This window comes from Actinoplanes sichuanensis (assembly GCF_033097365.1).
Lineage (GTDB): Bacteria > Actinomycetota > Actinomycetes > Mycobacteriales > Micromonosporaceae > Actinoplanes > Actinoplanes sichuanensis.
The window spans coordinates 11,723,652-11,781,322 of record NZ_AP028461.1 but is presented as its reverse complement, the minus strand read 5'-3'; the positions used below and the strand labels follow the sequence as shown (position 1 = coordinate 11,781,322).

At 71.0% G+C, this 57,671-nt stretch carries 41 protein-coding genes (2 of these 41 cut by a window edge); 10 read left to right on the top strand and 31 right to left on the bottom strand.

Annotated features, from left to right (window positions below):
- Both Q0Z83_RS53915 and Q0Z83_RS53910 read left to right on the top strand, forming a co-directional pair.
- On the top strand, window positions 1–318 hold the 3' portion of the coding sequence (locus tag Q0Z83_RS53915; RefSeq protein WP_317791328.1) for a hypothetical protein. The gene continues 738 nt to the left of window position 1, outside the view; the window shows 318 of its 1,056 coding nt (coding positions 739–1,056); its start codon lies beyond the left edge, outside the window; the stop codon is at window positions 316–318.
- Window positions 319–387: 69 nt separating this feature from the next.
- On the top strand, window positions 388–1,746 hold the full coding sequence (locus Q0Z83_RS53910; RefSeq protein WP_317791327.1) for a GGDEF domain-containing protein: 1,359 nt from the start codon (window positions 388–390) through the stop codon (window positions 1,744–1,746).
- A 9-nt stretch (window positions 1,747–1,755) separates the two neighbouring features.
- On the opposite strand, the gene Q0Z83_RS53905 is transcribed toward Q0Z83_RS53910, so the two are convergent.
- From Q0Z83_RS53905 to Q0Z83_RS53895, 3 genes are read right to left on the bottom strand one after another with little or no spacing between them, the layout of a single operon-like run.
- Entirely contained in the window at window positions 1,756–2,601 is an 846-nt protein-coding gene (locus Q0Z83_RS53905) for an NAD(P)H-hydrate dehydratase (protein WP_317791326.1), read from the bottom strand.
- Entirely contained in the window at window positions 2,585–3,301 is a 717-nt protein-coding gene (locus Q0Z83_RS53900) for a histidine phosphatase family protein (RefSeq protein ID WP_317791325.1), read from the bottom strand. The genes Q0Z83_RS53905 and Q0Z83_RS53900 overlap by 17 nt, the downstream gene beginning before the upstream one ends.
- A 39-nt stretch (window positions 3,302–3,340) precedes the next feature.
- Entirely contained in the window at window positions 3,341–3,565 is a 225-nt protein-coding gene (locus Q0Z83_RS53895) for a hypothetical protein (RefSeq protein WP_317791324.1), read from the bottom strand.
- 130 nt (window positions 3,566–3,695) lie between these two features.
- Between Q0Z83_RS53895 and Q0Z83_RS53890 the strand changes: the two genes are divergently transcribed.
- The gene (locus Q0Z83_RS53890) at window positions 3,696–5,993 is read left to right on the top strand and encodes a putative bifunctional diguanylate cyclase/phosphodiesterase (protein WP_317791323.1); all 2,298 of its coding nucleotides are present in this window, start codon (window positions 3,696–3,698) and stop codon (window positions 5,991–5,993) included.
- 37 nt (window positions 5,994–6,030) lie between these two features.
- Entirely contained in the window at window positions 6,031–8,439 is a 2,409-nt protein-coding gene (locus Q0Z83_RS53885; protein ID WP_317791322.1) for an EAL domain-containing protein, read from the top strand.
- On the opposite strand, the gene Q0Z83_RS53880 is transcribed toward Q0Z83_RS53885, so the two are convergent.
- Window positions 8,417–8,980 (bottom strand): DinB family protein, encoded by a 564-nt coding sequence (locus Q0Z83_RS53880; protein ID WP_317791321.1) that lies wholly within the window; start codon window positions 8,978–8,980, stop codon window positions 8,417–8,419. The genes Q0Z83_RS53885 and Q0Z83_RS53880 overlap by 23 nt on opposite strands.
- 132 nt (window positions 8,981–9,112) lie before the next feature.
- The gene (gene pulA / locus Q0Z83_RS53875; RefSeq protein ID WP_378078834.1) at window positions 9,113–14,398 is read right to left on the bottom strand and encodes a pullulanase-type alpha-1,6-glucosidase; all 5,286 of its coding nucleotides are present in this window, start codon (window positions 14,396–14,398) and stop codon (window positions 9,113–9,115) included.
- Window positions 14,399–14,854: 456 nt separating this feature from the next.
- On the opposite strand from pulA, the gene Q0Z83_RS53870 reads away from it, so the two are divergent.
- Window positions 14,855–15,904, top strand: coding sequence for a LacI family DNA-binding transcriptional regulator (locus Q0Z83_RS53870; protein WP_317791320.1), 1,050 nt, complete (start codon window positions 14,855–14,857; stop codon window positions 15,902–15,904).
- Between the two features lie 114 nt (window positions 15,905–16,018).
- On the opposite strand, the gene Q0Z83_RS53865 is transcribed toward Q0Z83_RS53870, so the two are convergent.
- The 5 genes from Q0Z83_RS53865 to argH form a co-directional block, all read right to left on the bottom strand.
- Window positions 16,019–16,915 (bottom strand): sugar ABC transporter permease, encoded by an 897-nt coding sequence (locus Q0Z83_RS53865; RefSeq protein ID WP_317791319.1) that lies wholly within the window; start codon window positions 16,913–16,915, stop codon window positions 16,019–16,021.
- Window positions 16,916–16,925: 10 nt separating this feature from the next.
- The gene (locus Q0Z83_RS53860; protein ID WP_378078830.1) at window positions 16,926–17,915 is read right to left on the bottom strand and encodes a carbohydrate ABC transporter permease; all 990 of its coding nucleotides are present in this window, start codon (window positions 17,913–17,915) and stop codon (window positions 16,926–16,928) included.
- A 69-nt stretch (window positions 17,916–17,984) separates the two neighbouring features.
- Complete coding sequence (locus Q0Z83_RS53855) at window positions 17,985–19,289, bottom strand: extracellular solute-binding protein (protein ID WP_317791318.1); 1,305 nt, start codon at window positions 19,287–19,289, stop codon at window positions 17,985–17,987.
- Between the two features lie 655 nt (window positions 19,290–19,944).
- Window positions 19,945–23,670: a DUF4132 domain-containing protein gene (locus tag Q0Z83_RS53850; RefSeq protein WP_317791317.1), complete on the bottom strand. Its 3,726-nt coding sequence runs from the start codon at window positions 23,668–23,670 to the stop codon at window positions 19,945–19,947.
- Between the two features lie 103 nt (window positions 23,671–23,773).
- A complete protein-coding gene (gene argH, locus Q0Z83_RS53845; RefSeq protein ID WP_317791316.1) occupies window positions 23,774–25,204 on the bottom strand; it encodes an argininosuccinate lyase in 1,431 nt (476 codons plus the stop codon).
- Window positions 25,205–25,443: 239 nt separating this feature from the next.
- On the opposite strand from argH, the gene dapE reads away from it, so the two are divergent.
- On the top strand, window positions 25,444–26,505 hold the full coding sequence (dapE, locus tag Q0Z83_RS53840; RefSeq protein WP_317791315.1) for a succinyl-diaminopimelate desuccinylase: 1,062 nt from the start codon (window positions 25,444–25,446) through the stop codon (window positions 26,503–26,505).
- 3 nt (window positions 26,506–26,508) lie between these two features.
- Here the strand turns inward: dapE and argG are convergent, their stop codons facing one another.
- The 13 genes from argG to Q0Z83_RS53775 all read right to left on the bottom strand — a co-directional run bounded on the left by argG (window position 26,509) and on the right by Q0Z83_RS53775 (window position 39,980).
- The gene (gene argG / locus Q0Z83_RS53835; protein ID WP_317791314.1) at window positions 26,509–27,741 is read right to left on the bottom strand and encodes an argininosuccinate synthase; all 1,233 of its coding nucleotides are present in this window, start codon (window positions 27,739–27,741) and stop codon (window positions 26,509–26,511) included.
- Entirely contained in the window at window positions 27,738–28,631 is an 894-nt protein-coding gene (locus Q0Z83_RS53830; protein ID WP_317791313.1) for a hypothetical protein, read from the bottom strand. Before Q0Z83_RS53830 ends, argG begins: the two co-directional genes overlap by 4 nt.
- Entirely contained in the window at window positions 28,628–29,134 is a 507-nt protein-coding gene (locus Q0Z83_RS53825) for an arginine repressor (RefSeq protein ID WP_317791312.1), read from the bottom strand. The genes Q0Z83_RS53830 and Q0Z83_RS53825 overlap by 4 nt, the downstream gene beginning before the upstream one ends.
- Window positions 29,131–30,063 carry an ornithine carbamoyltransferase gene (gene argF, locus Q0Z83_RS53820; protein ID WP_317791311.1) on the bottom strand — a complete coding sequence of 311 codons (933 nt, stop codon included), beginning with the start codon at window positions 30,061–30,063 and terminating at the stop codon, window positions 29,131–29,133. Before argF ends, Q0Z83_RS53825 begins: the two co-directional genes overlap by 4 nt.
- Complete coding sequence (locus Q0Z83_RS53815) at window positions 30,060–31,211, bottom strand: acetylornithine transaminase (protein WP_317791310.1); 1,152 nt, start codon at window positions 31,209–31,211, stop codon at window positions 30,060–30,062. The genes argF and Q0Z83_RS53815 overlap by 4 nt, the downstream gene beginning before the upstream one ends.
- Complete coding sequence (gene argB, locus Q0Z83_RS53810; protein ID WP_317791309.1) at window positions 31,208–32,119, bottom strand: acetylglutamate kinase; 912 nt, start codon at window positions 32,117–32,119, stop codon at window positions 31,208–31,210. The genes Q0Z83_RS53815 and argB overlap by 4 nt, the downstream gene beginning before the upstream one ends.
- Complete coding sequence (gene argJ / locus Q0Z83_RS53805) at window positions 32,088–33,260, bottom strand: bifunctional glutamate N-acetyltransferase/amino-acid acetyltransferase ArgJ (protein ID WP_317791308.1); 1,173 nt, start codon at window positions 33,258–33,260, stop codon at window positions 32,088–32,090. Before argJ ends, argB begins: the two co-directional genes overlap by 32 nt.
- Window positions 33,257–34,258: an N-acetyl-gamma-glutamyl-phosphate reductase gene (gene argC / locus Q0Z83_RS53800; protein ID WP_317791307.1), complete on the bottom strand. Its 1,002-nt coding sequence runs from the start codon at window positions 34,256–34,258 to the stop codon at window positions 33,257–33,259. Before argC ends, argJ begins: the two co-directional genes overlap by 4 nt.
- Before the next feature lie 360 nt (window positions 34,259–34,618).
- The gene (locus Q0Z83_RS53795) at window positions 34,619–35,650 is read right to left on the bottom strand and encodes a hypothetical protein (protein ID WP_317791306.1); all 1,032 of its coding nucleotides are present in this window, start codon (window positions 35,648–35,650) and stop codon (window positions 34,619–34,621) included.
- Between the two features lie 107 nt (window positions 35,651–35,757).
- Window positions 35,758–36,741 (bottom strand): L-histidine N(alpha)-methyltransferase, encoded by a 984-nt coding sequence (gene egtD, locus Q0Z83_RS53790; protein WP_317791305.1) that lies wholly within the window; start codon window positions 36,739–36,741, stop codon window positions 35,758–35,760.
- Window positions 36,742–36,745: 4 nt separating this feature from the next.
- Entirely contained in the window at window positions 36,746–37,486 is a 741-nt protein-coding gene (gene egtC, locus Q0Z83_RS53785; protein WP_317791304.1) for an ergothioneine biosynthesis protein EgtC, read from the bottom strand.
- The gene (egtB, locus tag Q0Z83_RS53780) at window positions 37,486–38,778 is read right to left on the bottom strand and encodes an ergothioneine biosynthesis protein EgtB (RefSeq protein WP_317791303.1); all 1,293 of its coding nucleotides are present in this window, start codon (window positions 38,776–38,778) and stop codon (window positions 37,486–37,488) included. The genes egtC and egtB overlap by 1 nt, the downstream gene beginning before the upstream one ends.
- Window positions 38,775–39,980, bottom strand: a complete 1,206-nt coding sequence (locus Q0Z83_RS53775; protein ID WP_378079115.1) for a glutamate-cysteine ligase family protein — start codon at window positions 39,978–39,980, stop codon at window positions 38,775–38,777. The genes egtB and Q0Z83_RS53775 overlap by 4 nt, the downstream gene beginning before the upstream one ends.
- 203 nt (window positions 39,981–40,183) lie before the next feature.
- On the opposite strand from Q0Z83_RS53775, the gene Q0Z83_RS53770 reads away from it, so the two are divergent.
- Window positions 40,184–42,421, top strand: a complete 2,238-nt coding sequence (locus Q0Z83_RS53770; protein WP_317791301.1) for an exo-beta-d-1,3/1,6-glucosidase — start codon at window positions 40,184–40,186, stop codon at window positions 42,419–42,421.
- A 37-nt stretch (window positions 42,422–42,458) separates the two neighbouring features.
- Here the strand turns inward: Q0Z83_RS53770 and Q0Z83_RS53765 are convergent, their stop codons facing one another.
- Window positions 42,459–43,133, bottom strand: coding sequence for a winged helix-turn-helix transcriptional regulator (locus Q0Z83_RS53765; RefSeq protein WP_317791300.1), 675 nt, complete (start codon window positions 43,131–43,133; stop codon window positions 42,459–42,461).
- A gap of 71 nt (window positions 43,134–43,204) precedes the next feature.
- On the opposite strand from Q0Z83_RS53765, the gene Q0Z83_RS53760 reads away from it, so the two are divergent.
- On the top strand, window positions 43,205–44,002 hold the full coding sequence (locus Q0Z83_RS53760) for a class I SAM-dependent methyltransferase (protein WP_317791299.1): 798 nt from the start codon (window positions 43,205–43,207) through the stop codon (window positions 44,000–44,002).
- A gap of 250 nt (window positions 44,003–44,252) precedes the next feature.
- Here Q0Z83_RS53760 and Q0Z83_RS53755 read toward each other — a convergent pair whose 3' ends face one another.
- Window positions 44,253–45,134 carry a GNAT family N-acetyltransferase gene (locus Q0Z83_RS53755; RefSeq protein WP_317791298.1) on the bottom strand — a complete coding sequence of 294 codons (882 nt, stop codon included), beginning with the start codon at window positions 45,132–45,134 and terminating at the stop codon, window positions 44,253–44,255.
- Window positions 45,135–45,195: 61 nt separating this feature from the next.
- On the opposite strand from Q0Z83_RS53755, the gene Q0Z83_RS53750 reads away from it, so the two are divergent.
- Complete coding sequence (locus tag Q0Z83_RS53750; protein WP_378079116.1) at window positions 45,196–45,921, top strand: SanA/YdcF family protein; 726 nt, start codon at window positions 45,196–45,198, stop codon at window positions 45,919–45,921.
- Between the two features lie 76 nt (window positions 45,922–45,997).
- On the opposite strand, the gene Q0Z83_RS53745 is transcribed toward Q0Z83_RS53750, so the two are convergent.
- Genes Q0Z83_RS53745 through Q0Z83_RS53720 form a run of 6 tightly spaced genes read right to left on the bottom strand, consistent with a single transcriptional unit; the run spans window position 45,998 to window position 56,619 of the window.
- Entirely contained in the window at window positions 45,998–46,477 is a 480-nt protein-coding gene (locus Q0Z83_RS53745; protein WP_317791297.1) for a GNAT family N-acetyltransferase, read from the bottom strand.
- 25 nt (window positions 46,478–46,502) lie between these two features.
- Window positions 46,503–48,755, bottom strand: a complete 2,253-nt coding sequence (locus tag Q0Z83_RS53740) for a hypothetical protein (protein ID WP_317791296.1) — start codon at window positions 48,753–48,755, stop codon at window positions 46,503–46,505.
- Entirely contained in the window at window positions 48,752–49,867 is a 1,116-nt protein-coding gene (locus tag Q0Z83_RS53735; RefSeq protein WP_317791295.1) for a VWA domain-containing protein, read from the bottom strand. The genes Q0Z83_RS53740 and Q0Z83_RS53735 overlap by 4 nt, the downstream gene beginning before the upstream one ends.
- Entirely contained in the window at window positions 49,860–52,220 is a 2,361-nt protein-coding gene (locus tag Q0Z83_RS53730) for a DUF5682 family protein (protein ID WP_317791294.1), read from the bottom strand. Before Q0Z83_RS53730 ends, Q0Z83_RS53735 begins: the two co-directional genes overlap by 8 nt.
- Window positions 52,217–53,317 (bottom strand): ATP-binding protein, encoded by a 1,101-nt coding sequence (locus Q0Z83_RS53725; protein WP_317791293.1) that lies wholly within the window; start codon window positions 53,315–53,317, stop codon window positions 52,217–52,219. The genes Q0Z83_RS53730 and Q0Z83_RS53725 overlap by 4 nt, the downstream gene beginning before the upstream one ends.
- Window positions 53,314–56,619, bottom strand: a complete 3,306-nt coding sequence (locus Q0Z83_RS53720) for a DUF4132 domain-containing protein (RefSeq protein WP_317791292.1) — start codon at window positions 56,617–56,619, stop codon at window positions 53,314–53,316. Before Q0Z83_RS53720 ends, Q0Z83_RS53725 begins: the two co-directional genes overlap by 4 nt.
- A 406-nt stretch (window positions 56,620–57,025) precedes the next feature.
- Between Q0Z83_RS53720 and Q0Z83_RS53715 the strand changes: the two genes are divergently transcribed.
- Window positions 57,026–57,671: the 5' portion of a GNAT family N-acetyltransferase gene (locus Q0Z83_RS53715; RefSeq protein WP_317791291.1), read on the top strand. Its footprint extends 113 nt past the window's final position; the window shows 646 of its 759 coding nt (coding positions 1–646); its start codon is at window positions 57,026–57,028; its stop codon lies beyond the right edge, outside the window.

Below are 57,671 nucleotides of genomic sequence, written 5' to 3'. Positions count from 1 at the left end.
CGGCTTTCGGCGTACCTCCTGCTCTTGGCTTTGACCCGGGTGGCGATGGACCGACCGCCGGAAGGTCTCGCCCCGGGTGGGATGGCCTTCGCCGACCGGGCGCAGGCCCGGCGGATCGTCGCGCCGCTGCAGCGGGTGCCGTTGCGGCCGCTGCGGTGGCCGTGCGCGCGGACCCGGATCTACGCCGGGCCGGACACGGTGGCGCTGGTGGGTGAGGACGACGCCGACTGGTTCGAGGTGTATGTCGGCGCGCGTGACCCGGCCGCGCTGCGCCGGCTGCGCAGAATCGGTCTGGACTGGGCATCGTTCGAGAGCTGAACCGGTCAGATGCGCCGCGGTCCGACCGATCAGGCATCCATGACACGGGTACCGGCTTGGCTTCGTCGGATGGCACCGCCGCGGCAACTCGGCGCTCGCATCCGCTGGCTCTTCCTGATCTTCATCCTCTTCAACGTGATCACCGCGGTGCCTCGCACGCTGGAGGGTGAGGTAGCGCCGCTACCCTGGCAGCTCGCCGCGGTGGCCGCCGCGCTGGGCCTGGGTTGGTGGTGGCTGCGTGGCTACCGGGCCGGTTCGTTCCCGGTGTGGGCGGGCCCGGTCGAGGGTCTCGCGCTCGGCGTGATCGGCTACGGCTCGCACAACTGGCTGATCACTCTCGGACTGTTGTTCTCCGCTGTCTCGTTCCGCGGCCTCTACGGGACGTGGCGGCACGCGCTGCTGATGACCGTGTCGCTGTTCGCCGCGTCGGCCGCCGCGGTCGCCCTCACCGAGCCGCACCTGCTGGGTACCTTCCTGCAGCAGACCGCCGGGGTGCCGCCGCTCGCGCTGTTCACCGCGGCGGTCGCCGAGAGCACCCGGCGACAGGAGCAGGCGGCGGCCCGGGAGCGGGTCTTCGCCCGGCTCGGCTCGACCCTGGTCACCACGTCCGACGCGGAGGCGATCGGCCGGCACGCGGCCGAGGCCGCGGAGGAACTGCTCGGCGGTCTGCCCGGCGGCTGGGCGGCGCTCACCCGCAACACCCCGGAGGGCGAGGCGGTGAGCACGGTCGCCGGTCCGGTTCCGGCGGCGCTTCTGGCCGGTGACATCTCGTCGGTACGGGTGACGCTCACCCTGCGCAGCGACAAGCAGCTCTACGGCACCCTGATGGCCGGAGGTGACGGGCCCATCCCGGCCGACGTGATGCCCAGCCTGGAGACGCTGGCCGCGCAGACGGTGCTCGGCCTGCGCAACGCCGAACACGCCGCCGACCTGCGGCATCAGGCGTTCCACGACAACCTGACCGGGCTGGCCAACCGGTCGCTGCTGCGGGACCACCTGGAGCAGGCGGCGGCGCGGGCCCGGCGGGGCAGCCCGGTGGCGTTGCTGCTGATCGACCTGGACGGGTTCAAGGCGGTCAACGACACACACGGCCACGCGGCCGGCGACCAACTGCTGGTGGCGGTGGCGCAACGGCTGCGGGACGGGATCCGCGGCGCGGACACCGCGGCCCGCCTCGGCGGTGACGAGTTCGCGGTGCTGCTCGACGGCATGGACTCCGCCGACGACGCGGTGCTGGTGGCCGAGCGGCTGCTGGTCGCGATCCAGGAACCGCTGGTGGTGTCCGGTGTCGAGCTGGCGCCCCGGGGCAGTGTCGGCGTGGCGGTGTGGCGCGACCACGCCGACATCGACGCGCTGATGCACGACGCGGACACCGCGATGTACGCCGCGAAGACGGCCGGCAAGAGCCGGGTCGCGGTCGCCGCCTGATCCGCGGGGTCAGACCGAGGCGATCGTGAAGGCCACCTCGTCGACGAGTTCCCGGGCCAGGAACCCGATCCGGCCGTACCGCGGTGACAGCCGCTGACCGCTGACCGCGTGGGCGAACGCGGCCCAGCAGGCGGCCTGGGCCGGCTCGGCGCCCCGGGCCAGCAGACCGGCCACGATGCCGGCCCGGACGTCACCGCTGCCCGAGGTGCCCAGGCCGGCGTCGCCGCTCTCCTCGCGCCAGGCCGTCCCGTCCGGCGCGGCGACGTGACCGTAGAGGGAGACCACCGCGTCGTGGCGGCCGGCCAACTCGTGGGCGGCCGCGGCCAGGTCGTCACCGGGGTCGCGGCCCAGCAGATGGCCGGCCTCGACCAGGTTGGGAGTGAGCACCGCCCGGGACTGGCGCAGCAGACCGGAATCCTTGCTGAGAGCGCCGAGCGCGTACGCGTCGAGGACCACCGCGGTGTCGCCGCCGGCCGCGCCGAGGACCGCTTTCATCAGCCGGATGGTCCGGTCGACGTCGTCGAGGCCGGGGCCGAGCGCGATCACGTCGGCCGCGGCGGCCATCTCCAGTACCTCGTCGGAGGGGACGCCCTCGGCGGCCAGACCGACCACTTTGGCCTCCGGGACACTGATACTCAGCGGCACCGCCGACTCCTCGGCGACCGCCAGTTGCAGCCGCCCGGCACCGGCCCGCATCGCGGCGAGCCCGGCCAGCAGCACCGCCCCGGGAGTGCAGCGGGCGCCGCCGACCACCAGCACGGTGCCGCGGGACGTCTTGTCACCGGACGGACTCGGCAACGGCCAGTCACGCAGCAGCCGGGGTGTGATCACCCGCTCCTCAGACCGGTTCGGCATTGACGTCCTCCTGCCTGGTCGGCGGGGCGTCGTGCCGGTGCAGGTGGTCGACCGAGTTGAACAGCTCCGGCCGCAGCGGGCCGCCGTCACCGTGCCAGGTGCTCATCGAGCAGTTCGCGATCGTGACGCCACGCGCGAGGTCCATCAGCTCGGCCTCGCTCAGGTGCTCGATCAGGTAGCGGACCATCAGCACGGTCGCCTCGTGGGCGAACAGGACCACCCGGCCACCGGGGTGGTCCTCGCGGATCTCGCGCAGTAGGGCCCGCAGCCGCAGCAGCACGTCGGCCCACGATTCACCGCCGGGCGGCCGGTAGTAGAACTTGCCGAGTCGCTCCCGCCGCCGAGCCTCGTCCGGCAGCCGGGCCTGTACCCCGCGGGCGGTCAGCAGATCCAGCACGCCGAGTTCACGGTCGCGCAGCCGCTCGTCGACGACGACCGGGACGCCGCTGTCACCGAGGGCGATCTCGGCGGTCTGCCGGGTCCGCAGGTAGGGCGAGACCACCGCCAGGCCGGGCCGGTTCGCGGCCAGCAGGTGGCCGACGGCCTCGGCCTGTTCCCGCCCGGCCGGAGCGAGCGGCACGTCGGCGTCGCGCTCCGGGATGTCGATCAGTTCCGCCCCGGACGTCTCGGCGTCCTGCGCGGTGACGTTGCCGGTGCTGAGGCCGTGCCGCACCACCGCGAGCCAGTGCAGTTGCTCCATGCCGAGGCCTTACCCCGGCCGGGCCGCGTCAATCTCCGGTCAGCCGCGCGGGGCGAACGCCTCCAGGGTGCGGGCCTGGTTCAGCAGGTGGTCACGGGTGGTGCCCAGCTCCTCGATGGCGGCGCGCAGCGACTCGGTTCCGCAGACGTCGCCGGCGATCGTCCGGGTCGCGGTGAGCACCTCCATGGTGGCGGCCATCGTTCCGGCCGCGTCCGACAGCTTTCGGGCCATCTCTTCGCGCAGGAGCAGCAGCAGTGGATCCACCAGCGGTCACCTCCGGTCCGGGCGGCACGACGCCACCGTTCGAACGGTCCTGTCGGCCGGTCGGTGATGACCCTGAGAGGACGCCGGAGATTTCCTACACCGGGACGACCCGGATCCGATTGATCAGACCATGCACGTCCCCCGCCGTCTCGACCCGCCGCTCGTCGCCGCCCTGACCCTGTTCACCTTCGTCCTGGGCTGGTTCGCGATCGGGCTCCGGCACACCTGGGAGAACCCGGAGGTGGCCTGGCTCGCGCTGCCGGTGCTGTCCCTCCTGGCAACCTACGAGTGCCTCCGGACCGCCCGGGACACCGCCCTCGACACGCCCACCCGCCGGTTCTGGGGTTCACTCGGCGTCGCCTGCGCCATCCTCACCCCGACCGTGCTCAGTGCCATGTACGACTGCCTCGGCGGCCCGGTCCCCCACCAGGTGCTGAGCATCCGTACCCAGGTCGGCTTCGGGATCGCGGTGCTGGTCGTGATGTGGGCGCTGCTGCGGCTGCCGACCTGGCATCGCAGCAGCGGCGACTGGCTCCGGTTCGGCCTGGACACCGGCATCATCGTGCTCACCGTGGGGGTGCTGATCTGGCACTGGACGTTGAGCCGGATCGACTTCTCGTCGTCACCGAACGCCACCCCGCGCTCGATCCTGGCGATCATGGTGGTCTCCACGGTCTCGTTGATCACCTTCGTGAAGGTGGCGTTCGCCGGGGCCGGACGGCTGGACCGGGGTGCCCTGCACATCCTGTCGGCCGGGGTCGGGCTGGCCGCCGCCACCGGGACGATCGCGCCGTTCATCGTCGACCGGCCGTATCTGAGCACCAGCCTGGTCGCGTTTCCGATGTCCCAGCTCACCGCGTTCCTGGCGGCCCGACGGCAGCGGCGGAGCAGTGCCGTTCGGCCGCCGGCCCGGCCCGCGTCGCGACGGTTCAGCCTGGTCCCGTACATCTCGATCGGTCTTCTCTATGCCGCCGTGCTGGAGGTGGAGATCCCGCAGAGCGGCGAAGAGGCGTGGATGGCGATCGCCGCCACCGGGGTCACCGTGCTGGTGGTGCTGCGGCAGCTCACCACGCTGCGCGACAACGCCCGCCTGCTGGACACCGTCGACGCCAGCCTCCGGCAACTCGACCATCAGCTCACGCACGACGCCCTGACCGGGATCGGCAGCCGTTCGGCGTACACCGCCGAGCTGGCCGCGCGCCTGGACACCGGCGAGCCGTTCGTAGTTGCGCTGCTCGATCTGGACGATTTCAAGGAGGTCAACGACCGGTACGGCCACACCACGGGCGACGCGCTGCTGCAGACGATCAGTCACCGGCTGCGTGACCGGCTGCGCCCGGAGGACACCGTGGCCCGGCTCGGCGGTGACGAGTTCACCCTGCTGCTGCCCGGGATGACCGAGGCCGACGCCGACCTGCTGCTGCACGAGCTGCTGCCGGTGGTGCAGGCGCCGGTGCTGGCCGACGGCCTGGAGACGACCCCGCGGATCAGCGTCGGTGTCACCGCGAGCCGGCCCGGCGACACCGCCGGGGAGTTGCTGCGCCGCGCCGACGTGGCGATGTACGCCGCCAAGACGGCCGGTGGCAGCCGGTGGACCTGGTTCGACCCGATCATGGACCAGCTCGCCGACGACGACGCCCGGCTCGCCGCCGACCTGCGGCAGGCGATCGTCCGGGACGAGCTGTTCCTGGTCTACCAGCCGATCGTCGAGCTGCCGCACGGCCGGCTGACCGGGGTGGAGGCACTGGTCCGCTGGCGACACCCGGAACACGGCCTGGTCTCGCCGGCCGTCTTCATCCCGCTGGCCGAACGCAACGGGCAGATCGTCGAGATCGGCCGCTGGGTCCTGGAACAGGCGGTCCGGCAGACCGCGCGGTGGGAACGCGAGCTCGGCCCCCACGCCCCGGCCAAGGTCAGCGTCAACGTGTCGGCCCGCCAGCTGGGCGAGCCCGGTTTTCCGGCCGAGGTGGCGGCGCTGCTGTCGGCGGCCGGGGTCAGCCCGTCACGGCTGACCGTGGAGGTCACCGAGACGGCGGTGCTCGGCACCGGGGTGGCGCTGGAGGTGCTGCGGGCGCTGTCCGCGCAGGGTCTGAGCATCGCCCTGGACGACTTCGGCACCGGCCAGTCGTCGCTGAGTCTGCTGGTGGACTGCCCGGTCGACTGGCTGAAGGTGGACAAGTCGTTCGTCGACGGGGTGACCCTCGACAGCCCGCAGGCGGTGATCGTGGACAGCCTGATCGGCATCACCGAGGGACTGCGGATGCAGGCGGTCGCCGAGGGTGTGGAGACCGCTGAGCAGGCCGAACGGCTGCACCGGGCCGGATACCGGTACGCCCAGGGCTACCACTTCGCGCGGCCGTTGCCCGAGAGTGACATCGAACTCCTGATCACCGCTCAGAAGGATTTTTCACCTTATCTCCGCAACTAAGGAGCCGAACTAGGAGAACGTCGGGGTGGGGGTGAGCATGAACGTACGCCAGAAGCTGCTCGGCGGGTATCTGCTGGTGGCCCTGCTCGTCGCGGTGACCAGCGGGATCTCCTGGCACTCGGCCACTGCGGCGGCGGAGAGGGCGGCCAACGAGGAGGCCGTGCGGATCGCCCAGGGCATGGCGCTGGACGTCACCCTCGGGCTGCCCGTCGACACCGAGGACGAGATCGTCTCCCCGCTCTACTACAGCCCCCGAGCGCTGGAGAACTACCTCCAGCGGATGCACGACGTGCAGGACCGCGACGCCGTGGTGGTGGACGGCGGCCAGTACATCCTCGGCGACGTGGTCAAGGAGAACGTCGGCTCGACGTTCGACCACGATCTCGACGACGAGGTCGGCCGGACCATCGCCGACGGCCGTTCCCGCGTCTTCATCGAGCAGAGCGTCGACTACCCGGCCGGGATCAAGCAGGTCGTGGTGCCGATGAAGAACAAGGGCGGCAAGACGATCGGCGCGATCATCGTCGAGTACACGCCGATCTACGACCAGATGATGGCCGCCACCCGACAGGCGCAGTACGTCACCCTGATCAGCTCGACCGTGGTGATCCTGCTGGTCCTCGCGCTCGGCTTCGGGTTGTCCGGCTCGCTGGTCCGCCGGATCACCTCACTGACCGGCGCGGTACGCACCATCCGCACCGGCGACTACACGCTGCGGGTGCCGCACGACGGCAGCGACGAGATCGGCCGCCTGGCCCGCGCCTTCAACTCGATGGCCGAACAGCTGGAACGCTCGGCCCGGGAGATCCTCGCCAAGGAGTACACCGACAGCATCCTGGCCGGCGCCGGCGAGGGCATCTGCGGCGTCGACCCGGCCGGGCGGATCGCGTTCGCCAACGAGGCGGCCGGCCGGATCACCGGGCTCGGCGTGGCCGGACTGCTCCAGCGGGAGGCCGGGGTGCTGCTGCCGGACGCGACCGAGAGCCTGGTCAACGGCACCCGGGAGGGGCGCCTGCAACGGCCGGACGGCACCTCGGTACGCGTCGAGTACACGATCAGCGAGCTGGAGAAGGAGGGTCGCCGGATCGGTGCGGTCATCCTGCTGCGCGACGTCACCAGGCAGCGCGACCTCGAATACGACCTGCGTCACCAGGCCCTGCACGACGGGCTGACCGGCCTGCCGAACCGCAAGCTGCTCCTCGACCGGCTGGACCACGCGCTGACCCGGGCTCGTGCCTCGGACGAGCGGATCGCGCTGCTCTACCTGGATCTGGACGGTTTCAAGCGGGTCAACGACAGTCTCGGACACAACGCCGGTGACCTGCTGCTGCGTACCGCCGCCGAACGGCTCGCCGCGGTACTGCGCCCGCAGGACACGGTGGCCCGGCTAGGCGGCGACGAGTTCGCGGTCCTGCTGGAGGGAGCCGAGACCCCGGCCGTCGAGGAACTGGCCCGCGGCTGCCTGGACGCGCTCGCCAGGCCGTTCGTGGTGCACGGACGGGAGGCGGTCGTCACGGTCAGCATCGGCGTGGTCCCGGACGCGGGCCGGTTCGCCGACGCCGACGAGGTGGTCCGCAACGCGGACGTGGCCATGTACGCGGCCAAGGACCTCGGCAAGAACCGGTTCATGCTCTTCGAGACCCGGATGCACGAGCAGCTGCTCAGCCGCCTCGACCAGGAGAACCGGCTGCGCGAGGCGGTGCACCGCGGTGAGCTGCGCCTGCACCTGCAGCCGGTGGTCGCGCTGCCGGACGGGCAGGTGTCCGGCGCGGAGGCGCTGGTCCGCTGGCAGGATCCGCAGCGCGGACTGCAGCAGCCCGGCTCGTTCATCCCGCTCGCCGAGGAGACCGGGATGATCATCGAGATCGACCGGTGGATCCTGCTCGAAGCGTGCCGGACGATCCGCGCCTGGCAGGAGGAGAGCCCGGCGACCGCGCCCGCCTGGGTCAGCGTCAACCTGTCGGCCATCCACCTGGACCTGCCCGATCTCACCGACCATGTGGCGTACGCGCTGGCCACCACCGGGCTGTCCCCGCACTGCCTGGTGCTGGAGCTGACCGAGACGGTGATGATGCGGGACCTGGCGGTCACCTCGGCCCGCCTCGAGGAACTGCGGGAACTCGGCGTCAAGATCGCGATCGACGACTTCGGCACCGGGTACTCGTCGCTCGGCTATCTGCGGGACATCCCGGTGGACGTGCTCAAGATCGACCGCTCGTTCATCAACGGGCTGGTCGGCAACTCCCGCCAGCAGGAGCTGGTCAGCGCGATCATGCAGCTCGGGCACACGCTCGGGCTGCGGGTGGTCGCCGAGGGGGTCGAGGACGCCGACCAGCTCACCCTGCTCACCGTGATGGGTTGCAAGTTCGCGCAGGGCTACCACCTGGGCCGGCCACAGCCACCGGCCGAGCTGCGCGCCGGCCTCACCGTGGCGGAACCCGTCTGAAGAGGTCCCGCAGCAGCAGGATCTCGGCACCGTGGTGGATCATCTCGCGGTTGATGTGCAGAACGAGCGTGGCCATCGGATGCTCGGCGAAGCCGCCCTCGGCCGGCCCGACCGCCCGCCGCAGGCCCTCCTCACCCAGCGCGGCCACCCCCGTCGACCAGGTCAGATAGGCCTCGTCGAGCTGTGCCAGGGCGCCGGCCGCGGTACCCGCGTAGGCGTGCGTCAGATAGTCGGTGGTGCCGATGCCGAAATGGGCGGCGTTGCGCATGCCGAGAACACCGACGATCAGATGCCCGAGCCGCCACGCGATCGTGGTGACCGGCGGTGGCGACGGCTCCGGCACCTCCCAGTCGATGGTGAAATCCCCGCCACCGGCGGCCATGCTCGTCGGGCTGGTGCCGCGCGGGCGCACATTCCACGCCCCGGGAACGGGCTCCCAGAGATACTCCTCGTCGGTGAGGCCGTCCAGACGCGGCCGGAAGTGCACCCGCCAGTGCCAGTCGAGCTGCTCGCGCAGATGAGAGTTCCAGTCGAAGCTCATACCCTCAGGCTGCCACGCCATGGAAACGGCCACCGCCCACCTCAGGCTGGTGGATGAGCGGTGGCCGAGATCAGGAGAGAGACCGGACCGGCGCGGGAGGTGGAAGGGGCCCCACGCCGGCCCGGTGGCTTCTCAGCTCTGCACGAAGACCGAGACGGTTCGTGCGGGGACGGTCAGCGTTCCGGTGGAGGCCGCGAATGCGGCGGTACGAGTCACCGGGTCGGCCGAAGCCTGCTGGACCGGGTGGAGCGCGACCCTCTTACCGGCGAGCCCCGGCACCTTCTGGGTGGCCGTGGTGGTGCCGGCGTTGAAGACCACCGTGATCGACTTCCAGCGGTTGTCGACCCCACGGGTGTCGATGGTCATCGTGATGACGCCGGGCGTCTCGTTCACGCCGGAGAGGGGGAACGCGACTCGCTGCTGCACCTGCGCGCCGGTGGCGAGTCCGAAGCCCGGCGTGGATTTCCGGATCTTCAGCAGCTCCTGGTAGGTGCTGTCGGCCAGCTTGACCGCGGCACAGTCCGGGACGAGCGCCGGGTCGGCGAGCAGCGGCTTGGCGTACGGGTACTTCGACTCGTTGTCCGCCTTGGGTGGCAGGCCGCGGCCGAAGCCGTTGCCCTGCGAGCAGTCCCAGATGATCTGGTTGAACCAGTCACCCGAGTTGAACGAGTTCCGGTCCAGCGACTTGGAGCGGAGCCGCTCGCTGCCCGCCGTGACGAAACCGGCGCCCTGACCGAGCACGGTGGTGGCGAGCGCCACCGACTGGGCCCGGGCCCGCTGGACGGCCGTGGTCGACTGCGGCAGCTTGTACGCGAACGCGTCGTACAGGATCTCGTTGTCGTGCGCGTCGACGTAGGTGATCGACTCACCGGGGTTCTTCGTGTACCCGGCCTGCGCCCCGTTGTAGTCGACCTGCGAGCCCTTGACCGTGGTGCCGGCCGACGAGGTGAACGTGTAGTCGGCCAGGTTGCCGGTCAGACCGACCTTGATCAGGTCCTGGTAGTGCAGCAGGCGGGCCTGCTGCTCGGCCGCGGTGCCGTTGACCGGGTCGCCGTTGGGGGCGCCGGCCAGACCGGACGCGAAGCCCTGGATGCGCGGGTTGCCGTCGAACGGGCCGCCACCGCGGACCGCGTCCCGGAGCCGGTCGTTGAACGTGCCGATCCCGGTGCCGCCGAGCTCGGTCTGGGATGCCTGGATGAAGCGCGCGTTGTTCGCCACCTCACCGAAGTTCCAGCCCTCGCCGTACACATAGATGTTCTTGCCGTCGACGCCGTCCCTCGCGACCGTGAGCTTGTCGAGGGCCTTGCGCACCGCCAGGATGTTCTCCTTCGGGTGGTGGCCCATCAGGTCGAACCGGAAGCCGTCGACCTTGTACTGCTTGGCCCACGTGACGATCGAGTCGACCACGAGCCGGCCCATCATCGCGTTCTCCGGCGCGGTGTTGGCGCAGCAGGTGGAGTTGGCGATGGTGCCGTCCTCGAGGAGGCGGTGGTAGTAGCCGGGCACGATCTGGTCGAGCACCGACTTGGCGTCGGTCCCGGCGGCCGAGGTGTGGTTGTAGACGACGTCCATGACCACCCGCAGGCCGGCCTGGTTGACCCCGGCGACCATGCTGCGGAACTCGTTCGTCCGCTTGTCGGGATCGGCGGCGTAGCCACCCTCGGGAACCGTGTAGTGCAGCGGGTCGTAGCCCCAGTTGTAGCCGTCGGTCGCGGCCACCTTTTCGATGCAGGCCTGCTGCTCTTCCGAGTCCGGCGGCAGCGACGCCAGGTCACAGGCGGGCTGCTGCTGGTCGGCGCGCTTCTCCGGGATGGTGGCGAAGTCGAACGCCGGGAGCAGGTGCAGGTGGGTGACGCCGGCGCCGGCCAGTTCACGCAGGTGCTTCATACCTGTCGTGTTCGGGTCGGTGAAGGCGCTGAACGTACCCTGATTCTGCGTCTTGACCGATTTGTCGGCGATGGAGAAGTCCCGCACCGACAGCTCCGAGATCTGGATCTTCGCGGGAGCGACGGCGGCCGGCTTCTTCAGGTTGCTCCAGCCGGCCGGTGCGAGCGCCGGGTCGGACAGGCTGACGAACCGGCTGCGGGTGGAGTCTGCGGTGAGCGCGATCGAGTACGGGTCGGTCACCGACGCCGTGACGACCTTCTGCGTGGCCGGCTGCCACGCGGTCACCCGGAACTTGTAGAACTTGCCGGCCCAGTCGCCCCTACCCGACCAGACACCGGTGCGGTTGTCGCGGGTCAGTTCGACCAGCGCCGGGGAGACCTGGTCGGCGGTGTCGTAGACCTCCAGTTCGACGCTGCGGGCGGTGGGCGCCCAGACGGCGACGCTCGCCTTCCGCCCGCTGATCACCGGGCCGAGGGTGGCGTCGGTCCGGTACAGATCATCGAGGACGCCCGCCAGCTGTACGCCGGTGGCCGAGAGAAGCTTGCCGGTGGCGTCGCGTTCGGTGACGACGACCTGGCCGCGCAGGATTTCGGAAAGATCTTTCTTAGCGGTCGTGAAAGCGCCGTACTGCCACAGGTGCGGGAATCTCTCGCGCTGATCCTCGCTGAGACCGGTTCTCACCGCTTTGAGAGCAGCTGACTGGTACGTCCCGGTCAGCTCACCGTCCGCGACACCGATCCCGCCCACCGGCGAGTACACCAGGTCGTAGACCTTGCCGTCGGTCCCCGCGCCGACCGGCTCCAGGGTGCTCCCGGTCCCGGTCTTCCAGGCGATCGTGCCCCGGTCCAGCCAGACCGCGGCCGACTTGGCGACGTCCACGACACCACCGCCCGCGTTGGTCTTGACCAGCGGCAGCAGGCGGGTCTCCTGACCGGCCAGCAGCCAGACCTCGTGGCTCGCCTTGGCGAAGTCGAGCGACTGGTCGGCGGGCAGATCCTTCTCGTCACCGCGGTGGATGATGTAGCTCAGCGAGGTCGCTCCGGCCGCCAGAGGCACCTCGAAGACCGCGCCGTAACTGTCGATCCGGGCCGGGAGCAGCGGGCTGGACCAGTCGGTCGGGTCGGCCGCGCCGGACCAGACGTGCATGCCCCAGCCGTCGTAGTTCCCGTCGGCCCGCTTCCAGTGGACGATCGCCTTGGTCTCGTCCTGCGCCGGGTCGGGCCGGCCGGTGGCCGCCTGCCGGGTCGGGTAGACCGTGGTGTCGCCCTGCTTGATCCAGATCTCCGGGGCGGCGCCGATGTTGATCGTCCGGTCGGCGTCGGTGTCCTTGTCGCCGTTGTCGTCGACCACGATGAAACCGACGCTCTTGGCGCCCGGCTTGAGCTTCACGTAGGCGAAGCGGCCGTACGAGTCGGCGCCGGTGAACTGCTGCCCGTTCGGCCAGGTGGTGGACATCGACGGGTCGATGTCGCCCCACACGTAGAGGTTCTGGTCGTCGTACTGCCCGTCCGGCCGCTGGTAGTGCACGACCGCGTAACCCGCGGTCGACTCGGCCACCGGGGTGCCGACGGTGATGTTCGACGTCGCCGACGCGAGCCGGCCCTTACTGTCGCGCACCACCGCCTTGTACCGCACCGGCGTCTTCCCGGCCAGGCCGGTCAGGTCGTGGTAGATCCGGTAGGGCGCGCGGTCGGCGGTACCGAGCAGCTTCCATTCACCGTCGCCGACCTGGGCCGCGAAGGTCACCGTGGACAGCGGGTCGCCGACGACGTCGGCGACGATCTCGGTGCGGGTGGCGACCGAGGCGTCCGCCTTCGGGCTGCTGAGGGTCACCGTCGGACCATTCGACGGTACGGCCACAGCTCCCCCGGCTTTGAGGACGACGGAGGACAGCGCCGGGACGGTGATCGTGATCCGCCCGTCGGTGTCCGAGTTCGCGCTGGTCGCGCCACCGTAGATCCCGGTGAAGACGGTGTTCGGAGTGGCCGTGGCGAACGAGACGGTCTGCGCCGTGGTGGCGTTGTTGACCGCGACCACGTACTCCTTGCGGGTGCTGTCCCGGGCGATCCGGGAGGCCGCGAAAACGCCCTGGCCCTCGGCCGCGTAGCGGGTCTGCTGGATGCCGGTGACCAGGGCCGGGTTCGCCTTGCGGAGCTTCGCGAGCGCGGCGATCGTCTGGTAGACCGGGTGCGACGTGTTGTAGTTGTCGACCGCGTGGGTGCGGTCGGTGCCGATCAGGTCGTCGTCCAGGTAGTCCGCGGACTTGCTGGCGAACAGGTCCTGGCGGGCGTCCTTGTCGCCGCCGGGCCCGGTGAAGCCCTGCTCGTCACCGGAGTAGACGACCGGCTGGCCACGGGTCAGGAACATCAGCTCGTGCGCGAGCTGGTCGCGCTTGAGCTGGGAGTCGGCGGTCGCGGCGGCGGCGATGAACGAGCCGATCCGGCCCATGTCGTGGTTGCCGAGGAAGGTCGGCAGCCGGTCCGCGCCGGTGTCACGGGCGGTGTAGAGGTCGTCCTTGGCGTACAGCGCGGACAACGCGTCGGCGCCGCTGTTGCCGGTGACGAAGCCGCGCGCGGTCTCCTGGAACGAGAAGTCCAGGGTGGCGGGCAGGCCGCCCTGGCGCACGTAGGTGGACTCGATCTCCTGATCGGCGCTGTACACCTCGCCGAACGTGAAGAAGTCCTTCTTGCCGGCCTGCCGGGCGGCCTTCTCGACGGCCGGCTGCCACTGCTGCCAGAACTCCAGGTTGGAGTGCTTGACCGTGTCGAGGCGGTAGCCGTCGATGCCGGTGTCCTTCACCCAGTCGCCGTAGATCTTCGACATGCCCTCGACCACCTCGGGACGCTCGGTGAAGAGGTCGTCGAGGCCGTAGAAGTCGCCGTACTCGCTGTTCTCGCCGGCGAAGGTGGAGTCACCGCGGTTGTGGTACATGTTCACGTCGTTCAGCCACGACGGTTTCTTGACCGTCGAGTCCGCTTTCGATCCGAAGACCGGGGTGTACGGGTACGACGTGGCGTCGGTCTTCGGGAACTCGTCCGAGGTCGCTCCCGAGGTCGCGTAGTTGCGGTCCTCGAACGGCTGCCCGTCGGTGTCGGTGTACGGGGAGTCCGCCTTGTCGACGTACGTGTAGGTGTTCTCCGCGTACTTGATGACGTCGGCGGTGTGGTTGACGATGATGTCCAGGTAGATCTTGAGACCGCGCTGGTGGGCCAGCTTGACCAGCCTCTTCAGGTCGGCGTTGGTGCCGAAGTGCGGGTCCACCTGGGTGAAGTCGGTGATCCAGTACCCGTGGTAGCCGGCGCTCACGTCCGCGCCGGTGCCCTGCACGGGACGGTTCTTGAAGACCGGCGCGAGCCAGATCGCGGTGGTGCCGAGCCCCTGGATGTAGTCCAGCCGGTCGATCACGCCCTTGAGGTCGCCGCCGTGGTAGAAGCCCTTGTCGGTGGGGTCGTACCCGGTGGCGAGACGGTCCCCGGAGAGCCCGCCCTTGTCGTTGCGGGTGTCCCCGTTGGCGAACCGGTCCGGGAGCACGAAGTAGAACTGTTCGCCGTTCGTGGGGTTGTCGGAGCCTCACTGTGCGATCACGGAGTCACTGGGGGCCTTCCCCCCGGCGACCGCTGCGGAGGCCGGCACGGCCAGAAGTGGGAGGACGAGGCTGAGCAGCGCGGCGCCCAGCTTCAGACGGCGGTGTAAAGGTCTGTTGAGTGCCACTGCGCACCCTTCCGATTCAGTGGTATCGGATTGACAGTTATATATTTCGTGACGTCGGTCTGCCGCGGAAGCCCGCCGGACGCCCTCGGAGTAGAGTGCTCCAGGACAGGCTCGACGACGCGCCGCGGCGACAAACCCGAAAAGCCGTTCAGGACGCGTTCCATCGACCGATCGGCCTGTATCGCTCCTGTTGCCGGGACGTTAGCAAGGTCTTGCATGGAATGGAAGACCTTTCAGGACCATGCCGAGCAGACTACAGACGACTAGAGTGAGCCCATGCGTGCGCGAATGGCCGATATCGCCAAACAGGCTCAGGTCAGTGAGGCGACGGTGTCGCGTGTCATTAACGACCGCCCCGGCGTCTCTGCTGAAACCCGACAAGCGGTCCTGACGGCACTCGACGTCCTCGGTTACGAACGGCCGGAAAGATTGCGCAAGCGCAGTGCCGGTCTGGTCGGCCTGGTCGTCCCCGAGCTGGACAACCCGATCTTCCCCGCGTTCGCCCAGGTGATCGAGTCGACCCTGGCGCAACACGGCTACACACCGGTGCTCTGCACCCAGTCTCCGGGCGGCGTCACCGAGGACGAGTATGTGGAGATGCTCCTGGACCGGCAGGTCTCCGGGATCGTCTTCATCTCCTCGCTGTCCGCCGACACCACCTCCGACCGCTCCCGCTACCAGCGGCTGCTCGACCGGCCGCTGCCGATCGTGCTGGTCAACGGCTACGCCAAGGAGCTGGAGGCACCGTTCGTCTCGTGTGACGACCGGGTCGCCGGCGACCTCGGAGTCACCCACCTGGTGGCCCTCGGGCACCGGCGGATCGGCATCATCTCCGGCCCCAACCGGTTCATCAACACCCAGCGCAAGCTGGAGGGTTACCGCGCCGCCATGAGGCGCGAGGTGGGCCTGACCGACACCGAGATCGACGACCTGGTCTCGTTGACCCTGTTCGGCGTCGAGGGTGGCGAGGTCGCCGCCGAGCGGCTGCTGGCCAAGGGCGCGACCGGCATCATCTGCGCGTCGGACATGATGGCGCTCGGCGCGATCCGGGCCGCCCGTCGCCGTGGCCTGCGGGTTCCCGAGGACGTGTCGGTGATCGGCTTCGACGACTCGGCGCTGATCCCGTTCACCGACCCGCCGCTGACCACACTGCGCCAGCCGGTGGCCTCGATGGCGGTGGCCGCGGTCCGGTCCCTGGTCGACGAGATCAACGGCCACGGCGCGCCGCACTCGGAATACCTCTTCCACCCCGAGCTGGTGGTTCGCAACTCGACGGCGATCGCTCCGATGCGTTCCGAGATTCCGGTCGCCACTCCCGCCGCCTGACCGAAATCGTACGGATGGCGGCCGAGCCGTCGTCCGTACGATGTGAGAGCGTTCTCCCGGATTTTCGGAAACAGGCGTGTGGATTTCGCTGAGAAATCCACACGCCTGTTTGAATCAGCCCTTCGTGCCGCCGGCGGTAAGACCGGACACGAGATGCTTCTGGGCGAAGAGGAATACGATTCCGGCCGGGATCGTCACCAGGACGGCGGCCGCGGTGAGGTATTCCCACTGCGGATTGAACTGCGGCACGAACTGCTGCAGACCGTACGCCAGGGTGTATTTGTCGTCGGTCTGGATGAACGCCGACGCGTATGCGACCTCACCCCACGCGGTCAGGAAGGCGTAGAAACCGGTGACCGCGATGGCCGGCCGGGCCAGCGGCAGGATGACCCGCCAGAAGATCCGGAACGGGCCGCAGCCGTCCAACGACGCCGCCTCGTCCAGCGAGGTCGGGATCGAGTCGAAGTAGCCCTTGAGCATCCACGCGCAGAACGGCACGGCGATCGTCAGGTACGCGATGACCAGCGACGGGAGCGTGTTGATCAGGCCCAGGCTCGCCATGATCGCGTAGATCGGGACGATCAGGATGGAGACCGGGAACATCTGGGTGATCAGGAAGACCATCATCAGCGAGCGGCGGCCCGGGAAGTTGAACCGGGACAGCGCGTACCCGGTGGTCGCCGAGAAGAAGATGCCGATCAGCATGGTCAGGCTCGCCACGATGACCGAGTTCAGGAACCAGGACGGGAAGTTCGTCTCGAACAGCACATACTCGTAGTTCGCGAACGTCGGGTCCTTGACCAGGGTGATCTCGGTGCTCTGCACGGCGTACCCGGGCTTGAACGAGGAGAGCACCACCCACAGGATCGGGCCGATCGCGATCAGCGAGGCCAGGATCAGCGTGCCGTGCAGCGCGATCGACGCAGCGGGGCTGCGGCGGCCGCGACGCGGCTTGTTGACCCGGGCCGGCGCGTCGCTTCGGGAAACCGCGATCGGTGGGGTCGTGGTCATCTGGGCCATGTCACCAAACCTCGCCTTGCTTGCGCAGCACCCGCCGGTAGAACACCGAGAAGATGAGCAGGATCGAGAGGATCAGCACGCCGTACGTGGAGGCGAGCGAGTAGTTCCGGATGCCCTCGAAGGCGGCCCGGAAGGCGCCGGTCACCAGGATCTCGGTCGCACCGGCGGGCTGCCCCTCGGTCACCAGGAAGATGATCGGGAACATGTTGAAGGTCCAGATCGTGCCGAGCAGGATCACCGTCATGCTGACCGGCCGTAGACCCGGCAGGGTGATGTTGCGGAACCGCTGCCACGGCGTCGCACCGTCGATCTCGGCCGACTCGTAGAGCTCCTCCGGGATGCTCTGCAGGCCGCCCAGCAGGGCCACCATCATGAACGGCACACCCAGCCAGATATTGGTGATCACGGCGACGAACAGTGCCGTCCACTTGTCGGCGAACCAGGCGACCGAGTCGATGCCGACCGCGTTGAGCAGCGAGTTGACCAGGCCGAGCTGCTCGTTGAAGAGGAACTTCCAGGCGAAGGCGCTGATGAACGCCGGCACCGCCCACGGCAGCACCAGCAGCACGCGGTAGAAACCCCGGAACCGCATCTCCCGGTGGATCATGACGGCCAGGCCGAGACCGAGGCCGTAGTGGAACGCCACGCCCGCGACGGTCCAGATCAGGGTGGTCCCGGTCCACTGCCAGAACTCGCCGATCTTGCCGGTGAGGACGTTGACGTAGTTGTCCAGACCCACGAACGACCAGGCGTTCGGGTTCTCCTTGCAGACCTCGCCACCGGTGATCGACTTGGTGCAGATCTCGGCGAGCTGGTTGGCCTCGGTCTGGTTGGTGAAGGTCAGCCAGATGCCGTTGACCAGGGGATAGAAGATCAGAACCGCCAAGACAGCCACGACCGGAACGACCATCGCCCAGGCCGCCCAGTGCTTGTCCCAGTTCCGCCGCAACGTACTGCTCCTCGGCGTCGCGCCGGCAGTCACAGTGCTCATCAGCTGTGCTCCAGAGAGGAAGCGAAGCGGGCGCCGACCCTCACGGGCCGGCGCCGGCGTTCAGAACCGTCAGTTGGTGGCGTACGAGGGAACGACCTCGGCCTTGTACTTCTGGGCCACGGCGTCGAGCGAAGCCTTGGCGTCCTTGTTCTGGACCAGGACCTCGGTGGCCATGGTGTCGAGCGGGCCGAAGAACTGGCCACCCTCCGGGATCCACGGGCGGTTCACCGCCGACTCGATGACCGGCTTGAAGGCGGAGATCACGGCGTTGCTCTTGACCGAAGCGACGTCGTAGGCCGACTTGCGGGTCGGCAGCACGCCCAGCTTGTCGGCCAGGGCGGCCTGCGACTCGGCGGAGTTCATGAACTTGATGAACTCGACGGCGGCGGCCGCCTTCTCCTGCGGGACACCCGAGTAGACGACGTAGTTGTGGCCACCGATCGGGGCACCGGCGCGGGCGGAACCGGCCGGGACCGGCGCGATGCCGAGGTTCTCCAGGCCACCGAAGGCCGGGGCGGCCTTCATGTTCGCGACCTCCCACGGGCCGTTGACGATGAAGGCGACCTTCTTCTCCTTGAAGAGGGTCATCATCGTGCCGTACGAGTCGGTCGCCGACGGCTTGACCGAGGCACCGCTGTCGATCAGGTCCTTGGCGATGTTCAGGCCGGCGACGTTCTGCGCGGAGTTCACCACGATCTTCTTGTTCGCGGTGTCGACCAGGTCACCACCCTCGCCGTACAGGAACGGCAGGGTGAAGTAGCCGGCCGGGTTGACGTAGAGGCCCTCCACGCCGGTCTTCTTCTTGACGGTCTGGGCGGCGGTCTTCAACTCGGCCCAGGTCTTCGGGACGGTGACACCGGCCTTCTCGACGAGCTCCTTGTTGTAGAGGAGCGCGAGGCTGTCGGTGACCTGCGGGACGCCGTAGGTCTTGCCGTCGAACTTGTTCGAGGCCAGGGCGGTCTCGTTGTAGTCCGACGCGTCGGCGAGCAGCGCCGAGTCGTCCAGCGAGTACAGGTAGCCCAGCGACGCGAACTCGGGAACCCAGGCCACCTCGGCGCGCAGGATGTCCGGGGCGCCGGTCTTGGCGGCGGCGGCCGTCTTGAACTTGTTCTGCGCGTCGGCGAACGGCACCGACTGGTAGTTGATCTTGATGTTCGGGTACTTCGCGTTGAACTGCTTGATCAAGTCCTGGAAGACCGGACCCTCGTTCTTGGCGTCCGACGTGTCCCACCACGTGAGCTCTGCGGAGAGCGAAGCCGGGTCGGCCGCCTTGTTGTCGCTCGCGGCCGGTTCCTTGTCGCCGCTGCACGCCACGAGGGTGAACGCGAGGGCCACGGAGGAGAGAGCGGCCAGTCCCTTGGTTATGCGACGCATGTTGCGCTCCTTGAAGACCTGCTTGGTGCCGTGAAGACCTGCTTGGTGACGACCGGACCGTAGCAAGAACTTTCGGGGTTAGAAACCCCTTGCGAATCAACTTGCAACACGGTTGCAGCAAGAATCCTCACGATTCCGACATCACGGGCTGCTAGCTGCGGTTCTGTTACCTTCCAGGGCAGGTCACGGAACCTGACGGACATGGAAGCGAGTTACAGCAACTTACCGGCTTGACGGCCATCTGGGGAGTTCTGCGGCTTGACCTCGATGCAACTTCTTGCACAAAGAGCTGAAAGCCCATGCCCGGGTCCGGCGGCTGGTCGGCGCCGCACCGGTGGAAAGCGGCAGACATGTAAAAAGGCGGTGACGGGCGGATCGCCCGTCACCGTCACGCTGTCGCGGCGCGGCCGCCACCGCCACGCCCTGCCCCCGCCGCGCCCCCGCCGTGCCGCGCCCCCGCCGCGCCCCCGCCGCGCCCTCCCGCCGCGCGCTCCCGCCGCGCCCTCGCCGCCGCGCCCCCCGCGCCGCCCGGGCCGCGCCGCCCATGCCGCGCCCCTAACCGCTGTCGCCGTCCGTTTCCCCGCTGTCCCGGGGCCGGCGACCCTCGCGCAAGCAGCCCTCTCGGCCTTCGGCGACGCGGGCGTCGGCGGTCGGGTCATCGGGTGCTGGTCAGTGCCTCCAGGTCGCGGATCACCTCGGAGACCGCCACCTCGTTGCGGGCGGCCTCGCGGACTCCGAAACCCACCGCGCCCAGGGTCTGCTCCGGGAATACGTCGACCGCGCCGACCGCGATGCCCGGGTCGAGATCCAGCACGAACTGCACCCCTCCGACAGGCGACACGGTGATCTGAACCTGGACGCCACCGTCCATCGGCCGCTCCCGCCGCCAGCCGCGATTTTCCAGGCCGAGCACGGCCCCGGTCGGCACCCGCAGCCCCTCGAACCGGACTAGCCGGCCGGTGGCCGCCTCCTCCCCGGTCAGCGTGCCCGTCTCCCGGCCCAGCTGAGCGAACGGCTGCATGATCCGGTAGTCGGCGAAGACCTCGGACCAGCGCGGCAGTGTCCTGCCCAGATCGATCGGATGGACCACACCCACCACCTGGCCAGCCGCGATCCTGGTCTCCTCGTCGTGTTCGTCGGCGAACGTGCCGTCCTCGGCCACCCGGAACGCTCCGACCAGGACACCACTCGCGTCGAACCGGCCCCACAGCAGCCGCCGGGCCGGATGGCGCAGCAGCGGATGCTCGATGAGGAAACGCCGGAACTCGGCCTCCGGCCAGCGACGACCGGTCACCATGGCCCGCTCCAGGCGACGGATCTGATCGGCGGCGACCGTTCGGACGTCCTTCTTCAGCACCGTGAACCGTTGGTAGGCCGCCGGCGCGAGCTCGGCATCGTCCCGAACGCCGGGCTTCGGCAGGTTCTTCAGGACCTTGCCACCGGAATCCACGACACACGGCTTCAACTCTTCGTCGAACCGCACCGCGAAACTCCGCGGTCCGTAGTCGAGTGTCAGACCACCGTCCCCATCCAGCCCGAAATCCGGCACCAGACGGTCGGCGAGCCGCTCGGTGGACAGGCCCATCCTGGCGGCGACCTGGTCGATCTGGCGCTGGGCGGCCGAACGGAGACCGGCATACCGCGTGCGCTCGGCGATCCGATGGAGATGCACCAGCGCGACCTCGGTGCCGATGTCCGCGAGAACACCCAGACCGGTGACCGCCCGGGCATGCCCGCTCTGCCCCGGCCACCCCATGATCAGCGGAGTGAGCCGCCGCACGACCTCGTCGTCACCGACCAGCCCGAGTGCGTCGAGCGCCCAGCCCTGCCGCCCGTCGGCGCCGGCGGCCAGCCACGCCTCGAACAGACCCCACGCGAACCGGGCCAGGTCCTCGGGTTCACACGCCGCCCGGACGACTTCGACGCCGGCATACGGTTCGAGAGGTTTGTGCAGGGCGAACACCATAGCCAGGTCCCGCAGCGATTCCGTCGGCAGAACGAGATCCCGCTCGTCACCGACGGCCGCCATCCCCTCAGCATCGGACGCCACCTGCGGGGTCGTGGAGGCCCGCCCCGGCCGCTCCGTCGGCAGGGGCCGCCCCAGCCGCTCCGTCGGCAGAACGAGATCCCTCTCGTCCCACCCCTCGACATCGGACGCCACTCGCGGCGATCCGGAGGAGGTGAGGGCGACGACTTCCGGCGACCTTGTCGCCGGTGGCCGGGGCCGCCGCAGCCGGACCGGCGGTAGCAGCGCCGGGTCGAACCACTTCGGAATGGCGGGGAGTCTCGTCGGCAGGATCGCCAGCGGATCGATGGTGACCAACTCCTCGACGGCCGCCCTGGTCTCCGGCCCGTAGGAGTCGGCGACCTCACGCAGTATCTCCGTGTGACCGGTGGCCACCATGTACACCAGCGTGTGCTGCGCCGATCGTCGTGCGGTGCCGTCCGGGCCGAACGCGCGCGGCATCAGCCGGCTCGCGGCCGACCCGGGCTGCCGATCCAGCCAGGCACGCGCCGCCTGGCCGGTCCGCCCCCGGTCATGCAGGCGGACCTGCATCCGCCACGGGATGTCCGGCGACACGAACGGCAGCATCAACGGCCCGGACAACATCGAGTCGTGGAAGGCCAGTCGCCGCAGGAGCGGCAACGCGTCCGCCTCGAACCGGGCGACGATCCGCCGCATCCAGGGCTCACAGCCCGGCTCGGGCACCGGTTTCCACTCGGCGAGCAGGGGCCGTGCCACCTCCTCCGGCCCGGCGACGAAGAACTCCGCCGCCTCACGCCAGCCGACCACCTCGCCACGCTCCAGCCGCCCGGCGACTCCAGCCCAGTCCTTCGTGCCGGCCGAGCCAGCCCAGTCCTTCGTGTCGGCGGAGGCAGCCCCGGCTGAGGTGTCCCGGCCGGCGCCGACGAACCGGTCACCCAGGCCTGCGGCAGACACCGGATCGTCTGGCCGGTCGAGTGGGGTGGACAGCCACTCGGCTCGCTCGCCCGGCTTCCACTCCACGGTGGTCGGTGGCTCCGGGGCCGTCAGGTCGAGGACGACCGGTGGGCCCTTTCGCCGACGGCGCCAAGGCGGGTCGGCCAGCAACGGGGGCAGCGCCTCCGGTGGGGCGGGCGCCACCGTGGCGGCAGCGGACAGACAAGCGCGGATGCGGGCGGCCTGGGCGGTGGGCAGAGTGGTGGCGACCCGCTCGGCCAGCGACGGGTCGGCGCGCACTCGGGCGGACAGCAGGTCGGTCACCTGGGGCTTGCCGGACGGGGCGGACAACAATCGCAGTGCGGGCTCCGGAAAGCGGGTGGCGGCCTCGGTCAGCGCCTCTCGCACGTGCCTCTGGTCGAGACGATCGATCAGGCCCCGCATCGTCTCCTCCCCCGGCAGCACGGCCAGCAGCGCGAGCAGGTCGCGGCGCGGCTCGGTGCGGGTCGGCGGCAGACGGTCGAACCAGTCCAGCAGGAGGCCGGACGCGGCGGCGGGGCCCAGGCCGTCGACGACAGTGGCATTCAGGCCTGGCCACCCGACGGTCAGCGAGCCGGAGGCACCGCGTGCGGCCGCCGCCTGCTCAGGCGTGCTGATCGCGGCCAGCAGCATCGCGGCGCGGTTGAAACCGGGCTCGGCGAGGGCCTCCGCCCAATCGTGCTCCACCCAGTCGACCCGGGACGGAACCAGCACCGAGGTGGCGCATCGCACCTGAAGGCCCCCCGCGCCCAGGCCACGCTCGGAAAAGCCGCGCCCGGGCAGACGCTGCCCGGGCGGACCCTGCCCGGGCGGACCGGACCTGGGCGGACCGTGTTCGCGGTAGGCGGCGAGTGCGTCGACTATCTCCGCGTGCAGGTCGTCGGGGGCTGCGGCCAGGGCGGCGCGGACCCGTAGCAGCACCTGGAGATCGGGATCGAAGGCGAGGGCCAGGGTGCGCTGCTCGTCGCCGGGCCGGCGGCGGCGCACGCCCATCGTCTCGGTGCCGTCGCGGCGGATGGCCCGGCGTGGTGGGCGGTCGCCCTCGGCCACCAGGATCAGCGAGAACAGCTCCACGGCCGCCTCGGCGGCGAATCGCAGGCCCCGCTCGGCCAGCCACAGGTCGGCGAACCACGGATATCGCACGTGCTCCTGCCAGTCCAGCAGCCTCACCGCGAAGGCGGCCACCGCGGCTCCCACGGGAGGCGCCGTGGGATCTCCGGCGCTCCAGGCGGTGGCGGCCTCACGCAGCTCAGGCTCGGTGAACTCGCTCGCGATCACACCCGGGACGAAGCCGGGCAGCTGCCGCATCTGCCCGTCGACGACCTCACGAGCGCGTGGCTCGGGCTCGACCGGGCGGACACCGGCGCCGCCGCGGCGCGGGTGCAACCGGGTCGGCCAGGGCTCGGGCAACTCGAACGACATGCCGGAACGCTATCGGCCACCCCCGACAAAAACGGGAGCGGCCGGAGCCGCTCCCGTCCCACTATGACCCGGATCACCGTCGATGGCCGCCCGGCGGTCAGGGCTAGCGGGGCACGACCTTCTCGACCGCCCACTGACGCCAGTTGTCCAGCTTGTGCTGCACGGTCGCGAGCTGGTCGGCGACCGGGCCGGGGCCCGTCGAACCGGGCGTGGTCCGGGCGGCCAGCGCCGACGACACTGACAGCACCTCGCGCACCGACGGGTCCAGGTGCTCGCTGACCGTCTTCAGATCGTCGTCGGTCAGGTCCTCCAGCTCGCACTCGCGGGCCGAGCAGAGAGCCACCAGTTTGCCGGTGATCTCGTGCGCGTCACGGAACGGCACACCCTTGCGGACCAGCCAGTCGGCGACCTCGGTGGCCAACGAGAAACCCACCGGGGCGGCCGCGGCCAGGCGGTCCACCCGGACCGTCATCGTCGAGACCATCCCGGCCAGCGCGGGCAGCAGCAGCTCCAGGGTGTCGACCGCGTCGAAGGCCGGCTCCTTGTCCTCCTGCATGTCCCGGTCGTACGTCAGGGGAAGCCCCTTGAGCATGGTGAGCACCGCGACCAGACCGCCGACCAGACGCCCGCTCTTACCCCGGGCCAGCTCGGCGATGTCCGCGTTCTTCTTCTGCGGCATGATCGACGACCCGGTGGCGAAGGCGTCGTCCAGCTCGACCCAGCCGAACTCGGTCGACGTCCAGAGGACGACCTCCTCACCGAGACGGGACAGGTGCACGCCGATCAGCGCGGTCACGAAGAGGAACTCGGCCACGAAGTCACGGTCGGCGACAGCGTCCATCGAGTTCTGTGCGGGGGCGGTGAAGCCCAGCTCCTTGGCGACCGCCGCCGGGTCCAGCGGCAGCGACGAGCCGGCCAGCGCGCCCGAGCCCAACGGGCTGATCGCGGTCCGCGCGTCCCAGTCCTTCAGCCGCTCCAGGTCACGCAGCAGCGGCTGCACGTGCGCCAGCAGCCAGTGGCCGAAGCTGACCGGCTGCGCATGCTGCACGTGGGTCAGGCCGGGGGCCGGGGTGTCGACGTTACGGGCCGCCTGCTCGGTCAGCGCGTCGGCCAGCTCGATCAGCGCCACGGCCACCCCGCGGGCGTGATCGCGCAGGTAGAGCCGCAGGTCGGTGGCGACCTGGTCGTTACGGGAACGGCCGGCCCGGAGTTTGCCGCCGAGCGCGCCGAGGCGCTCCAGCAGGCCCCGCTCCAGGGCGGTGTGCACGTCCTCGTCCTCGATCGTGGGACGGAACTCGCCGGCCGCGCAGGCCGACGCCAGATCATCCAGCGCGGCCAGGATCTTTCCCAGCTCGTCGGCGTCGAGCAGGCCCGCGTTGGCCAGCACCCGGGCGTGCGCGCGGGAGGCCAGCAGATCGTACGGCGCGAGCCGCCAGTCGAACTGGACGCTGACGCTCAGCCGGGCGAGCGCCTCCGCCGGACCACCGGCGAAACGGCCACCCCACAGCCTCGTCGGCTCGTCGCTCTCCGACACACCTTCTCCTCGTCCGCTCACGTTTCGTTACCTTCCTGACCCTATCGCTGCGATCCGGACCCCGGAGCCCGGCCCGGTCCCATCGCGCTGGGTGGGACGGACCGGTGGAACGGTGACGGACCGCTCATGCCCCGGCGGACGCGCCGGGGCCCGGGACGGACCGTCGGCCTCGCGGGCCGCACGAGGCGGCTCACGTAGCCGTACGCATAAAAATGCTCTTGATCTGATAAGTTTGCAACATGACCAGCCTCGATCTGACCGGTGATGTTGTCGATCTCACTCGGACCATCTGTGATATTCCGTCCGTAAGTGGCGACGAGAAGGCCCTGGCCGACGCCGTGGAGAGCGCCCTGCGCGCCTATCCGCACCTCGAGGTGCTGCGTGATGGTGACGCGGTGGTGGCGCGGACGTCCCTGGGCCGACCGACCCGGGTGGTGATCGCCGGGCATCTCGACACCGTGCCGATCGCCGACAATCTGCCCGTCGTGGTCGACGGCGACGTGCTGCGCGGGCGCGGCACCGTCGACATGAAGGCGGGTGTCGCGATGGCCCTGCACCTGGCCGCGACACTGACCGAGCCGCGCTATGACGTGACCTATGTGTTCTACGACCACGAGGAGGTCGCGGCCCGACTCAACGGGCTCGGCCGACTGGTCCGTAATCACCCGGACTGGCTGGTCGGCGACTTCGCGATCCTCGGTGAGCCGTCCGACGGCACGGTCGAGGGCGGCTGTCAGGGCACCATGCGGGTGAAGATCACCGTGCCCGGGGTGGCGGCCCATTCGGCGCGCTCGTGGAAGGGCAGCAACGCCATCCACAGCGCGGGCGCCGTGCTCGACGTGCTGCGCGCCTACGTGCCCCGGCAGCCGATCGTCGACGGTCTGCAGTATCACGAGGGGCTCAACGCCGTGAAGATCGAGGGCGGCATCGCCGGCAACGTGATCCCCGACCTGTGCACGGTCCACATCAACCACCGGTTCGCTCCGGACCGTGACGTGGCCGAGGCCGAGGCGCATCTGCGTGCGGTGTTCGCCGGGTTCGAGCTGGAGGTGACCGACGCGGCGCCGGGTTCGCGGCCGGGGCTGGACCGGCCCGCCGCCAAGGAGTTCGTCGAGCTCGTCGGCCGCACACCGCAGGCCAAGTTGGGCTGGACCGACGTGTCGCGGTTCGCCGGGCTGGGCGTCCCGGCGGTCAATTTCGGCCCGGGTGACCCGCTGCAGGCACACACCGACGGTGAGCACGTGCTGGTGCCGGAGATCCGGCAGGCCCTGCACGTGCTCACCACCTGGCTCAAGGCATAGCTTCTATTCGGCCGGGTGGGCCGCGGCCCGCTGGATGGCGCCCGGCACCGAGTACATGTGGGCGAAGGCGCGGGCCTGCTCGCCGGTCCACAGCGACGAGCCGTGGCCGTAGACGACACCCGACCGGGTCGCCGCGTCCAGCAGGCTGTGCGGGCTCCGGCTGCCGAGGAGCACGATGTTGCCCTTGTGCAGCAGGACCCGCACGGTGCCGGTGACCCGGGTCTGGCTGGAGTCCAGGAAGGCCCGGAAGTCATCCATGATCGGGTCGAAGTAGACGGCCTCGTGCAGCAGGTCGCCGTAGGTGTTGCCGAGCGTCGCCTTGGTGGCCTGCTGCCGGTTCGACAGGACCAGTTTCTCCAGCTCACGGTGCGCGGCGATGAGGATCAGCATGCCCGGCGCCTCGAACCCGACCCGGGCCAGGTTGCCGACCATGGTGGAGCCCATGTGGATGCCCCGGCCGACGCCGTGCTCGCCGCCCAGGACGTTGAGCGCGGACAGGATGTCGTAGCTGTTCTCGCTGGGCAGCGGCTCGCCGTCGGCGGTCACCGCCGAGACGACCTCACCCTTCTCGAAGCTGATCAGCAGCTCGACGCCCTTCTCCGGCGCCTCGTCGATCGACTTGGTGTAGGTCCAGGCCGACTCCGGCAGGTACTCCCAGGAGCCGTAGGTCTCCTCGCCACCGATCGACGTGCCGATCAGGCCCTCGTTGATCGAGTACAGCTTGACCTTCTCGCTCACCTCGTAGCCCCGCGACCGCAGGAAGTCGGTCTCCCCCTCACGGGTGAGCCGCTCGTCCCGGATCGGGGTGACGATCTCCAGGTGCGGGGCCAGCGCCCGGATCACCGCGTCGTAACGCACGTGGTCGGCGCCCGCGCCGGTCGAGCCGTGCGCCACCGCGTCCGCGCCGACCGCCAGCGCGACCTGGACGACCTTCTCCGCCTGGATCAGCCGCTCCGCACCGACACACGACGGGTAGGCGCCGTTGCGCAGATAGTTCGCCTTGATCGCGTAGGTGATCACCCGGTCGTAGAGTTCCGCGCGGGCGTCCACGACGTGGTGCTCGACGGCGCCCAACTCCTCGGCGCGGGCCCGGACCACATCGGCCTCACCGCTGTGCAGGCCACCGGTGTCGATGTTGGCGGTCACCACGTCCCAGCCCTTCTCGCGGAAGTCCACGAGGGCGTACGAGGTGTCCAGACCACCGGAGAAAGCGAGGACGATCTTGCGCTTGGTCATCGGGACAGTTCCTTCTCAAGAATCGGTACATAAGTCTTACCGTCCCGGCGGACATGACCCGGCGGCAGGACGTGGAACTCGCAGCGGCCCGCTTCGATGTCCTTCTGCATCGCCCGCTGGCGGCTGTAGTCGAACGGATCGAGCAGGAAGGTCGGCTCGGGCAGCTCGACCCCGGCCGGCAGCGTCAGGTCGCTCTGGTAGACGAACGAACCCGGCGACGTGTGGAACGGGACGGTCGCGACCAGGATCTTCAGCGCGCCGAACTCGGTGTGCACCTTGAGCGCGCTGTTGTCGTACTGGGTGACGCCGTCCAGCTTCTGCGCCCGGTACGCCGACAGGGCCAGCGCCTTCGCCGCCTTGCCCAGGCCGACCGCCGGCATCAGCGACCACAGCGACCAGCCCACCCAGCGACCAGGCTCGGCCGACGGGGCGGCACAGTAACCGCCGACCGGGACCGGACCCCGGTAGCCGCTGTCGCGCATGTCCTGCTGAACCTTGCGCAGCAGCTGCTTCACATCGGTGTCGAAACGGAACGTGGACCGCTCGACCATGTCGGCGAACTCGGCCTGCGGCAGGCCGGCGATCAGGGCCGCGGCCGGCATCAGGATCAGGTCGACCATCACCCACTGCGGCATCGGGATGCCCCGGTCACCGAAGGCGATGCCGTTGATGATGTTGAAGAAGTTCAGGAAGTCCCGGATCGACCAGTCCTTCTCCGCGGTGTCGGTGAAGTCGAGCCAGGTCAGCTTGTGGCCGTACGGCGTCTCGTTGAGGTGCGGCCGCAACGTCTCGTTGGAGGCGAGGAAGAACTCGACACCGTGCCCGACCAGGCTGTCGGTGTGGTCGGCGAAGTCCGGGAACCGGGCCTCGACCGCGGGGGTGAACGTCATGAGCGGCTCTCCTCGGATTCCGACCTGCTCCACAGGCTGAGTTTCAGGGCCAGCTCCGCGCCCGACGTCGGCCCGCCGTCGCGGGCCACCACGAAGATGGTGTCGTCACCGGCGATCGTGCCGACCACATCGGCCAGCCCGGACCGGTCCAGGGCACTGGCCAGGAACTGCGCCGCCCCGGGTGGGGTACGCAGCACCGCGATGTTGCCACTGTGGTCGACCCCGGTGAGCAGCTCGCGCAGCAGGCGGATCAGCCGGGCCGGGCCGTGCTCGGTGGTCTCCCGCAGCGGCTTGTGCCCATCCTCCGGAATGTAGTAGACGCCACTGACCTTGACCGCGTTCAGCTCCTCCAGGTCACGGGAAAGCGTGGCCTGGGTGACGTGGACACCCTCGTTGGCGAGGATCACGGTCAGTTCCGACTGCGACTTCACCCGGCGGGTACGGAGCAGGTCGACGAGCCGGGCGTGCCGCCCGGCCCGGGTCACTGGGTTTCCGCCGCTCATAGCTGGTTGACCGCCAGTAACCAGGTCAGCAGCGCCTTCTGCGCGTGCAGGCGGTTCTCGGCCTGGTCGAAGACGGCGCTCTGCGGCCCGTCGATCACCTCGTCGGTGATCTCCTCGTTGCGGTGGGCCGGCAGGCAGTGCAGCACGATCGCCTCCGGGTCGGCGGCGGTCAGCAGTTCCTTGTTCACCTGGTACGGCCAGAACGGGGTGAGCCGGTCCTTGCCGTCGGCCTCCTGGCCCATCGACGTCCACGTGTCGGTGGCGATCACGTGTGCGCCGTCGGCCGCCTCCCGCGGGTTGCGCAGCACCTCGACCGAGCCGCCGGTCCACGCCGCGATCTCGGCGGCCCGACTGACCACCGACGCCGCCGGGTCGAAGCCGGACGGACCGGCCACCCGCACGTTCATCCCGGCCATCGCGCCCGCGATCAGGTAGGAGTGGGCCATGTTGTTGGCCGCGTCGCCCACGTAGGCGAGGGTCCGCCCGGCCGTCGACCCGAACCGCTCCCGGATCGTCAGCAGGTCGGCGAGCAACTGGCAGGGGTGGTAGCCGTCGCTCAACGCGTTGATCACCGGCACCCGTACACCGGACGCCAGCTCGGCGAGCCGCTCGTCGCCGTGGGTGCGGTAGACCATCGCCGCCACGTACCGGGCCACCACCCGGCCGGCGTCGGCGAGCGTCTCGCCCCGGCCGAAGTGGGTGTTCTGCGTGTCCACGATGATCGGCTGGCCGCCCAGCTCGGCGATGCCGGCCTCGAACGACAGCCGGGTCCGGAGGCTGGCCTTGTCGAAGAAGACGGCGACACTGCGCGGGCCGGCCAGCGGGGTGTAACCGAACCGGTTCGCCTTCATCTCGGCGGCCAGGTCGAGCACCTCGCCCTGCTCCTGCGGGGTCAGGTCGTCGTCACGGAGGAAATGGCGGGTGGTCACCGGATACCGTCCAGAGCAGCGATCAGGGCATCCGCCTGATCGGAGGAGATGATCAGGGGCGGGGCGAGCCGGATCACGTCCGGCTTGGCCGGGTTGACCAGGAAACCGGCGTCCCGCAGCCGGGCCGCCACATCGGCCGAGACCGGCTCGTTGAGGACGATGCCGAGCAGCAGGCCGGCACCCCGGACGTACTTGACCAGCGGGTGGTTCAGGCCCTCGATGCCGAGCCGGATCTGCTCACCGACCCGCTTCACGTGGTCGAGCAGGCCCTCGTTGGCGATCGTGCGGATCACCGCGAGACCGGCCGCACAGGAGACCGGGTTGCCGCCGAAGGTGGTGCCGTGCGAACCCGGGGTGAGCAGGTCGGCGGCCCGGCCGAAGGCGAGACAGGCACCCAGCGGCAGGCCGCCGCCGAGACCCTTGGCCAGAGTCACGATGTCCGGCTCGACACCCTCGCTCTGGTGGTGGAACCAGTGTCCGGTCCGGCCGACGCCGGTCTGCACCTCGTCGAGCACCAGCAGCGCACCATGACGAGTGGTGATCTCCCGGGCCGCGGTCAGGTAGCCCGGCGGGGGCACCACGACGCCGTTCTCACCCTGGATCGGCTCCAGGATCACCATGGCGGTCGCGTCGGTCACCGCGGCCTCCAGAGCGGCGACATCGCCGTAGTCGACGTGGGTGACGTCCCCGGGCAGCGGCCGGAACGGATCCTGCTTCGCCGGCTGGCCGGTCAGCGCCAGCGCGCCCATGGTCCGGCCGTGGAAGGCGCCGTTCGTGGCGACCACATGCGTCCGCCCGGTCAGCCGGGAGATCTTGAAGGCGGCCTCGTTGGCCTCCGCGCCGGAGTTGCAGAACAGCACCCGCCCGGACCGGCCGGCCAGCGCCAGCAGCAGGTCGGCCAGCGCCACCGGCGGCTCCGAGATGAACAGGTTGGAGACGTGGCCCAGCTGCTGGATCTGGCTGGTGACGGCGGCGACCACGGCCGGGTGGGCGTGGCCGAGAGCGTTCACCGCGATGCCGCCGAGAAAGTCGACATACTCCTTGCCGTCCTCATCGGTCAGCACCGCGCCCTGGCCCTTGACCAGGCCGATCGCCGGGGTGCCGTAGTTGTTCATCATCGACTGCTGCCAGCGCTCGACGAGACTCATGCGGGGACCACCATTGTTCCGAATCCTTCTTCCGTGAAGACTTCGAGCAGAGTCGAATGGGCGACCCGGCCGTCGACCACATGCGCGGCCGGAACCCCGCCGCGGACCGCGCGCAGGCAGGCCTCCATCTTGGGCACCATCCCCGACTCCAGGCCGGGAAGCAGTTTCTCCAGCGCGTCGGCGTCGATCTCGCTGGTCAGTGACGAGGTGTCCGGCCAGTTCGTGTACAGACCGGGCACGTCGGTGAGCACCACCAGCTTGCGGGCGCCGAGAGCGACCGCCAGCGCGGAGGCCGCGGTGTCGGCGTTCACGTTGTGCAGCACCCCCTCGACATCCGGAGCGACGGTCGCGATCACCGGGATGCGGCCGGCCGCGATCAGGTCGTCGACGGCCGACGTGTCGACCTGGTCGACGTCGCCGACCTGGCCGATGTCGACCTCCTCGCCGTTGATCGTCGCGCCCCGGCGGACCGCGGTGAACAACCGCGCGTCCTCACCGGACAGGCCCACCGCGAACGGCCCGTGCTGGTTGATCAGGCCGACCAGCTCGCGGCCGACCTGGCCGGTCAGCACCATCCGGACGATCTCCATCGTCTCCGGCGTGGTGACCCGCAGGCCGCCGCGGAACTCCGACTCGATCCCGACCCGCTTCAGCATCCGGTTGATCTGCGGGCCGCCGCCGTGCACGACGACCGGCTTGATGCCGACCAGGCGCAGGAACACCATGTCGGCGGCGAACGCCTCCTGCAACTCCGGGTCGATCATGGCGTTGCCGCCATACTTGATCACGACCGTGCTGCCGTGGAACCGCTCCAGCCACGGCAGGGCCTCGATGAGGATCTCGGCCTTCTTCTGGGCCTTCACTTTGTCCGCGCCTTCATGAGGAGTACGCCGAGTTCTCGTGGACATACGCGTGGGAGAGATCCGTGGTCCAGATCGTCGCGCTCATCTCCCCCTCGCGCAGGTTGATCGTCACGCTCACATCCCGCCCGGACAGGTCGACCTTGCTGCGGTCCTCGGCGGCCGCCCCGCCCTTGCAGATCCACACGCCGTTGATCGCCACATCGATCCGGTCCGGCTCGAACGCCGCACTGGTCGTGCCGATCGCCGCCAGGATCCGGCCCCAGTTCGGGTCGTTGCCGAAGAACGCAGTCTTCACCAGGTTGTTACCGGCGACCGTGCGGCCGACCTGCACCGCGTCCGCCTCGCTGGCCGCGCCCTGCACCTCGATCGCGATGTGCTTGGTCGCGCCCTCGGCGTCGGCGATCAGCTGCTGGGCCAGGTCGTGACAGACCTCGGTGACCGCCGCGGTCAGCTCCTCCAGGGTGGGCTGCCGGTTCGACGCGCCGCTGGCCAGCAGCAACACGGTGTCGTTGGTGGACATGCAGCCGTCGGCGTCGATCCGGTCGAAGGTGACCCGGGTCGCGGCACGCAACGCGGCGTCCAGCACCTCGTTGTCGGCCGACGCGTCGGTGGTGATCACGACGAGCATGGTGGCGAGCGCCGGGGCCAGCATGCCGGCACCCTTCGCGATACCGCCGACCGACCAGCCGTCGCGCTGGGCCACCGCGTTCTTCGCCACCGTGTCGGTCGTCATGATCGCCTCGGCGGCCCGGCCACCGCCGTCGGCGGCCAGCGCCTTGGCCGCCGCGCTCACGCCCGGGAGCAGCCTGTCCATCGGCAGCAGCTCACCGATCAGGCCGGTCGAGCAGACCGCCACGTCACCGGGGCCGATCATCATCCGGTTGGCGCCGCCACGCAGCACCGAGGCGGTGTGCTCGGCGGTGGCGTGCGTGTCACGGAAACCCTGCGAGCCGGTGCACGCGTTGGCGCCGCCCGAGTTGAGGATCACCGCGCGGACTATGCCGCCCTTGAGCACCTGCTGACTCCACAGGACCGGCGCCGCCTTCACCCGGTTACCGGTGAAGACACCGGCCGCCGTGTAGTCGGGGCCGTCGTTGACGACCAGGGCGACGTCGGCGTTGCCGCTGGCCTTGAGCCCGGCGGCCACGCCGGAAGCACGGAACCCCTTGGGATGGGTGACGGTCACGGTGCCACTCCGAAGACACTCAAGCCCGTGGTCTCGGGCAGGCCGAACATGATGTTGGCGTTTTGCACGGCCTGACCCGCGGCACCCTTGCCCAGGTTGTCCAGTGCGCTCACGACGATGATGCGGCCCGAGTCGATGTCGACCGTGGCCTGCAGGTGGCAGGAGTTGGAACCCGCGGTGGCCGCCGTGTGCGGCCAGGAACCCTCGGGCAGCACGTGCACGAACGGCGCGTCCGCATAGGCCGCCTCGAGCGCCTCACGCGGGTCACCGCCGTTGAGCCGGCGGGCCGTCACCGTCGCCAGGATGCCGCGCGGCATCGGCGCCAGGATCGGGGTCATCGACAGCGAGGCCGCGCCGGTGGCCTGCTTGATCTCGGCGACGTGCTGGTGCGCGCCGACCTTGTAGGGCGACAGGTCACCCATGATCTCGCTGGCCAGCAGGTGCACCTTGGCGTTACGCCCGGCGCCGGAGGTGCCGGAGCTCGCCACCACCACGACATCCTCCGGGTCGGCCACACCGGAGGCGATCAGCGGGGCCAGCGCCAGCGTGATCGTCGCCGCATAGCACCCCGTGTTGGCGACCCGGTCGGCCGCGGCGATCGCGGCCCGCGCGCCGGGCAACTCGGGCAGCCCGTAGGTCCAGGTGCCGGCATGCCCGCCGCCGTAATAGCGGGTCCACTGCTCGGCGCTCTCCAGCCGGAAGTCGGCACCCAGGTCGACGACCTTGACACCCGCGTCGAGCCGGCCGGCGACGGCCGCCGACTGCCCGTGCGGCAGGGCGAGGAAGACCAGGTCAGCGCCACTGAGCGTGGCGGCGTCGGTGGAACCCAGCGTCAGGTCGAGCCCGGTCAGCTGCGGGTGCACCGCCGCAACCGGCGAACCGGCCTGGCTGTGCGCGGTCGCCGCGACGAGGTCGAACTCGGGGTGCCCGGCGATCAGGCGCAGCAACTCACCGCCCGCGTAGCCACTGGCTCCCGCTACCGCGACCCTGATTCCCATGCCTACCTCCGTATGACTATGCAGAAGAACGTATCAACTCCCACTCGCCCCGGCAACCACGAACCCACCCATCCCGCATGCTGAGCGATGCGATCCAGTCCCGGTCACATTTCGAACATTTCGGTGGTACGAACCACGGCGCCCCAAACGCAGCCGATCCCGTCCCCGCCTACGACGCGAGGCAGGCGGCCCGTCCCGGCCGCCAACGCGCCTTTCGGGCGGAGGCGACCCGTCACCGGCCGCCGCTCAGGGCTGCGCAACACGCGTTGGACGCCTCCCAGGACCAGCCGGGGTCTTCGGGTCGACTCAACGCGGAGGGGCACCCGGTCGGTGACCGGGTGCTCCAGGGGGATGCGCGTTTCAGGTGGTGGTGGCCCACTCGTTCCAGGCGGCCAGCCACTCGTCCTGGGCGGCGGCGATCGCCGTGATCTTGGCGTAGTCGACGGGGCGGAGGCCGCGCTGGCGATCCCAGGCGAGCTGGGCCGGGCGGCTGGGCACGTCGGGGCCGAGGCGGGTGCCGTACAGCAGGGTCTCGGAGATCGCCCGGTCTCGCCGGGCGACGTCGGCGCGGAACCAGGCCGCCTCCCGGTCCAGGCGGGTGAGCTGGTCGAGCATCGCCTGCACGGTACGGCGGGCCTCTTCCTCGGGTTCACCCGCGAGGTCGGTCTGGCGGCGGACGGCGTTGCGCCAGAGTTCGGTCCAGGTGCGGGGAAGCTGCGGGCGCGGGCCGCCGGACGTCGACCACGCGTCGTGTTCCCGGGAGGCCCTGATCACGGCGTGGACCAGCAGAATGTGCGGCTCGCGGCCGGTCGGCGGGTCATCGCTGGACGCCGGATCACCGGCACCCGCCGAGTCACCGGCACCCGCAGGGTCACCAGCACCCGCCGAGTCGCCGTTCGGCACCCGGCGCGCACCGGCGAGCGGCGAGCGATCATCCCCGGCGAGTACCGACTGGATATCGGGCACCCGCGAATCAGCGGCCGGCTGCGGCTCGGCGGGGAGCGACCGCTCGTCGGCGCCCGAGGAAGCATCGCCAGACGGCCCGTCATCGCCGGCGATCGCCGACTCGGCGGCCGGGTGATCAGGACGCGCGGAGGCGCCGGCCGAAGAACCAGCACCTGCGCCGGCCGAAGACCCAGCACCTGTGGAGGCGTCCGCGAACGAGCCGGCACCCGCGGACCCGGCGGCGGGAGAACCGCCGCGCGAGACGTCGGTGGCCGGGACGTCGGTGGCCGGGGCATCGATGGGTAGGGAGTCGGTGGGTGGGGAGTCGGTGGATGGGGAGTCGGTGGGTGACGGCGGATCGCCGGAGGGCGGGAGCGCCTCCGGCGGTGGCTCGGCGGGTGGCTGGTCGCCGGACGGTGGTACAGCGTCCGCGTGGTCGGACTCCATGCGGGACACCCCCTTGGTCGACGCCTCGTGCTGCCGCCCCGCGCGGACTCGCGGGACGGCTCCTGGCGGTGAGACGGCACCGCTAGGAAAACACGAAGCGTCAACCTTTACCCCGCCTGGGCGAGGGTGATTCCGAACCAATCGTTCGGATCGGTCCACCAGTGGCGTGGGGTGAACCCGGCGGCGGCGAGTTCCGTGGCCAGGCCGTCCCGGCGGAACTTGGCGGAGATCTCGGTACGCATCTCCTGGCCGGCGGTGAAGCCGACGGTGAACGGAACGTCCCGATCCAGGCCGGCGACGTGCACGACCTGGTCGCGGGTGGACCGCAGGCGCATCTCGATCCATTCGTGGGTCGGGTCCCAGACGGCGACGTGTTCGAAGGTGGACGGGTCGAAGTCGGCGGCCAGCTCCCGGTTGATGACGTGCAGGACGTTGCGGTTGAACTCGGCGGTCACCCCGGCCGCGTCGTCGTAGGCCGGGACCAGCACCGCCGGGTCCTTGACCAGGTCGGCGCCGAGCAGCAGCCACTCCCCCTCGTGCAGCACGGATCGCAGCGACGACAGGAACGCCGCCCGTTCGGCCGGGACCAGGTTGCCGATGGTGCCGCCGAGGAACGCGACCAGTCGGTTGTCGCCGTCGGGCAGATGTCGCAGGTGGCGGGTCATGTCGCCGACGACACCGCGGATACTGAGGCCGGGGTAGGCCTCGGTCAGCGACTCGACGGCCGCGGCCAGCGCCGACCCGGACACGTCGAGCGGCACGAACGCGCCGAGTGTGCCCTGGGCGACCAGCGCGTCGAGCAGTAGGCGGGTCTTCTCGGACGAGCCGGAGCCGATCTCGACGAGGGTCTTCGCCTCGGTGATCCGGGCGATCGCGGCGGCGTGCTCGTCGAGGAGAGCCCGCTCGGTACGCGTCGGGTAGTACTCCGGCAGCCGGGTGATCTCCTCGAAGAGCTCACTGCCGCGGGCGTCGTAGAACCATTTCGGCGGCATCCACCGCGGGTCGGCGGTGAGCCCGGTACGCACGTCGGCACGCAGCTCACGGGCCAGGAAGTCGTCGTCGAGGTGCCTGTCCAGACGCATGGCGAACACCTTTCTAGAGGGGAGTGATCTCCACCTGGCCGGCGGTGGCGACGACCAGGTGACCGTCGGGGACGTGTCGCCACGCCGGCCCGGGGTCGAGGGGTTCGGAGCTGATCAGGGTGGAGTCGCGCGACTGCCGCACCGACAGGGCGTGACCGAACGTGGTCGCGATCATCTGCCCGCCGTCGCTGAGCAGCAGGTTCAGCCGGGATCCAGGGGCCGCCACGGCGACCTCGGTGACCACGGCCGCGACCGCCTTGGCCGCCGGTTCTCCGGAGCGCAGCTTCGCCCGTACCAAGGCCCAGAGGGTTGCCGAGTCGGTGGGCGCGTCGAGGGTGAGGAGATCCTCGATCGGGAGGTCACGAGCCTGCGCGGCGATGGCCGAAGGCCAGCCGCGGACGACGCCGTTGTGGCTGAACAGCCACCGACCGTCGGTGAACGGCGCCGCCGCCGTCTCGACCACCGGAAGGCCGACGGTGGCCGAGCGGACCGCCGCGAGGACTGCGCCGGACGACGTCGCGGCCGCGAGAAGCGGCAACGTCGCGTCCGTCCAGATGGGCATGGCGCTGCGGTGCCGCACCGGCGCCGAGGCGCCGGGCGGCCACCAGCCGACGCCGAAGCCGTCGGCGTTGACGGTTCCTCCGCCGCGCATGTCGCGGGGCGCCCAGGCCTGCGTGGCGAGGGCGTGCGGCGGATCGAAGATCAGATTCTGCAGCGGTACGGGCGGACCGAGATAGCCGAGATGCCGGCACATCAGGCGTCCCGCGCGCAGCGGAAACCACTGAAGATCTGCCGCCGGATCGGGTGATCCCAGTTACGGAACGTACCCCGGCAGGCGGCCGCGTCGGTGCCGAAGGAACCGCCGCGCAGCACCCGATAGTCACCGCCGAAGAAGACCTCCGAATACTCCCGGTAGGGGAACGCCGCGAACCCCGGGTAACCGTGGAACCCGGACGAGGTCCACTCCCAGACGTCGCCGATCAGCTGGTGCACGCCCAGCGGGGAGGCGCCGTCCGGGTAGGCACCGGCCGGCGCCGGGCCGAGGTGACGCTGCCCGAGGTTGGCGTGCCGGGCCTCGGGCGGGTCGTCGCCCCACGGATAGCGGCGGGACCGCCCGGTCGCCGGATCCCAGCGGGCCGCCTTCTCCCACTCGGCCTCGGTGGGCAGGCGTTTCCCGGCCCACGCGGCGTACGCCTCGGCCTCGAAGAAGCAGACGTGCACGACCGGTTCGTCCGGTTCGATCGGGGTGACCCGGCCGAACCGCCGGTACAGCCAGCCGCCGGGGTCGCGGATCCAGTGCATCGGCGCTTCCAGGCCGGCCGCCTGCCGGTGGGCCCAGCCGCGCTCGCTCCACCACCGCGGGTCGTCGTAGCCGCCGGCGTCGATGAACGTCAGGTAGTCACCGTTGGTGACGAGGGCGGCGTCGATCCAGAAGGCCGGCACGTCCACCGGATGGGCCGGCCGTTCGTTGTCGAGGGCCCAGGGCTCGGTGTCCGTACCCATGGTGAATCTGCCGTTTTCGATGAGGATCTCACCGGTGACCGCCTGCCGGGACCGAGGCGGCGAAGGGGCCGTGAGCACCGCGGCGCCGGACCGCAACTGATGGGTGGCCAGCATCGTCTCGTCGTGCTGCTGTTCGTGCTGGACGATCATGCCGAACGCGAAGCCGCCGTCGAGCAGCCGGCTCTCCGGGCCGAACTTCGTCCGGTCCAGCACGTCGAACACCTTGTCCCGGACCTGCGCCGTGTACGCCCGGGCCTCGGCCGGGTCGAGCAGCGGCAACGCCGGACGGTCACGCCGGGCGTGTTTGAACGCGTCGTAGAGCTCGTCGATGTCCTGCCGGAGCGGGTCACGGCCGCCGACGTCCCGGACCAGCCACAACTCCTCCTGATTGCCGACGTGCGCTAGGTCCCAGACGAGTGGGGACATCAGCGGGGAGTGCTGCCGGGTGAGATCGTCGTCGTCGACGGCGTCGGTGAGCAGCGCCGTCCGCGCCCTGGTGCGCTCCAGCTCGGCGGCGATGGACAGCCGAAGGTCGTCGGTCATACGGAAATGTCCTCTCGTGGGCGTCCCGGCACGGCTTCCCGCAGGCGGCGGGAGACGATGCCGATGACGGTGTCGCGGACCGGGCCGGCCAGGCCGGTCCGGTCGAGGTTCCGGCAGGCCAGATCGGCCAGCCCGGCGGCGGCCCGGCGCACCGGATGGTCGTCGAGCCCGGACCGGGCGGCGGCGTGCCAGCGGCCGACGGCGGGCGCGGCCAGCTCGCGCGCCCGGTCGGTGAGGTCGTCGCTCGCGAGCAACGTGGTGAGCACCGCGGCCGGGGCGATCCACTCGTCGCCGGGTTGCGCGTCGAGGTAGCGGACCTCCAGGTAGCCGCGCGGTCGGACCGGCGGGAAGAGGGTGCCGAGGTGATACTCCAGGTCGTCGATCGTCGGCGGGCCGCCCTCGACGCCGCCCGTCTCGATCCAGTCGGCCATGGTGACACCCGGTGGCGCGTCCCAATCGCCGTGCTCACGCCGCACGCACAGCAGCGGCGCCCGCATCGCGTAGTCGGCCCAGCTCAGAGCCGAGTCGGTGGACGACGGGACCGGCCCGGAGCGGCGCTGGTCGATGCCGTGCCACGTCGCCGTCCGCGCGGAGGCCCACCCGTGCCGTGGTGAGTTGGCGAAGAGCGCCAGCAGGGCCGGACCGGCCTCGTGCAGGACCGCCCAGCGGGCCGCGACCCGGTCGGTCTCGCCCGCGTCGAAGCAGACCTGGAGCCCGGCGGTGGAGCCCATCATGGTGCGGCCGGCGCTGTCGAAGGACCGCTCCATGGCGGCGTAGCGCGGGCTCTCCAGGGTGCGGCGGGGCTCCCGATGCGGGTCGAGGCCGCGATCGCCGAGGACGATGCCCCGGCTCGCCAGCAGGCCCGCGAGGGTCTCCCGGTCCGCCGTGACCGCGGTGTGCAGCTCGGTGAGCGAGCCGGCCGGGGCCGAGGAGATCTCGATCTGCAGGCCCGGCTCGACGGTCACCGTGCCACCGCCGGGAAGCGGCACGGGATGTGGATTGCCGAGGGCCGCGGGCGTATGCGCGCCCAGGGCCTCGACGAGGTCACCGGCCCGCAGGTACGCGGACGGGTCGGTGGCCAGGTGCGTGGTCCACTCCAACTCGGCGCCCACCTGTCGAGGTGGGCCGGTCTTGAAACAAATGCCGGTTATGTGCTCGATCGCCTCAGCGGTCCGTCGTAGAACCCGGTCAGCCGAACCCATGGTCCCCCATTACTCACTATGCGTGATTAATAGACTTCACTGCGTCCGATCCGGTTAGGACCTTACCGGCACCCTCTGACATTCGCCTCCCGCGCAGCCTTCCCAGTGGATGAAGTTCCGGAACCGTAGCGGGGTGCCGGAACCGGTTCCGTACGTGGAAGACTCCGAACCGTTCGCGTTCGGCAGACCCATCGGAGAAACTCATGCCCTTGCCATATCAGGACTCCTCGCTCCCGGTGCGAGAGCGTGTCGAGGATCTGCTGGGCCGGATGACTCTTCCCGAGAAGGTCGGCCAGATGCTCCAGCTCGACGCGCGACAGGACATCGGCGAGATCGTCCTGGACAAGCTGGCCGGATCGATCCTGCACACCTCCCCGGCCAAACTCGTCGAGGCCGCCGAGCTGGTCTCCCGGACCCGACTGCGGATCCCGCTGATCACCGCCGAGGACTGCATCCACGGGCACGCCTTCTGGCCCGGCGCCACGGTCTTCCCGACGCAGCTCGCGATGGCCGCCACCTGGGACTCCACGCTCGTCGAGCGGGTCGCCCGGGCCACCGCGGTGGAAGCCGCCGCGACCGGCGTGCACTGGACCTTCTCACCGGTCCTGTGCATCGCCCGCGACCTGCGGTGGGGCCGGGTGGACGAGACGTTCGGCGAAGACCCGTACCTGATCTCCGAGCTGGGCGCCGCGATGATCCGCGGCTACCAGGGCGAGGGCCTCACCGACCCGACGGCGATCCTGGCCACCGCCAAGCACTTCGCCGGCTACTCCGAGACCCAGGGCGGCCGCGACGCCAGCGAGGCCGACATCAGCCGGCGCAAGCTGCGGTCCTGGTTCCTGCCGCCGTTCGAACGGGCCGCCGCCGAGGGCTGCCGGGTCTTCATGCTCGGCTACCAGTCGATGGACGGCGTGCCGATCACCGCCAACAAGTGGCTGCTCAACGACGTACTCAAGGGCGAATGGGGCTTCACCGGCACCCTCGTCACCGACTGGGACAACGTCGGCCGGATGGTCTGGGAACAGAAGGTCTGCGCCGACTACGCCGAGGCCGCGGCGGTCGCCGTCAAGGCCGGCAACGACGTGGTCATGACCACACCCGCCTTCTTCGAAGGCGCCCAGGAGGCGATCCGGCGCGGCCTTCTCGTCGAGGACGACATCGACGCGGCGGTACGGCGGATCCTGCGCCTGAAATTCGAGCTGGGCCTGTTCGAGAACCCGCGCACGCCGGACGCCGCCCGTCAGGCCGAGGTGATCGGCCACCCCGATCACACCGCGCTCAACCTGGAGATCGCCCGCCGATCGCTGGTCCTGCTGCGTAACGACGGGGTGCTGCCGCTCCCCCCGGCCCCATCGAAGCGCATCGCGCTGCTCGGCCCCAACGCCGACGACGTGTCCACCCAGCTCGGCGACTGGGCCGGCGACTCCGGCCAGGTCGACTGGCTGCCCGACGGCCACCCGCGAGAGCTCACCACCACGGTCCTCGACGGCCTGCGTGAACTGCTGCCGGACGGCTGGCAGCTGGACTTCGACCCGGCCGTCGAGATCGAGGAACTCGTCGGAGACCCGGAGGGCGAGACCTTCCCGGACGGCCAGCCCCGACCGCCGATCTCGGTGGGCGTCCCGGCCGACCCGGCCCGGATCGCCGCCGCCACGGCCACCGCGGCCGCCGCCGACTACGCGATCGTGGTCGTCGGCGACACCGTCAACCTCAACGGCGAGCACAAGTCGACGGCCACCCTGGAACTCCAGGGCGGGCAGATCGCGCTGCTGGACGCGGTCGCCGCCACCGGCACCCCGATGATCGTCGTGCTGATCGACGGCAAACCGCACGCGCTGCCCGAGTCGGCGCTCGGCGCGGCCGCCATCGTGCAGGCCTTCAACCCGGGCATGCGCGGCGGCCAGGCCATCGCCGAACTCCTGCTCGGCCTGATCGAGCCGACCGGCCGGATGCCCATCTCGGCGGCCCGGCACGCCGGACAGCAGCCGGTCTTCTACAACCAGACCCGCGGCCAGCACGGATCCCGGTACGCCGACCTCACCCAGGATCCGCTGTTCGCCTTCGGTGAGGGGCTCAGCTACAGCACCGTCACCTACGACGGTCTCAGCATCGAGGAGCCGGACGTGGCCGCCGACGGGATCGTGCGGGCCACCGTCCGGGTCACCAACACCGGGACCCGGCCTGCGCTGGAGACCGTTCAGGTCTACGTCAGCGACCTGGTCACCAGCGCCACCTGGGCAAGCCGGGAGCTGAAGGCGTACCGGCAGGTCACCGTGCCGGCCGGGGAGAGCGTCACGGTCGCCGTCGAGGTGGCGGCGGCGGACATCACGCTGGTCGACGCCGACGGGAAGCGGGTCGTCGAAGCCGGCGACTTCGAGCTGCTGGTCGGGCCGAACTCGCGGCCGTCGGCCCTGCTGGCGGCCAAGTTCCGGATCAGCTGACCGGCCGCCCTGCTACGGCCGGGGGACGGCTGCTCTCCTACGGCCGGGGGACGGCTGCGAACGCGAACTGCCGGAACCGGGCCGGCAGGGCGCGGCGCAGCTCCTCCGGCCCCTGGAACGCCAGCTCACCGGAGCGCAGGCCGGACGCCCAGGTGCGCTCGCCCCGCCACACGTCGGTCAGGCAGCGCAGGTCGGCGGTGACCAGCACGTCCACGTCATGGCCGGGGTCGACGTCACAGATGTCGGCCTCGGCCGGAGTGATCACCAGCCACCAGTCCCGTACTCTCGCGGGCGCCGACGGGAACCGGAACTGCAGGACCGTCCGCCGGGACGGCACCGCCCCGTGATCGACCGACCGGTGCATGTCCCAGAGCAGCAACTTCGGATCCAGATCACGGTCGCCCAGCTCGGGGATCCAGCGGGTGCCCCACTCACCGAGCGCCACCACGATCGGTTTCAGCTCCAGGCCGGCCCGGGTCAGCTCATACTCCACCTCGGCGCCGGACTCCCGCCGCCGCACCACCCCGGCTGTACCGAGCTGCTGCAACCGCCGAGACAGCAGCGTCGGCGACATTCGTGGCAGCCCACGGCGCAGATCGTTGAACCGGCGGCCGCCGGCGATCAGCTCCCGGATCACCAGCATCGTCCAGCGCTCGTCGAGCAACTCCATCGCCTTCGCAACCGGGCAGAACTGCCCGTAGGACGCACCCATCGGTGGTCTCCCTCCGCCGGTACACATCGTGTACTAGGCCGGGCCACCCGCGGATCCCTACTGTCGGTGACATGACCACAACCGTGAAGACCAAGCACCGTGCCATGTGGGCCTCCGGCGACTATCCCGCGGTCGCCTCCGAACTCGTCGCGCCACTCGGGCCGGCGCTGGTCCAGGCAGCCGGCATCGGCCCCGGACAGCATGTCCTGGACGTCGGCGCGGGCACCGGCAACGCCGCGATCCCGGCGGCCCGGACCGGCGCCTCCGTCACCGCCAGTGATCTCACCCCGGAGCTGTTGGCCGTCGGCGAGAAGAACTCCCCCGTCGACCTGACCTGGGTCGAGGCCGACGCCGAGGATCTGCCGTTCGAGACGGCCGCGTTCGACACGGTGATCTCCTGCATCGGCGTGATGTTCGCCCCGTTCCACGGCGCGGCGGCCGGCGAACTGCTCCGGGTGTGCCGTCCCGGCGGCGTCATCGGCCTGGCCAACTGGACCCCGGAAGGCTTCATCGGGCAGATGTTCGCGACCATGAAGCCGTACGCCGCACCGCCGCCGCCCGGCGCCCAGCCGCCGCCGTTGTGGGGTGATCCGGCCCACCTCGCGACCCTGTTCGGCGACGGGGTCACCGACGTGTCGTTCGAACGCCGCACGCTGCGGGTCGATCACTTCCGGACCGCTGCCGGGTTCCGTGACTACTTCAAGACCAACTACGGGCCGACGATCGCCGTCTATCGCAACATCGCCGACGATCCGGGCCGGGTCGCCGAACTGGACGCCGCGCTGCTCGCCCTCGCCGAACGCCATGATCTCGGCGACGGGGCCATGGACTGGGAGTATCTGCTCTACACCACGCGCCGGACGGCCTGATCCCGCCCCGGGCTCGACCGTTTCCCGGCGTCGCCCGTTCTTTTCGGCTTCGCTGATCCTTCGGTCTTGCCCGTACCGTTTGGCTTTGGCCGTCCCTTTCGGCTTCGCCGGCCCTTCGGTCTTGCCCGTCCCTTTCGGCTTCGCCGGTCCTTCGGTCTTGCCCGTCCTTTTCGGCTTCGCTCGTCCCTTTCGGCTTCGCGCTTCCGCCCTGGCCGTTCCCTTCCTCGGGCCTTGCCCTCTCCCGCGTTTCTCAGCGGCGGCGGGCCGCCGCCACCCGCCTGGTCGTGAAGCCCAGCCTGGTGTAGGTGGCCAACGCCGCCGCGTTCCAGTAGTCCACCAGCAACGCCACCCGCTCCCGGCCGGCCAGCAACTCATCGGCCACGAACGCGCAGATGGCCGCCCCGAGGCCGCGCCCACGCGCCGACGGGCGGGTGGCCACCCCCGACATGAATCCGATATCCGCCGTCGACCACGCCTCCGCGGCCACCGTGAGCAGCTCACCGTCGGTGCCGCGGATGCCCGCCCAGCGCCGCACGCCGGGGTTACCCGGCCAGGCGTAGGACTCCGGGTAGGCCTCCTTGATCATCGCGGTCACCTCGGGCCAGTCGGTCTCCGCAAGCCACACCGCCTCTACGAGCCCGCCACCCGGGTCGATCTTCCCGCCGCCCTGCCCGATCGACCCGCCGCCCTGCCCGATCGACCCACCCTGCCCGGCCGACCGAGCCTGCCCGATCGACCCGCCGGCCTGCCCGATCGACCCACCCTGCCCGGTCGACCGAGCCTGCCCGGCCGGCCCACCGGCCTGCTCGGTCGGCCGGCTGCGCTGCCCCACCGGCTCGGTCGTCTCCATCCATGCGAACGTGGCGCTGATCTCCAACTCCGGGACCCGCTCGACGACTTCGGTGACCAACTCTTCCGTACCGAATGGCCGGAATGTCTCCCCGGTCTCGGCCAGCGCCTCCCGGAGGAGCCCGGCCACCGCCTCCGGCTCGCCGTTGATCACGAGGCGATCCCAATGCGACAGGTCCGCGCAGGCGACGACGACCGCGCCGGGTCGCCGCCACACCCGGGCGCCCGGCGCGTGCAACGCCCATCGAACCAGCGGATCCCGGTCAGGAGCGATATCGATCATGGCCACATGCTGCCATTGAGCCCGGCCCGGCCGGTTGACCCCGTCTGCCATCCTCGGACCGATGCGGAAGCGCCCCCATCTCCCCACCTGGTTGACGATCGCCTCGCTGCGGGCGTTTCTCTCCTGGCGACGGCTGCGCCGTCTGATGGCGGTGGGCACGGTCGGCGGTCTGGTCGCGGTTCTCGTCGCTCTCGGCTGCGCCCATTGGGTACGGTCCTCCGCCGACGGTTACCTCTATGACGTGGCCTCGGTGCCCGCCGCCCCGGTGGCGCTCGTTCTCGGCGCTCAGGTGGGCGACGACGGCCAGCCTTCGGCGTTCCTGGCCGCGCGCCTGGAGATCGCCCGTCAACTCTTGGAGAACGGCAAGGTCAAGGCGATCCTGGTCTCCGGCGACCACGGGCGGTGGACCTACGACGAACCGGGCGCCATGCAGTCCTGGCTGGTGGCTCGCGGGGTGCCCGCCGACCGGGTGGTCCTCGACCACGCCGGCTTCGACACCTACGACTCGTGTGTCCGAGCCAACAAGATCTTCGGCGTCGATCAGGCGATCGTGGTGACCCAGGCCTTCCACCTCCCCCGGGCGGTCACCCTCTGCCGCGAACAGGGCATCGAAGCCACCGGCGTGGGCGACGACAGCGTCCGCATCTACGAGGCGATGTGGCTGCGAGGCGAGGTCCGCGAATACGGCGCCGCCGTCAAGGCCGCGGCCGACGTCCTGACCGCCCGAGACCCGATCTTCCTGGGCCCCCACGAGACAGGCGTGGAGGACGCCATCAGCCTCGGCTGACACCCCGCGCCGCCGAACCGAACGCCCCGCTCCACGGATCGGACCCCCGCTCCGCGGACCGGACGTCTCCGCCCGGTCAGGGGGTCGGCGTGGGCCGGATCCGCGCGGCTCGGCCGTGCAGGATCAGGACGTCGACGGTGCCCGTGGCCGAGGCGGACCGCCAGACGTGCAGGTGCGGACCGGCGGTCACGAATCCGAGCCGGTGATACAGCCGGATGGCGCCCTCGTTACCCGCCTCCACCTCAAGGCTTATCTCGGCGAATCCGCGGTCCGCCACGAGGGCGGCGACATGCCTGATCAGAGCACTACCCAGCCCTCGACCACGAAGCTCCGGGCGAACCGCCAATCCGTAGAGCAACGGCCGGGTCGCATCGTCACAGCCGCCGCCCCACCGGACACTGGCGGTGCCGAGCACCGTCCCCTCCGCCGGGTCGACCGCCACCAGAAACGTCTCGGTACCGTCCGCGGCGGCCGCGAGACGACGGTCGACGCGCTCGGGATGCGGCCAGAACACTCCGATGGCGTCCCGATCGGTGGCCGCGGCGTCCCGGAACACGGGGGCTCCTCCGGTGGCCGCCATCTCAGAGGAGATCCGCGGCGAGGCTGACTCGCAGGTAGGCGTCGGCCCAAGCGTTCGCCGCGTCGATGCCTGGGTCCGGGCTGAGCCGGGCGGACACATCGTCGAGCGCGGACGCCACCCGATGCAGCCCGACCCGGGCGAGCACATTCCGGGCCCGGGCGAGCCGATCGGCATACGCGGCCGGTAGGTGAGCGAGGCCCGTGTGCGCCGCCTCCGCCAGCACGTCCCGGGCCGCCGCCACAGCAGCCGCGAGCACATCCGTCCCGTCGTCGTCCCAAACCTCGACACCGGCCGGCGCATCGGCACCCCCGGCACCGTTCCCCCGCCCACCCGAGGCCGGAACGGGCAGGGTAGAAGCGTCCCCACCGGAAACCGAGGCTGGCCCGGTTGGCGCGTCCCCGCCCGATAGACCGGGGAAGGCGTCGGCGGTGACCAGGTCGGGGATGATCGGTGCACCGTCGGCGGCGATCGCGTAGGGGTCGATCACCACGCGGCCGCCGCTGCGGTGGACGCTTCCGGCGACGTAGCGGGGCTTGCCACGATGACCGCCCAGGGCCGCGGCGACCGCGTCGAGGCGGCCCGGGGCGACCGCGGCGTGGGTGGCGACCACGTTCGCCGTGTTGCCGTGGCTGTCGCGGATCTCCACGGTGAGTCGCTGGGCGCCGGGCGAGTAGTGGGCCGGACCGACCTCGGTTATCGCGAGAACCCGGACCAGTTCGGCGCGGACCCGGGCGCGGACCGCGCGGGGCGGCATCGTGTCGAGGTCGGCGGCGAGGCGGGCGTAGTCGCGGATGAGTAGGCCGTCGGGAAGCCCGTCCCAGGCGCCGTTCGAGGCGGTGACCGTGGATTTCGCGACCCGGCTGGCACTCAATCGGACCGCCCGGCTGGCACTGCGGACCGCGGACTCGGTCACCAGAGTCCCCGCGGCCACCGCGGCGATGGTGGTCCCGGCGATGCGCCTCCGCCCCAGGGCCGGGCCGTCCTCAGGGGTGGTCCACTGCCGCTGGGAGACGAGGACGACACCACTGGCCGGCTGGCCGTGGAAGACCTCGATGCGCCGTTCGTCGTCGATCGCGGTGACCCGGGCACCGAGGCCGTCCAGCCGAACCCGGCGCAACGGGGTCTCGGCCGCCTCCTCGGAGCCGAGCACCCGGGCCCGGGCCGCGGCCGCCCCGTCCGCGGTCGCCGCCCGGTGCCTGGCGAAGAGTTCCGCGAGCAGGTCGGCGAGTAGTTCCGGTGAGTAGCGGGCGCTGCGATCCCGGTAGGCCGTGAGCTGCCCGGCGAGTTCGGTGGCGGCGTCGAGCGGCCACCGCAGCCCGGCCCGTTCCAGCGCGGTCAGGTGTCCCGCGGCCGTGGCGGCGAGGCCGGCGCCCGAGTGGACGGCGCCACCCCGCAGCACCTCGGCGGCGAACTCGACAAGCCCTTCGAGACCGGAACCGGTGGTCGTACCGGCTCCGGAGCCCCCGACGTCGATCACGCAGTCGTCGGCGGCCGGTTGCTGCTCGTCGGCGGCCCGGAAGGCCCAGACAGCCAGCGCGATCACGTCGTCACGGACTCCGGCCCGGGCGTCGGTGTGCACATACCCGAGGTCGTTGGGCACCAGGAACCGCACGGTCGCTGCCGGGAGCTCGACCACCGGGACCGGCCCGCGCCGGACCCTGGCGGTGTACCCGGAACGTTCCGCACGGCGGGCCGCCGTGACGAGGCGGGCCCCGATCCGGCCGATCAGGTCGTCATCGGTGAAGGCGCCGGGCGACCAGACGGTGCGCTCCGCCGGGCCGGCGGTGCGCTCCGCCGGGCCGGCGGTGCGCTCCCGCGAGCCGGCGATGCGCTCCGCCCGGCCGGCGGCGGCTGCGGTATCGCCGGGCGGCTCGTCTCCGGCCGGCTCGACCGCCTCGGCCGCAGCACCGGACTCCGTCTCGGCCGCAACGTCCGGCGAGTCGACGGGCGGCCCAGACGGTACGGCCGAGGTGGCGACTGCCTGGTAGGCGAGGATCAAGCCGATCAGATGGCGGCAGACCCCGGTCGCGCCGCACGAGCAGCGACCCTGTTCGAGGCCGCCCTCCGGCAGCGAGGCCCGGACCCCGTCGGCGAACTCGGCGACGATCGCAGACCCGTCCGCGGACAGCCGAGGCGGTTCCCGTTCGACCTCCCGGCTGGCGCGTTTGACCAGGCCACGGTTGGCGAGTGCGGCCAGCGCGTCGGCGTCGAGGGCGCGTAGGTCGGCGCGAACGGGCAGGGTTCCGGTGCTCATCGGCCCACCCGTTCCGCGACGAAGGCGGCCAGCTCGCCGGGGGTCATGGCGCCGACCCACGCGCCCACGTCGGCGAGTCTCTGCGCGCAGGCCCGGTCGTACGCCGGATCGGCGTTCTCGTCGAGCGCGGCGAGCCCGAGCACGATGCTGCCCTGCTCGACGAGCTCACGAACGGCCCTTACCAGCCCGGCTTCGGAACCGCCCTCGAAGAAGTCACTGACCACCGCGACGATGGTCCGCCGTGGCTGCTCGACGAGCTGAGCCGCGTACCGAACCGCGCGCGCGATGTCCGTACCCCCGCCGAGCTGGGTTTTCATCAGCAGCTCGACGGGATCGCTGACGTCCGAGGTCAGGTCGACGACCTCGGTGTCGAAGGCGATCAGGTGGGTCCGCACGCCGGGCAACCCCCACAGGCAGGCCGCGGTGATCGCCGAGTGGATGACCGACGACAGCATCGACCCGGACTGGTCGACGAGCAGAATGACCTGCCACTGGTTGATCTGCCGCCGGGTGCGGGACGCGAAATACGGCGTCTGGACGTAGATCCGCCGCTCGTCGGGCCGGTAGTTGCCGAGGTTCGCCCGGACGGTCCGCCGTGCGTCGAAGTCACGTGCCTGACGGAACCGGCTGGCCCGTCGCGACCGCGCGCCGGAGAAACTCTGCTGCACCTCGGTGGCCAGCCGCCGCATGAGGTCACGGACGACCGCCTCGACCAGCCGCCGGGCGAGCCGGAGCACCTCCGGGTTCATCAGGTGTTTGGTCCGGAGGACGGCACGTAGCAGGGCCGGGTTGGGTTCGATCCGTTCGAGCACGCCCGGGTCGGTGACGATGTCGTCGATCTGGTACCGCTCGACGGCATCCTGCTGGAGCCGCTCGACGGTCTCCTTCGGGAACAGCTGGGTGATGTCGTCTAGCCAGTCGACGGTGGTGAGCTGGGACGGGCCGGTGCCGCCCTCGCGGCGGATGTCGCGGCGGCTCAGCTCCTCGTCGCGGCCGTAGAGCCAGTCCAGGGCCGCGTCACGCCGGCCGTCGGCCCCGGTCAGGCCGCCGAGGCAGCCGCCGGACGGCGCTCCCAGGATGAGCCGCCATCGTTCCAGGCCGACGTCAGTCATCGGTCCTCCCCACGGTGATCAGCCCGGCTCGGGCCAGGCGTTCCTCCACGGTCTCGTCCAGGGCCAGCCCGGCCGCCACGATCTGCGGCGCGACCGACATCCGGAGCAGGTCACGACCCGAACCGGCGAGCCCGCGCCGGGCCAGCAGTTCCTCGGCGATCGTCTCCCGCTCGCGGGGCGGGAAGTATTCGAAGGCCTGCCGCAGCGCGGGCAGCGCGACCAGGAAATCGTCCGCACCGAGGCCGCCGACCAGGTCGTCGAGCAGGCCGAGGATGCCGCCGGTGACGAGGACGTGCTCGCGGGCCACCCCGAACAGCCCGGCCAGCCAGTCGCCCGCGGTCCCGCCGGTGAACGCGCCGCGCACGGCTTCCGCCGGTTCGGGGAACAGCCCGGCCGGATCGTCGTCGCCGAGCAGGGAACGGCCCAGGCCGTAGAAGGCGCCGCGCAGGTCGGGCGGTGCGGCCCGGTCGGCCGCGATGCGACCGGCGATCTCCACCGCGGCGGTACGGTCGACGCCCAGCCCGGCCGCGTGCAGCACCGAGTCGCGTACCGCCACGACGGCCGCGATCCGTGCCCGGTCGGCGGGTGCTCCGGGCGCGTGCCAGCCCTCGGCGAGCCAGAGGATCCGGCGGGCGGCGGCCGCCACGACGACACCGAGGGCTTCGCTGCCGGCCGTGCCGAGCAGCCGGTCGTGCCGCCACAGGGCCAGGGTGACGGCCAGGACCCGCCCGAGGACGGCCAGGTCACCGGCGACCGCGATGCCGCGTTCGAGCCGGCCCGGCACATCCGATCCGAGATCGGTGACCCCGCACAGCCCGGCGTCGAACAGCGCGTCCGCGATCCGCCCGAGGTCGCCGCCGGCCTCGTCGATGCGCTGCACGATCCGGGTGGCGGCCGCCGCCTCCAAGGTCGGCCCGTAGCCGCCGGCCTCGATGAGCGCCGCGAGTCGGTGCTGATGCCGCTGGACCGTCCACTGCTCGCGCAGCACCGGGTCGATGCCGGTGGCGGGCCCGGAGTCACGCCGGAACCCGGGGATCTCCAGCACCCGCAGTCGGTGCAGGACCCGGCTGACGGTCCGGCCGTGTGGATCGGTCAGGTCGGCGGTGTGCTCACCGGGCCGGTCCAGGCCGTACCGCTCGAGTTCCGCGGTGGCGGCGTGCACCAGCGGCGGCAGTGGGGTGTCCGGGTGCAGCCGGCCGACCCGGTCACCGCTGAGGGCGGCCGTCATCTCGACCACCGCCGGATGCTGCCCGGAACCGACCGTGCCCCGGACCGCCCACGGCAGCGGCACGTCGAGTGCCTCGTTGACCAGGGCGGACGCCAGCCCGTCGAGCACGTCGACCCGGGACGGGCAGTCGTGGCCACGCAGCCGGGCGAGAGCCTCGGCCCCGGCCCGGGCGGCGATCAGGTCGGCCGTGGAGACCGGCTGCCCGCGTTTCCGTAGCCGCGCGGCGACCGCGGTGATCAGGTAACGGGCGGCCTCTTCCGGCCCGCTCTCCCAGAGCCGCTGATAGAACTCGGGCGACGGCATCCCGGACTGGTAGCCGGCGAACGCGTCGAGCCGCCGGAACGAGTAGGGCACCAGATAGCTGCCGGCCGTGGCCCCGTCGGGCGGCGCCGGCACCTCCGGCCACCCCGGCTCGCCCCCTACGCCGGCCGCCGGATTCGCGGCCGGCGTAGGGGGCGAGGAGGAGGCGAACGAGGAGGAAGCCGACGGCGAAGCGAGGCGGAGCAGGGCGGGCCGGTGGAAGCCGCCGACCACGGCGACGACCGGACGGTCCCCGGCGGCCGCACACGCGGCACGGAGCCACCCGGCCATGTACGCCTCACGGGCGGTGTCCGAGGCGCCCGCCGCCGAGTCGCCCCGGATCAGGTCGAAATACGTCTCGAGCCGCTGCCCGATCTCCTCGACCGGCCCCATCTCGACGACGTGATCCCAGAGGGCGTCGCTGTTGTCCACCCCGAACTCGGTGCACAGCCGATCGACCGCCTCGGCGTAGCGCAGTTCGGCGTCGGCATACCTGTTGTCCCGGTCGGCGAACGCCTCGTGCCACGCCGGCAGGTCGATGAACCGCAGCTCGGCCCCGCACTCGCGACCGGCCCGCAGCGCCTCCCACTCCGGCGAGTACGCACAGAACGGCGCCCACGAGCCGTGCCGCCGATGCTCGTCGAGGTAGCTGGTGAAGACCGCCACCGGGAGCTCGTGCCCGAGCAGCAGCTCACCGATCCGCGCGTTCATGTCGGCCGGGCCCTCGATCAGCACGTAGGCGGGCCGCAGTGCGGCGATCGTCGAGCCGACGAGGCGGGCGCAGGCGGGGCTGTGGTGCCGGACCCCGATGACGGTGAGGCTCATCCGCCGGGCAGTTCCCGGCGCGCGTCCCGCAGCTCACGCCACTGCGGCCCGGTCCGCCACGAGGTGTGCTGTTCCAGGTAGCGCCGCAGTTTCGCGAGATCCTCCGGGCTGTCCTTGGCTGCGGTGCCGGCCAGGCAGGAGACCAGATCGGTGGTGCTGCCGGCATCACCACGCAGGAACCAGCCGCGCAGGCCGACCGCGTGAGCGACCGAGACCGCTTCGGCGGTGCTCATCACCGACGACAGCCGCTCCATCTCGTCGCCCCGCGCGGTCCGGCCGGCCCGCAGCTCCCGGAACGCCGTGACCAGCACCTCCAGCACGTCACGCCGGGGTGGCGCGGTCACCCCGGACCGTCGCAGCAAGGTTCCCGCCTCGGCTTCGACCAGAGACAACTCGGTGTCGAAGTCGGCGATCGGGAAGACCGTCTCGAAGTTGAAGCGCCGTTTCAGGGCCGAGCTCATGTCGTTGACGCCGCGGTCCCGAGTGTTGGCCGTGGCGATGATGTTGAAGCCCTCCTTGGCGAACACCATGCCGAGATCGCCCGGCAGCTCAGGCACGGCGAGCACCCGGTCGGAGAGCGGCGAGAGCAGACAGTCCTGCACCTCCAGCGGGCAACGGGTGATCTCCTCGAAACGGACCACCTGCCCGTGGGCCATGCCGCGCAGTAGCGGCGCCGGGACCAGGGACCGCTCGGTCGGGCCCTCGGCGACCAGGAGCGCATAGTTCCACGAATACTTGATCTGGTCCTCGGTGGTGGCCGCGCCGCCCTGGATGGTGAGGGTCGAGTCGCCGCTCACGGCGGCCGCGAGCAGCTCGGAGAGCAGCGATTTCGCGGTGCCGGGGTCGCCGACCAGCAGCAGACCACGGCTGGTGGCGAGGCTGACCAGGGCGCGGTCGATGAGTGACGGGTCGCCGACGAACTTGCGGGTGACACCCAGTTTCTCGTCGCCGACGATGAACGCGCGGGCGGCCCGCAGGCTGAGCGCCCAGCCGGGCGGGGTCGGCGCGTCGTCGGCGGCCCGGAGACGGGCCAATTCGTCGGCATACCGCACCTCGGCGGGCGGGCGCTGCACGTGGGCGGTGGTGGTGGCGGTCATGCGAGCACCTCGGTCAGATCGCGCAGCGCCTCGGCCGCGGTGATGGGGTCGAGTTCACGGATACGGTCGTCCTGTTCCTGGCGGAACCAGTGGTGGTTCCCGGCCGGGGCGACGAAGATCGCCTCGACGGTCTGCTCGCCGAGCACATCGATCGCACCGACCGCGATGCCCGGATCGATGGCGAGCACCAGGTGCAGACCACCCGGCACGTCGCGCTCGAACCAGCCCTGCACCCCGGCGTCCTGTGGGCTGCCGCGGCGCCAGCCACGCCGTTCCAACCCGAGCAGGGTGGTACTGGCCGCCTTGCGACCGACGAAGGCGGCCGCCCGCTCCCGGGTGAGCGGGTCCACACCGCGGCCGAGCTGCGGGAACGGCTGGAGGATTTCGTAGTCGGCGAAGACCTCGGACCAGGCCGCCAGGTCGCCGCCGAGGTGCAGCGGGTGGGCGATGCCGACCAGCTCGCCGTCGCCGAGGGTGACCACCTCGTCGGTGACGTCGGCGAGGCTGCCGTCCTCGGCCAGGCGAAGGCCGTCTCCGGGCTGCCCGGCGTCGTCGAAGCGGACCCAGACGAGCCGCCGGACCAGGTGCCGCAGCAGTGGGTGGCCGGTGAGGAACTGCCGGAAGGCGGCGCCGGTCCACCGACGCCCGGTGACCATCGCCGACTCCAACCGGCGGACCTGGTCGGCGGCGATCGCCCGGACGTCCTTCTTCAGCGCGGTGAACCGCTGGTACGCCTCCGGCGCGAGCACCTGATCGTCCTGTGCTCCCGGCTTGGGCAGGGCCTTGAGCCGCTTCCCGGAGGCATCGGCCACATACGGCTTGAGCTGCTCGTCGAAACCGACGGTGAAACTGCGCCGCCCGTAGTCGAGGACCAGGCTGCCGGAAGCGTCCAGCCCGAGGTCGGGCACCAGCCGGTCGGCCAGTTCCTCGGCGGTGAGCCCCAGCTCGGCCGCCAGCTCGGCGATCTTCTCGCCGGCCCGTTCCCTGAGGGCGCGGAACTTGACCTTCTGCGCGATGCCGTTGAGATACATCAAGGCCACGTCGGTGCCGATGGCGGCCAGCACGTCGAGGCCGGCGACAGCCCGGGTGTGGCCGCCCTCGCCGGGCCAGGCACGGATCACCGGGGCCAGCCGGCGGACCGTCTCGTCGTCACCGAGCAGGCCGAGCGCGTCGAGCGCCCAGCTCTGTTTCGCCGGATGCCCGGCCTCGCGCCACTCGGTGAACAGCGCCCAGGCGAGCTCGGCCAGATCGGTCGCCTCGCACTCGGCGGTGACCAGGGCGAGCCCCGGGTAGGGCGTGTCGGTCCGCGAGATGGCCAGCATGGTGAGCACGTGGCGGACCGCCTCGACGGGCAGCCGGCCGCGGTCTCCGGTCAGCCGGACCGGCGGGATCACCGCCGGGTTCGCCCAGTCCGGCAGCGGTGGCATCGGCACGGGCAGGACGGTCAGCGGGTCGACGGCCAGGATCTCGCCGACCGCGGCGGCGGTCTCCGGACCATACCCGTCGGCGGCGGCGCGCACCTCGCTGTCGTGCCCGGCGCCGGACAGGGCACGCAGCGCGCCCTCGGCGTCGGAGCGGGCCGGACCGATCCGGCCCACCGCGATCGGCACCAGGGCCCGAGCTGCGGCCGGGGCGTGCCGGGTCAGCCAGGACACGGCGACCGGCCGGACCGAGCGCACCCGGGCGAGCCAGCCCGCCATCAGCTGCGCGACCTCCGGACCGGTGACCGGGGCCAGCAGGCGCGCGGCGGCGGCCGGGGCACGCCGGGCGACGTCGGCCAGCGGCGCGACGGCCGCCGCACCATACCGAGCGAGCAGCTCGGCGCCCCAGTCGGCGACGTCGTAGTGGTGGCTCGGCCGCCAGGCGCCCACCCGGGGCAGGGTCAGCTCGTCAGGCCCACGCAGGAAGAGGTCGATCTCATCCCAGCCGTTGGAGGCGCTGGTGCCGAGTTTCCGGACGAGGTCGGGCCAGTCGTGCGTGCCGCCGTGCCGGGCGGCCCAGGTGCCGGCGGCCCAGGTCTCGCGCTCGCCCGGCCCCCACTCCACCCGCACCGGATCGTCGCAGCTCAGGCCGGTGACGACGAGCGGCTCCCGGTGCACCGGGGCGAGCCAGGGCGGGGTCACCAGGATCGGCGGCAACTCATCCGGACCGGCCGTGTCGGCATCGGCGGCCAGCAGCACGGCGTGGGCGGCGTCGAACCGGGCCGTCGCCTCCTCGGACAGCCGGGGACGCACCTCGGCGGCGAGCGGCCGATGGTTGGCCAGATGCCGGTGCAGGAGCCGGTCGGCGCCCGGCGCCTCGGCGAACAGCCGCAGGGCGCGGGCCGGCTCACGACCGGCGGCGTCGGCGAGAGCGGCCGGCACATCCGGCCGGCTCGCGCGCTCGATCAGGGCGGTGAGCGCCGTGTCGCCACCGACCGCGGCCAACAGACCGAGTAGTTTCCGCCGATCCTGCGCGTCGACGGCCGGGGCGTCGAGCCAGCCGGTCAGCGCCGTGGCCGCGGCCGGGCCGAGCGTGGCGGTGAAGGTGTAGATGCGCTCGTTCTCGGCGAGCACCGCCCAGGCCGCCAGCTGACCGGCCAGGCGGGACGCGAGCGGCTCGGCCGACACGACGGTGAGCAGCAGACCCTTCAGCGCCTCCCGGCCGCCCAGCTCGGCCGCCCGGGCGCAGATGTCGTCGGCCCAGGCCGTCTCGTCCGGAGCGATGACCGACACGAGCGCCTGCTGAACCAGCGCCTGACCGCGCGCGCCGGACAGCGCGGCGACCACCGCCGCATAATCCTCCGGCGACGCGGCCACGACCGCCCGGCGCAGCTGATAGGCCATCTGGATCGCGATTCGAGTGCCGAACCCGCCGGCGTCCGAGTCGGGCACGGACCTGGTGATCGCCGCCTCGGACGGGGCGGAGCCGAGGTGGAAACCGGCCAGCTCGACGGTGGCGGCCGCAGCGAACGCCAGGCCGTGCCGAGTCCGCCAGAGGTCGGCGAAGACGGTCGGCTCGTCACGGCGCTGCCAGGGCAGCACGCCGCTCACGGCACGTGCCACCACCGCAGCACCGAGCGGAGTGGCATCCGGGCCGCCGGCCAGGTAGCCGTGCCCGGCCTCGGCCAGGTCACCCGCGATCAGGCGGTGGCGCAGCGCACTACGGACGTCACCGTCGAACGCGGTCAGCAGCACGCCGGCCGCCTCGACGTCGGCCGCTCGCGGCTTCGGCGCGGAGGTCGCGTCGCCCCGCCGGGGCAGCACGAACCGCTTCCACGCCGACGGCACGACGAACGCCTCGGAGCTCACCACTTCGGTCACCGGGCCACTCCCCAGGTCTCGTTCCACGACGACGGCTGAACCCTAACGACCCCCACCGACAAAATCCGGGACGGCTCCCGAACACATAGACGACGATGGACTTCCTGTCCGTGATGGACCAGAGTGAGGTCATCGGTGCGGGCCGCGCAGGCGGCCGGCCCGCGCCGATGCCCCGGCGCCGAACCGGCTTGCGCGCGGCTACGGGTTCGTGAAAGCCTCGCTGGGCGATCGTGCGACAGAGCACGATCCGTTCGAGACTCGATGCATTCGAAAGAAGTGAAGCCTGTGATCGCCGCCCGGCCAGTCGGCCGTCGCTGAGCGTTCTTCCGCCAGCGGCGGTCCTGCGTAGTCACACGTCCACCCGCAGGTGTTTCTTCTTCCTTCTTTCGTAAAGGCTTACTTCATCATGGATCTGCGCATCCAGCGCTGTGTCGTGTCCAATCTCCGTTCCCGGCCGAAGGTTCTCGAGATCGGCCCGTTCGTGGCCGGCCTCGACCCGGACACCGAGAGCCCTTTCATCAACTACGCCTCGCCGGAACCCGGCGTCCCGATCACGCCGGCCGACATCGCCGAGCTGATCAGCGCCTTCGCCGGTGCGGGACGCAAACCCCGCCTGGAGTACGTCACGAGTTGCGCCCCGGAACTGGAGAATCTGCTGCTCGCGGCCGGGTTCACCGTCGAGGAACGCAACCAGTACCTGATCTGCCCACCTGATCGGCTGAACGAGTACCCCGTACCGGATGGCCTGATCTTGGCGGAACCGACGACGGACCCGGACCGGGCCGGAGTGGTCGCCGCGCAGAATGCGGCCTTCGGTGACCTGCCGGACGAGGATTCCGAGGTCGCGGTGGCCCGGATGCGCCGCAATCAGGACCGGGGCGGGGTCGTGCTCGGTGCCCGCACCGCCGACGGCGAATGGGTCGGCGGCGGCCAGGCCGCACCGCCGAACGACAACGTCAGTGAGGTCGCCGGGATCGCCGTGCGCGAGCCGTTCCGGCGGCGCGGGCTGGGTGCGGCGATCAGCGCGGGTGTCACCCGGCGGCTGTTCGACA

Coding starts and splice junctions, on each gene's coding strand:
- Q0Z83_RS53910 (WP_317791327.1), top strand. CDS start 388: ATGGCACCGCCGCGGCAACTCGGCGCTCGCATCCGCTGGCTCTTCCTG.
- Q0Z83_RS53905 (WP_317791326.1), bottom strand. CDS start 2,601: ATGCCGAACCGGTCTGAGGAGCGGGTGATCACACCCCGGCTGCTGCGT.
- Q0Z83_RS53900 (WP_317791325.1), bottom strand. CDS start 3,301: ATGGAGCAACTGCACTGGCTCGCGGTGGTGCGGCACGGCCTCAGCACC.
- Q0Z83_RS53890 (WP_317791323.1), top strand. CDS start 3,696: ATGCACGTCCCCCGCCGTCTCGACCCGCCGCTCGTCGCCGCCCTGACC.
- Q0Z83_RS53885 (WP_317791322.1), top strand. CDS start 6,031: ATGAACGTACGCCAGAAGCTGCTCGGCGGGTATCTGCTGGTGGCCCTG.
- Q0Z83_RS53880 (WP_317791321.1), bottom strand. CDS start 8,980: ATGAGCTTCGACTGGAACTCTCATCTGCGCGAGCAGCTCGACTGGCAC.
- Q0Z83_RS53870 (WP_317791320.1), top strand. CDS start 14,855: ATGCGTGCGCGAATGGCCGATATCGCCAAACAGGCTCAGGTCAGTGAG.
- Q0Z83_RS53865 (WP_317791319.1), bottom strand. CDS start 16,915: ATGACCACGACCCCACCGATCGCGGTTTCCCGAAGCGACGCGCCGGCC.
- Q0Z83_RS53860 (WP_378078830.1), bottom strand. CDS start 17,915: ATGAGCACTGTGACTGCCGGCGCGACGCCGAGGAGCAGTACGTTGCGG.
- Q0Z83_RS53855 (WP_317791318.1), bottom strand. CDS start 19,289: ATGCGTCGCATAACCAAGGGACTGGCCGCTCTCTCCTCCGTGGCCCTC.
- Q0Z83_RS53850 (WP_317791317.1), bottom strand. CDS start 23,670: ATGTCGTTCGAGTTGCCCGAGCCCTGGCCGACCCGGTTGCACCCGCGC.
- dapE (WP_317791315.1), top strand. CDS start 25,444: ATGACCAGCCTCGATCTGACCGGTGATGTTGTCGATCTCACTCGGACC.
- argG (WP_317791314.1), bottom strand. CDS start 27,741: ATGACCAAGCGCAAGATCGTCCTCGCTTTCTCCGGTGGTCTGGACACC.
- Q0Z83_RS53830 (WP_317791313.1), bottom strand. CDS start 28,631: ATGACGTTCACCCCCGCGGTCGAGGCCCGGTTCCCGGACTTCGCCGAC.
- Q0Z83_RS53825 (WP_317791312.1), bottom strand. CDS start 29,134: ATGAGCGGCGGAAACCCAGTGACCCGGGCCGGGCGGCACGCCCGGCTC.
- Q0Z83_RS53815 (WP_317791310.1), bottom strand. CDS start 31,211: ATGAGTCTCGTCGAGCGCTGGCAGCAGTCGATGATGAACAACTACGGC.
- argB (WP_317791309.1), bottom strand. CDS start 32,119: ATGTCCACGAGAACTCGGCGTACTCCTCATGAAGGCGCGGACAAAGTG.
- argC (WP_317791307.1), bottom strand. CDS start 34,258: ATGGGAATCAGGGTCGCGGTAGCGGGAGCCAGTGGCTACGCGGGCGGT.
- Q0Z83_RS53795 (WP_317791306.1), bottom strand. CDS start 35,650: ATGGAGTCCGACCACGCGGACGCTGTACCACCGTCCGGCGACCAGCCA.
- egtC (WP_317791304.1), bottom strand. CDS start 37,486: ATGTGCCGGCATCTCGGCTATCTCGGTCCGCCCGTACCGCTGCAGAAT.
- egtB (WP_317791303.1), bottom strand. CDS start 38,778: ATGACCGACGACCTTCGGCTGTCCATCGCCGCCGAGCTGGAGCGCACC.
- Q0Z83_RS53775 (WP_378079115.1), bottom strand. CDS start 39,980: ATGGGTTCGGCTGACCGGGTTCTACGACGGACCGCTGAGGCGATCGAG.
- Q0Z83_RS53770 (WP_317791301.1), top strand. CDS start 40,184: ATGCCCTTGCCATATCAGGACTCCTCGCTCCCGGTGCGAGAGCGTGTC.
- Q0Z83_RS53765 (WP_317791300.1), bottom strand. CDS start 43,133: ATGGGTGCGTCCTACGGGCAGTTCTGCCCGGTTGCGAAGGCGATGGAG.
- Q0Z83_RS53760 (WP_317791299.1), top strand. CDS start 43,205: ATGACCACAACCGTGAAGACCAAGCACCGTGCCATGTGGGCCTCCGGC.
- Q0Z83_RS53755 (WP_317791298.1), bottom strand. CDS start 45,134: ATGATCGATATCGCTCCTGACCGGGATCCGCTGGTTCGATGGGCGTTG.
- Q0Z83_RS53750 (WP_378079116.1), top strand. CDS start 45,196: ATGCGGAAGCGCCCCCATCTCCCCACCTGGTTGACGATCGCCTCGCTG.
- Q0Z83_RS53740 (WP_317791296.1), bottom strand. CDS start 48,755: ATGAGCACCGGAACCCTGCCCGTTCGCGCCGACCTACGCGCCCTCGAC.
- Q0Z83_RS53735 (WP_317791295.1), bottom strand. CDS start 49,867: ATGACTGACGTCGGCCTGGAACGATGGCGGCTCATCCTGGGAGCGCCG.
- Q0Z83_RS53730 (WP_317791294.1), bottom strand. CDS start 52,220: ATGAGCCTCACCGTCATCGGGGTCCGGCACCACAGCCCCGCCTGCGCC.
- Q0Z83_RS53725 (WP_317791293.1), bottom strand. CDS start 53,317: ATGACCGCCACCACCACCGCCCACGTGCAGCGCCCGCCCGCCGAGGTG.